The organism is Candidatus Alistipes pullistercoris, assembly GCF_027665465.1.
Lineage (GTDB): Bacteria > Bacteroidota > Bacteroidia > Bacteroidales > Rikenellaceae > Alistipes_A > Alistipes_A hominis.
Genome location: NZ_JAQDED010000002.1, coordinates 115,344 through 173,014, shown reverse-complemented (window position 1 = coordinate 173,014; position 57,671 = coordinate 115,344). Strand labels below are relative to the sequence as shown.

The following is a 57,671-nucleotide window of genomic DNA, read 5'->3' as shown; positions in this document are numbered from 1 at the left end:
CGATACGGTGGGCGATCCGTTCAAGGATACGTCCGGCCCGTCGCTGAACATCCTGATCAAACTGATGAGTATGGTTTCGATCGTGGTGGCCGGCTTGACCGTTTCGATGCATTTGCTTTAGGCGGTTTCCGTTTGTGACAGTAAATAAAAGGCTCCGGTCAGCAACCGGAGCCTTTCGTATTGTTCGTGCGCGGGACGAACCGCAGTTCAAAGGCTTCCTTCCGATACTTCGTACCGGTCGTTTACCTCCAGCCACCGGGCCTGCGGATGAAACTCCCGCAGGTACGTTTTCAGGTAATCCCGCGTGCCGTCCGTGATCGGCGCGTCGGTCGGTGGATAGAGGTTGTAGACCACTTTGGCGACTTCGATATTCCGGTTGCGGCACGCTTCGAGACTCAGCAGCGTATGGTTGATGCTGCCGAGTCGCGGCGAGGTGACCAGTATGACCGGCAGCCGACGCTCGGCGACGTAATCGATCGTATTGTACAGCCCTTCCAACGGAACGAATAGCCCGCCGGCTCCTTCGAGCAGGACGACGTCGTATTTTTCAAGCAGTTTTTCGGTGCATTTCCCGATCAGCGACAGATCGATCCTGCGGGAATCGATCGCAGCCGCCAGGTGCGGCGAGGCCGGGTAGGTGAAGACGATCGGACAGGTCGTGCCGTCGAGGTCTTCCGGCAACAGCCCGGTTCCCATGATCCGGCGGTGGGTTTCGATGTCTTCCGACAGTCCGGGGCAGCCGGTCTGGATGAATTTTTGGGTGACGACGCGCCGGCCCCGTCCGGCCCAATCGCGCGCGAGAACTCCGGTAACGATGCTTTTGCCGGCATCGGTGTCGATGCCGGTGACGAAATATACTTTTTTCATAAAAGGGGAAACGTAAAATTCAGATCAAATGTAGTACCTTTGCAGATAACAAGCAAATAAAATGGGATGGAAATGATCGGTCGTCTGAAAGAGAGAATCGAACAGGGGTATCGTCTGGGATACGACGAAGCGCTGGAATTGCTGAGAACGACTCCGGAAACGGAACTGTGCGCGTTGGCTCATGCGTTGCGCACGCGCTATCAGGGGAAAACGATCGACATGTGTTCGATAATGAACGCCCGCAGCGGCCGTTGCAGCGAGGACTGCAAGTGGTGCGCTCAGTCGAAATTTCATAAAACGGAAGTCGAGGTCTATCCGCTGGTAGGAGCCAGGGAAGCGGTCGAAGAGGCGGCCGGCAATGCACGCAAGGGCGTGAAGCGCTTTTCGCTGGTAACCAGCGGTCGGACGCTTTCCGATGCCGATACCGACCGGATCTGCGCGATCTATCGCCGGATCGGCTCCGAGGTGTCCGTTTCGCTTTGCGCGTCGCTCGGGTTGCTGAACCTGGAACAAATGCGCCGGCTCAAAGAGAGCGGCGTGCGGCGTTACCACTGCAACCTCGAAACGGCCCCGTCCTATTTTCCGAAACTTTGCTCGACGCATACGGTGGCCGAGAAGCTGCGGACGATCGGGTGGGCGCGGGAAGCCGGCCTGGAGATATGCAGCGGCGGGATCATCGGCATGGGCGAGAGCGAGGAGCAACGCGTCGAATTTGCCATCGCGCTGCGGCAGACCGGGGCGGTTTCGATTCCCGTCAACGTGTTGAATCCGATTCCCGGAACGCGGCTTGCCGGGGCGCCGCCGCTGACCGATTCGGAAATCGTTCGGGCGGTGGCCGTCATGCGGATCCTCAATCCCGAAGCGGCTATCCGGCTGGCCGGCGGCCGTACGCGGATCAAGCATCTCGAAGAGCGGTTGTTGCAGTGCGGCGTGAGCGCGCTGATCGTCGGAGATATGCTGACTACGACCGGATCGGATATCGAAACCGATAAACGGATGTTTATCCGGTGCGGATTCGAGGTGTAACGTCCGTTATGCGCCTGAATTGCGAATTTCGCGGGAAATGCTTAATTTTGCGCACCGATCGTCCGAACCGATGAAAAGCTGGAAAATAGGGTTGATATTGCTGGGTTGTTTGTGGACGGGAATGCTTCCCGCCCAAAATTCCGTATTGGAATTTCCGCAGCAGGTGTGGAATTTCGGAACGATCCGGGAGGCGGACGGAGCGGTGTCGCACGAGTTCGAATTCGAGAACAAAGGGAAATCGCCGGTCGTGATCGAAAAAGTGACGGTGACGTGCGGTTGTACGACGCCGCAGTACAGTCGGGAACCGGTACGTCCCGGAGGCCGCGGAACGATCCGGATCGCCTACAACCCGGAGGGACGTCCGGGCGCTTTCCGCAAAGACATCACGATTCAAAGCAGCGGAGGGGGGCGTAATGTCATCAGCATTACCGGCGAGGTGACCCCGCGTCCGCAGGAGGTCGGCGAGTTGTACCCCGTTCGGGCCGGCGCGCTGCGGCTGGCGACCCGTACGGTGAATCTGGGATATGTGCCGCGCGGTTCGATCAAAGCGAAAACCATCGAATACTATAACGATACGGAGCGTCCGCTCAACATGACGGTCGTCTATCCGAAAACGAAACCCTACCTGGACGTAGCTTTGTCCGCCACCCGGATCGAACCGAAGCAGAAAGGCGTTCTGACGGTCACTTACGACTTGCGCGACTGCGACGTGTGGGGAGTTCTTTCCGGCGCTTTTTCGCTGATGGTGAACGACGAGCTCGCCGATACCGAATTTTCGGCTACCGGAATCGCTACGGACGATTTCTCGTCGTTGACGGCCGCCGAATTGGAGCGGGCTCCGAAAGCGGCTTTTTCGTCCCAGTACTACCATTTCGGCAATCAAAAGGCGGCCGGGGAACTGCGCCGCGACTTTACGCTGACCAACGACGGAAAAGAGCCGCTGGTTTTCCGCGATATGAAATTGGGACAGCGCATGTCCACGACGCTCGATCCCGAACGGGAGATCGCCCCGGGCGAGAGCGTCACGTTCAGCGTTATGCTGAATACGAAAGGCGCCCCCGCCGGGAAGCTGATGGATCATATCGTATTGATCGTCAACGATCCGTCGCGGCCGATGCGCGAAATCCGGCTGGCGGCGAACATTGCGGAATAAATTTTTTAAATCGGAAGATAAAGACCTAAACCAAACAAACGGAAATGTATAAAATCATTAAAAAGGAGCTGCTCGCGCCCAATATTTACCGGATGGACATTGCGGCTCCGCGTGTCGCCTGTTCGGCAAAGCCGGGGCAGTTCATCATCCTGCGACTGGACGAAAAGGGGGAACGTATCCCGCTGACCATCGCCGATTACGATGCGGCGGAGGGGTGGGTAACCATCGTAACGCAGACGGTGGGTTATTCGACGACGAAGTTGTGCGCTATGAATCCGGGCGACGAACTGGCCGATTTCGCGGGCCCGCTGGGCCGGCCGTCGGATTTCGTGCACGAAGATATCGAAACGCTGCGTTCGCGGAAGATACTGTTCATCGCCGGCGGCGTCGGGACGGCCCCCGTCTATCCGCAGGTCAAATGGCTCTCGCAGCATGGGATCAAAGCCGATGTGATTATCGGCGCCAAGAATAAGGATACGCTGATTTTCGTCGACATGATGAAGCAGGTTGCCGGAAACGTATATATCGCTACCGACGACGGTAGCGCCGGTTTTCACGGCATGGTGACCGACCTGATGCGCGACCTGATCGATAAGCAGGGGAAACGCTATGACGAAGTGATCGCCATCGGTCCGATGATTATGATGAAGTTCGTGGCCAAGACGACGAAGCAGTACGGTCTGAAGACGATCGTCAGCCTGAATACGCTGATGGTCGACGGTACGGGCATGTGCGGGGCCTGCCGGGTAACGGTCGGCGGCAAGACGCGCTTCACGTGCGTGGACGGCCCGGAGTTCGACGGGCACGAGGTCGATTTCGACGAAGCGATGCGCCGTCAAGGCATGTACAAGACCATCGAAAGCCGCAAGGCGAAAATAGAGCAGGAGCGTGCCGAAGGGCATGTCTGCAAGGTGGGGCTCGACCGGTAGGTCTCCCCGGACGATCGAACGGTATTCCGGCCGCCGTGGCCGGAGCAATTGTTTTCAGAATAAAAAATGGCAAATAAAATACCCCGTGTTCCCGTTCGGGAGCAGGACCCGAAAGTGCGGGTCACCAATTTCGAGGAGGTTTGTTACGGTTACGACCTTCAGGAGGCTCAGCTCGAAGCGAGCCGTTGTCTGGATTGTAAAAAGCCGCGTTGCGTAGAGCACTGCCCCGTTTCGTTGCAAATACCGAAGTTTATCGAGCAGGTTGTCAAGGGCGATTTCGCCGAAGCTGCGCGCATCATCGGTCAGGACAGTTCGCTGCCGTCGGTGTGCGGGCGCGTATGCCCGCAGGAAAGTCAGTGCGAAGGCTCCTGCATCCTCGGTATCAAGGGCGAGCCGGTCGCGATCGGCAAACTGGAACGTTTCGTCGGCGACTGGAGCATTGCCAACGGCGGCGAAGCGGTTGCGACGGCTGCGCCCAACGGTAAAAAAGTGGCCGTCGTCGGCAGCGGCCCGGCCGGTCTGGCCTGCGCTTCCGACCTGGCTAAAATGGGATACGGCGTCAAGATTTTCGAAGCGCTGCATAAGGCCGGCGGCGTGCTTCAATACGGAATTCCCGAATTCCGCCTGCCGAAAGAAAAGGTCGTGGCCAAAGAGATTGAGAACGTATTGAAGCTGGGCGTCGAGATCGAAACCGACGTGATCGTAGGACGTACCGTGACGGTCGATTCGCTGCTCGACGAAGAAGGCTATTCGGCCGTGTTCATCGGGTCGGGCGCGGGACTGCCGCGTTTTATGGGTATTCCCGGCGAGAACCTGAACGGGGTGGTTTCGGCGAACGAATTTTTGACCCGGGCGAATCTGATGAAGGCTTACGACGATCGTTACGATACGCCGATCTATGTCGGCCAACGGGTCGTGGTGGTCGGAGGCGGTAACGTCGCGATGGACGCCGTTCGGACGGCGGCTCGTCTCGGCGCCGATGCGCATATCGTCTACCGCCGCAGTGAAACGGAGCTTCCGGCGCGCGTCGAAGAGGTGCATCACGCCAAACAGGAAGGGATCGCTTTTCAGATGCTGACCAATCCGGTCGAGGTACTCGGCGACGACAAAGGCTGGGTGCGGGGAATCCGCTGCGTGCGGATGGAACTCGGCGAACCCGATCAGTCGGGGCGCCGTTCTCCGATCGAAATCGAGGGCTCGGAGTTCGATATCGAGTGCGACGTGGTGATTATGGCGCTCGGGACCTCGCCGAACCCGCTAATCGCATCGACCACGCACGGTTTGGAGACCAACCGGCGCGGCTGTATCGTGGCCGACGACGAGCGGGGACAGACGTCCCGCGAAGGTATTTTTGCCGGCGGGGACACTGTGACCGGTGCGGCGACGGTGATTCTCGCCATGGGCGCGGGTCGTCGGGCCGCCAAAGCGATCGACCGGTACCTTCAAGGCAAGGTCTGATCCGGTGCTCTGGGAATCGAATGGGATATTCGGACGCAAATATGCGTCCGAATGTCTTTTTGAAGTATCGGGTAGGAAGAATCGTTGCGGCGTTTGCAGGTTATAGCGAAAAAATATAACTTTGTGTGAGGACTTGAAAACTGAATCATGGGACAATTGTTTACCGATTTGCAGGCGGTCCGGCTGGATGTAGAGGCGAATGCCGTTATCATTCTGGATCAGACGAGCCTGCCCGGTGAGAAAGTTTACCTGTCGCTATCGACGAAGGAAGCGGTATGGGACGCTATTCACCGGTTGAAGGTTCGCGGTGCGCCGGCGATCGGCATTACGGCGGCTTACGGGATTTACGTGTGTTGCAAATCGCTGCGTGCGAGGAAGTTCGATGACTTTTACAAGGGGTTCGTCGAAATCCGCGATTATTTCGAATCGTCCCGTCCGACGGCGGTGAACCTGTCGGCAGCGTTGGAGCGGATGGAACGGTGCGTACTACGCAACCGGGAACTGCCCGTTTCCAGGATTAAACGGCAAATGCTGCGCGAAGCTCTGGCGATTCGGGACGAAGATGCCGCCTCGTGTCACCGGATCGGCGTGTACGCTCTATCGCTGTTGCGTCCCGGAATGGGGATACTGACGCACTGCAATGCCGGTCATTTGGCGGTTTCGGAATACGGAACGGCTTTGGCTCCGGTCTATTTGGGGCAGCAGCAGGGTTATAATTTCAAAGTGTATGCCGACGAAACGCGTCCGTTGCTACAAGGCGCGCGCCTGACCGCTTACGAGTTGCGTTACGCCGGAGTCGATATCACGCTGATATGCGATAACATGGCTTCCGTAGTGATGCGGAAAGGCTGGGTACAGGCGGTTATCGTCGGTTGCGACCGGATCGCGATGAACGGGGATACGGCTAATAAGGTCGGTACGTCGGGACTGGCGATCATGGCGCGGCATTACGGGATTCCGTTCTACGTGCTGGGGCCTACGTCGACGATCGACCGGCGCTGTCCGGACGGGAATGCGATCGTCATCGAGGAGCGCGGATCGGAAGAGGTGACCGACATGTGGTATGCCCGGCGTATGGCTCCGGACGATGTCAAAGTCTACAATCCGGCTTTCGACGTGACCCCGGCCAACCTGATCACGGCGATCGTTACGGAACGCGGAATCGCCCGTGCCCCGTACAACGAAACGTTCGAACGGTGGTTCGGGGAGGAGGAAAAGGACTCCGCCGAGACCGGTTCGAAAACGGAGGAATAAGGTTATTTCAGAAAACAAGAAGATGGTTGAACGAGCCCTTTAAAACTTCATGCTATGGAAATATTGGACGATCATGGAAATCCGGTGCAGAACGTTCCGGTGCAACAACAACCCGCAGAACAAACGCCCGTCGTCTCGGTGGGCGAATGGATGTTGGTCATGCTGATACTCGCGATTCCGCTGGTTAATATCGTGATGCTGTTCGTCTGGGCTTTCGGCGGCGGGGTTAACAAGACGAAAGCCAATTACTGTAAGGCGTCTTTGATCTGGATCGCGATTGCGATCGCGATGTGGATCATTTTCTTCTCGTCGATCATGGGGATGATGGCCGGTCTGAAAGCGCTGGGCAGGTAAATTATTCCGGTATTGAAAAGCGGGGCGGAAAATTTTGGTTCTCCGCCCCGCTTCTTGTTTTGCCGGTTTCTTGTTCCGATTCCGACGTTATGTTATGCCGGTTCGCCGTTCGCAGCCGGTTTCATGGATACGAGGACTTTGTCGATTCGGGCCGCATCCATATCCACGATCTCGAAGTTGAAATTGCGCCACGAAAGCTTTTCGCCGGTTTGCGGGATATGTTCCAGCTCTTCGAGGATCAGCCCGCTGAGCGTGTTGTAATTGAATTCGTTGTACAGTTCCTCCTGGTCGAAGAACGCGAGGAAGTCGTAGAACGGGATCTGTCCGTCGATCAGATAACTGCCGTCGTCGCGGGCGACGATGTCCTGTTCTTCGCCCGCTTCGGGCATCGAGCCTACCAGCGCCTTGATGATGTCTTTGAACGTTACGATCCCTTCGATACTGCCGAATTCGTCGGTGACGATGCCGTAGCGTCCGCCGGTCGTCCGCATCAGTTCGAGCGCATTGTAAACGCTCAGGTTCTCCGGAATGTATTGGGCCGGGCGAATCACTTTCGACAGCGAGAATCCCTCTTCGTCCAACCGTCCGAACAGGTCTTTGAGGTACACTACGCCGGCGATCGAGTCGAGATTCCGGTCGGCCACCGGATAGGTGTTGAACAGGTTGTTTTTGACGATTTGTTCGATCTCGTCGTTCGTGGCGTCGATGTTCAGCCACACCAGTTCGCTGCGGTGCGTCATGATCGACCCTACGTTGCGGTCGCCGAGGTTGAATACGCGTTCCACGATGTCCTGTTCGACTTCCTGGATCTCGCCGCCGACGGTTCCTTCCTGGATGATCGCTTTGATCTCGTCTTCGGTGACTTTGCTTTCTCCCAGCGTATTGATTCCGAGCAGGCGCAGCATGCCGGAAGTGCTCTTTGACAGCAGCCATACGAATGGCAGCGCGATTTTCGACAGTACGTTCATCGGCCGCGCCACCAGTTTGGCGACCTTTTCGGCAGCCTGCATCCCGATTCGTTTCGGGACGAGCTCCCCGACGATCAGCGTCAGGTAAGTGACGATCGCAACGATCAGCGTCTGGGCGATGGCTACCGCGTGCGTCCGCAGCGGCTCGATCGTTGCGATTACTTTGCCGAAATTCTGCGCCAGCACCTCGCCGGAATAGAGACCCGTCAAGATGCCGATCAGCGTGATGCCGATCTGGATCGTAGACAAGAATGTATCGGGGCTGTTGGCTAATTTGAGGGCGGTACGCGCCGCCCGGCTGCCTTTTTTGGAGTCCGCTTCGAGGCGGGATTTCCGGGCTGACACCATCGCGATTTCCGACATCGACAATAAGCCGTTCAAAAGGATCAGCCCGATAATTATGACAATTTCCATTCAGATATGAGAATAGTTACCGCGCTAAGATAAGCAAGTTTCGCAGAAAAACAAAGGGGCCGCGGTTTCGAAACCGCGGCCCCTTCGTTTGAAATCCGGTAACAGATTATTTCGAAAAACCTTTGCCGATGCCGATAAAGTCGGACGCTACCAAAGCGGCGCCTCCGATCAGGCCGCCGTCGACGTCTTCCTTGGCGAAAAGTTCGGCAGCGTTGCTCGGTTTGCAGCTTCCGCCGTACAGGATCACGGTATTGGCTGCGGCGTCGCCGAATTTTTCGGCCAACACCTTGCGGATGAACGCATGGATTTCCTGAGCCTGTTCCGCGGTAGCTGTTTTACCGGTTCCGATCGCCCATACGGGTTCGTAAGCGATGATCAGTTTCGAGAACTGTTCCGGGGTCAGGTTGAAAACCACTTCTTCGATCTGCGCGCGCACCACGTCGAAATATTTGCCGTTTTCGCGTTCTTCGAGTTTTTCGCCGACGCAATAGATCGGGATCAGGTTGTTTTCGTAGGCCTGAACCATTTTCTTGTTCAGCGTAGCGCTGGTTTCGCCGTAATATTCGCGGCGTTCGCTGTGGCCGAGAATCACGTATTCCACGCCCAGCGAAGCGATCATCTTAGCCGAAACTTCGCCGGTGTAGGCGCCTTTGGCTTCGGCGGCGCAGTTCTGCGCTCCGACGGCGATGCCGGTTCCTTTGGCGTTCTTTACGATCTCGGACAGGTGCGTAAACGGCGGAATTACGATGAAGTTCACGCACGAGCAAACGTCGCCTTTCAGTGCGGCTACGCCTTTCAACAATTCTACGCCTTCCGCAGGGGTGGTGTTCATTTTCCAGTTACCTGCTACTACTTTCTTTCTCATAATTTTTCGGTATTTAATCCTTGATGTCTTTTCGTTGATCGGTACTGCCGTTACTCCACCCACGTTTTTACTTCGTCGGCAGTCGGGTTTTTCAGTCCCAGCTTGTTTTTCTTGTTATAGCCGCACAGGTCGTTGAACAGCTTGCCTGCCGACAGTTTTTTCAGTGCGTCGACGGTCAAAAAGCCCATTTTCTGCAATACCGGAACCCATTCGGCCGGAACGCCGGCCGCCGCGTATTTCTCTTCCGGATCTTTCTGCGCCGCTTTTTCGGGCCGCATTTGCGGGAAGAACAGCACGTCCTGAATCGTCGTCTGTCCGGTCATGAACATCGTCAGTCGGTCGATTCCTATTCCCATTCCCGAGCAGGTCGGCATACCGTATTCGAGCGCTCGGACGAAATCCATATCGATAAACATCGCCTCGTCGTCGCCTTTTTCGCTGAGCCGCAACTGTTCCTGGAAGCGTTCCAGTTGGTCGATCGGGTCGTTCAGCTCGGAATAAGCGTTGCACAGTTCTTTGCCGTTGACGAACAACTCGAACCGCTCGGTCAGGTCGGGGTTGTTGCGGTGGCGTTTACACAGCGGCGACATATCGATCGGGTAGTCCGTTACGAAAGTAGGCTGGATTAGATCTTCTTCGCAGTACTGTCCGAAGATCGCGTCGATCAGCTTGCCTTTGCCCATCGTCTCGTCGGTTTCCACGTTCAGCTTTTTGCAGGCTTCGCGCAGCTCGCCTTCGCTCTTGCCGGTGATGTCGAAGCCGGTTTTCTCGCGGATCGCATCGGTCATCGTAACGCGGCGGAACGGCCGGGCGAAACTGATCTCACGACCGTCGATCATAACTTCGGTCTTGCCGTGCAACGCTTTTGCCACGCGTTCGAGCATCTCTTCGACGAATCCCATCATCCAGATGTAATCTTTGTACGCGACGTATATCTCCATTACGGTGAACTCCGGATTGTGCGTACGGTCCATACCTTCGTTGCGGAAGTCCTTGCCGAATTCGTATACGCCGTCGAATCCGCCGACGATCAGTTTCTTCAGGTACAGCTCGTTGGCGATCCGTAGGTAAAGCGGGATGTCCAGCGCATTGTGGTGCGTGACGAACGGACGGGCCGAAGCTCCCCCCGGAATCGACTGTAGGATCGGCGTTTCGACCTCCACGTATCCTTGCTCGTTAAAAAACGCGCGCATCGTGTTGACGATCTTGCTGCGTTTGAGGAATACTTCGCGTACCTGCGGATTGACGATCAGGTCGACATAACGTTGGCGGTAACGCAGTTCCGGATCGCTGAAGGCGTCGTATACCTGCCCGTCCTTTTCTTTGACGACCGGCAGCGGGCGCAGCGATTTGCTCAGTACCGTGAGTTCTTTGCAATGCACCGACAGTTCTCCGGTCTTCGTAATGAAGGCGAATCCCCGGATGCCGACGATGTCGCCGATATCGAGCAGTTTTTTGAAAACCTTGTTGTACAGCGTGGATTCGGGATCGCCGTTGCAGATGTCGTCGCGTTTGACGTACACCTGAATCCGGCCGGTGTGGTCCTGCAGTTCGAAAAACGAGGCGCTTCCCATGATCCGCCGCGACATGATCCGTCCGGCAATCGAAACCTCCTGGAAATTTCCTTTGTCGGGATCGTACTCCGCAGCGATCCGCGCGGCGGTCGCCGTCACTTCGTATTTGGCCGCCGGGTAAGGCTCTATGCCCAGTTTACGCAGTTCGGCCAGCGAGTTGCGCCGGATCTGTTCCTGTTCGCTAAGTTCAGAGATGCTCATAGGGTGTGGATTGATTGCAAAAGTCCGTAATAATAGGCTGCAAATGTACGAAATTTCCGGTTGTTTTTAAAAAAGTTTAGCAAATTCTTGTTTTTCCCGTTCCGGCGGTTTCCGGATGCTAATCTCTCTTTTTCAGTTTTCCCGTTTTGTCGAATTTGTAACTGAGGTTCAACATCAGATAGCGTCCGGAGCGTTGCGTCCAGTTGTAACTGATGTAGTCGGCCAACATGCTGGTCGAGAAGTTGGCGGTGCGGTTCAGCAAGTCGTAGGCGGTGATGTTGATGTCGCCCTGTCGTTTTTTGAACAGCTTGCAGCCGAACGTTAGGTTCAGGATGTGCGTGTTCACGTCGCCGTCGGCGTACGAGAAGTTGTGATAGAGCGAGTAGTTGTAGTTGGCCGTGACGTATATCTTTTTGACGATGTTGACGGTCAGGTTCGTCGCTACGGTCTGGTTGATTGTGTTGTTGTCCGATTTCCGGGAGTTCGACGTGCGGTTGTACGCCGTATTGGTGTACAGCGAAAACTGGTAGACGAGGGATTTGTTGCCGATCAAGCTGAGGCTGAGGTTCGGAGAGAGGCTGTTCGTGTAGTTCAGCTCGTCGCCGATATAGGTGGGGCGCCGGCTGTAAGCGCATCCGGCGTTGGCGCTGAACGTGATGTCGAGCGCTTTGACCGGTAGCGAGTAGCCGGCGCCGAGCCGCATCGATCCGGCGCCGTTCACGTTGACCGGCGTGGTCAGCGTAGCGCCTTTCGGAGCGATGTAGCCGTTGTATTCGGGCAGCGGCGTGTCTTCGGTGAAGAATACCTGTTTGGTGGCGATCTCGCGGGCGGTGACGCTACCGTTGAAGTTGAGACTGAACGTGCGCGATTTTTCGGTTTTGGCGGCGGTATATCCGATGTATACCGAGTGCATGTTGCTTTGTTTCAGATCCGGATTGCCGCCCGACAGACTGAGCGGATTCTGGTAGTTCAGTTCGTTGCGGAGCTGTTCGACCCCGGGCTGTTGCGCGTTGGACGAGTAGTTGACGTAGATGCGCCGCGTCGGGCTGATCGTATAGTTCAGCGACGCCGAAGGCTGGAAGCTGCGGAACGTGATTCGGTCGCGCCGTTCGTCCGGGAACGCTTCGTCCTTGTTGAGCCGGGAAGACCGGTATCCGGCATTGACGGCGAAGTAGAGCTTCTCGGTGAAATGGCTGATGTTGAAGGTGTAGTTCTGGGTCGTATAGTTGCGCGAGTAGTCGTAGGTCAGCGAGGTGTCGACCTGCCCGGTGAAACGGTCGACGGCAAGCCGTTTCGACCGGCTGTTTTCATAGGAAATGTGATAATTGACCCCGACCGAGTATTTTTCCTTGAAACGGTAGAAGTAGCCGATGCCGCCCGAAACGGAACGGTTGTGGCCTTCGGCCGTGTTTTCCAAGTAGGTGCGGTCGCTGGTTGAAGAGAGCGAATCGACCTGCCAGCCGTCGTCGTTGTTTTTGCTCAGCGTGCCGTCCGCGGACAGGTTGAATCCGTGCTTCCCTTCTTTGAACGCATGCGACCAGGCCAGGTTTTCGGAGATGTTGTAACTGTCGCCGTCGCTGCGTTGCGAGGTGGCGACCCGGTTCAGCGTTTCGCCGTCGAGCATGTTCAGCGCGCCGCGGTAACTCCGGGAGACGCTGCGCGAGAAACGGGCGTTCGGGGCGAAAAACAGAAAGTCGTTTTTCGTATTGTAGCGCATGTGCAGCGAGACGTGGTGGTTCTGCGATCCGTTTTCGGTTCTGGACGTATCGTCGTAAGTGCGCGACTGGTAATCCTCGGTCGGAAAATAAACCTGCCGGGAGATCGACTGCGAGCGGTTGAAATCGTTGTTGTAGCTGTAGTTGCCGTCGATGAAAAATTCTTTCCCCCAGCGCTTCGAAAAGTCGGCCGAGGCGTAGGTGTTTTTATTGTAGCCCGACCCCTGGCTGCTGTTGTTGGTTCCTGCGCGTACGCCCATGCTTCGTTTTTCCGAGAAATAGCGGTATGTCCCGCCGGCCCGGTAACGCTCTCCGTGCCGACCGTCGGCCCCTTCGTCCAGGTCGGTTCCGTAGCCGCCCTCGACGCGGACGTTGATGCTCTTTTCGGGTTTGCTGCGGGTTATGAGGTTCATGACCGTGCGTTTTTTCCCGTTCGCGTTGTTCTTGATTTTTTCCTCTTCGACCAGCTCTTCGTATACCTGGATATCGATCACGTCGCGGGCTTCGAGGTATTGCAGCGCCGATTCGGAATTTTCCCCGAACAGCGGCCTGCCGTCGACGTAGGTGCGTTCGACGACTTTCCCCATCACGGTGATCTTTCCGTCTTTGACTTCCATGCCGGGCATCCGCAGCACCAATTGCATACTCTCGTCGCCGGGCAGCACTCGTATCGCTTCGGCGTGGTAAATCAGCGTGTCGCCGCGCTGCCCCATCAGCGGGCGTTCGCCCTGTACGACGGCCGCTTCGAGCTGGTAATCGGCTGTTCCGAGCGCCACCGTATCCATCCGCGTGCCTTTCGGCTCGATCCGTACCCGGCTCGAAAAATCCCGGTAGCCGATGTATGAGATTCGGGTGCGGACGAGCGTATCGCGTATTCGTCCGATAGAGAAAGCTCCTTGCCTGTCGGTGATTACGGTGACCGTGTCGAAAAGCGAAGCGACGGTTACGGTCGCTCCGATCAGCGGGACACGCTGTGCCGAATCGACCACTACGCCGTGCAGTGATCCCGTTTTGGTTTGGGCGAGCGCGGTACCTGCCGATAGGGATAACAAAAAGGCGAAGGTAAAGCGTATGTAGGGTTTCAAAGGTGTTAGGTTTGGTTGCCAAGATATAGTTTATCCGGCGGTTTTCCAAAGAAAACGCATATGATTATTCGGGGTGGATTAACTGAATATTTCGTCTCTCCAGATGATGATTGTCGTTATGAGGACGATGAACGTTCCCCTTATGATTCGTAAGACGATTTTGTTTTTGACGATTGCGGGACATGCGAGCCAGGCAACCAGGACGATACCCATAACGAGTACGTCCCATCGTTTCAGCAGAATCATGGGGCTATATCCTGTTAGGAGCGCCGAGAACAAAAGAAGGGGATTGTTTCCCGATATTTTAGTCGTTAATCGTTTTCCGGGCATGGTCTTCGAATTGAGGATTAGCTGAAAATTCCGTTTCGGTAAATTCTGGTTACGACATATAAAACGAGTATTCCCCGTATGATCCGCGAGACAAATTTATTTTTGATATATGCAAGAACAATCGACACGGTCAAGACGAAAACGGCGAAAGCGAGCGTATCCCAATATTTTGACAGAATCGTCTGAATCGTCAGGTATATCCATATCGCAAAGAATGCAATGGATAAAAGGAAGTCTTTTTTTTCATCCCGGGTTAACATCCTATAATTATGCGATTTGTCGTAAATTGTCCTCGGTACGAAGATTTGTTAAAGTTAAAAAATAATCCGTCGAAAATGAAATAATCGGACTTTTTTATTGTGCTTTTTCCGGCGGGGAATAACAAAACGAGCTCCGGTTTCGGGCCGGAGCTCGTTTTGTACGATTGTATCGTTTTAAAATTCCGACGTGAAGTGGAACCGGATGTCCGGAAATTTCTCTTGGGCCAGCGACAGCGCGTACGAAGTGTCTGCAAGGAAGACTTCGCGGCCGTGCTTGTCGAGCGCCATGCTGTTGAACTTCCGTTTGCGGAAATCCTCCATTTGCGCCTCGTTATCCGACTCGACCCAGCAGGCTTTGTACACCTGCACCGGTTCGTAGCGGCACAGCGCGCCGTATTCGTGTTCGAGCCGGTACTGAATCACTTCGAACTGCAACGCCCCGACCGTGCCGATGATCTTGCGGCCGTTCATCTTGCTGGTGAACAGTTGGGCCACGCCTTCGTCCATCAGTTGGTCGATCCCTTTGGCCAGTTGCTTGAATTTCATCGGGTCGCCGTTTTCGATGTAACGGAACAACTCCGGCGAGAAGCTCGGGATGCCGACGAACTGCAACTGTTCGCCTTCGGTAAACGTGTCGCCTATTTTGAAGTTGCCGGTGTCGTGCAGGCCGACGATATCGCCCGGGAAGGCTTCGTCGATCACCGATTTCTTTTCGGCCATAAATGCGGTCGGCGCGGCGAACTTGATGTTTTTGCCGGAGCGTACATGCAGGTACGGTTTATTGCGTTCGAAAACTCCCGAACAAATCTTCAGGAAGGCGATCCTGTCGCGGTGGTTCGGGTCCATGTTCGCATGGATTTTAAAGACGAATCCGGTCAGTTTGGGTTCGTACGGGTCGATGTCGCGTTGCGCCGTATGCGATTTCCCCGGCGACGGGGCGATGTCGATAAAACAGTCGAGCAACTCGCGGACGCCGAAATTGTTCAGCGCGCTGCCGAAGAAAACCGGCGCGACCGTTCCGGCCCGGTAACTGTCCAGTTCGAACGGCGGATAGACCCCTTCGACCAGTTCCAGGTCGTCGCGCAGATGCTGCGTGAACGGTTCGATGTACCTGTCGATAGCCGGATCGTTCAGTTTGACGTCGAGCGTTTCCCCTTCGGCCGACTGCTTGTCGGCGCCGAAGAATAGCGACAGCCGGTCGCCGTACAGGTCGTACACGCCTTTGAACGTCGGCCCGGTGCTAATCGGCCATGCTAGCGGACGCACCTTGATTTTCAGCTCTTTTTCGATCTCGTCGAGCAGGTCGAACGGATCTTTGCACGGCCGGTCGAGTTTGTTGATGAAAACCATTACGGGCGTATTGCGCATCCGGCACACTTCCATCAGCTTGCGGGTCTGCGTTTCGACGCCTTTGGCTCCGTCGATCACGATGATCACACTGTCGACGGCCGTCAGCGTGCGGTAGGTGTCTTCGGCGAAATCTTCGTGCCCCGGCGTATCCAGAATGTTGATTTTTACATCCTTATATTCGAAGCCCATGACCGATGTGGCGACCGAGATTCCTCGCTGTCGTTCGATCTCCATGAAGTCCGACGTGGCTCCCTTTTTGATTTTGTTCGATTTGACGGCCCCGGCCACGTGGATGGCCCCGCCGAAGAGCAGCAGTTTTTCGGTTAGCGTCGTTTTCCCTGCGTCCGGGTGGCTGATGATGGCGAATGTCCGCCTGCGTCGTATTTCCTGTTCTAATTCCATCGTTTCGTTCGTTACGGTGTTACGGTTGTTTTTCCGGAGCCGGCCCGGCGGCGACCCAGCGGAGTGCGCCGAGCACCTGCGCCCGGTATTGCGGGTCGTCGTAATTTTGGCTGTCGTGTCCCAGGGCGGTGTACCAACTGCGCCCGCCGTCGAACTGATTGCACCATACGGCCGGGATACTCGGCGTCAGCGCTTCCGGTTCGCGGCCGGCCCAGTCCACGCCGGCGGTTTCCCAGATGGCCAGGATCCGCGCTTCGGGGTTCAGCCGTTTGAATACGTACAGTTCGTCTTCGGTTTGTAGCGTATCGGGCAACTGTGCGGTCGAAGGATGGGATTGGTCGACCACTTTCAGCGTCAGTCGTTGCAGCGGCGGATGAAAGTCGAATCGTCCGCCGATCATCTGCGTGAACCATTCCCAGCCGCGTCCGGTACAGGCTGCCGCATGCAGGCCGACGAAACCGCCGCCGCGCCGGACGAACCGCTCGAAAGCGCCGCGCTGCGCCGTGTCCAGCAACGGTTCGACATAGCTCGCGTTCGCGTAGACGATCGCGTCGTATTTCGACAGCGAGTCGTCGCAGAAAACGGCTGTGTTCGACGTAGTATCGGCTGCAAAGCCGTTTTCGGCGGCCATCTCCTGCAGCATCCGCGCCGACGCCGCGATATTTTCATGTACATAGCCGTCGCCATGCCCGGTGAATACGAGCACGCTTTTGCCGCGCAGGTCGGCCGTCCGGTCGTCCTGCCGTTCGTTCGCGCACGAGCCGAGCAGCGCCAGCGCGCACAGTAGAAAGGCGGTTATTCTGAACATTATTCCATGTTTACGGGTTTGGCCGGATAGTCGATCGAGTAGTGCAGCCCGACGCTTTCGTGCATCGCCTCGGCTTGCTTGATGATCAGATAGCCCACGGCGATCATGTTGCGCAGTTCGCACAGGTGCTGACTGAGGGTCGATTTCAGGTACAACTCCTCGGTCTCTTTGAAAATGATTTCGAGGCGGCGTTTGGCCCGTTCGAGCCGCAGGTTCGAGCGCACGATGCCGACATAATTACTCATGATCAGCTGCATCTCCTTGTAATTCTGCGTAATCAGTGCCATCTCTTCCGGGATGGCCGTGCCTTCGTAGTCCCAGGCCGGAATATTGCGCTGCAACTCGATCGTATTCAGCAGCGAGATGGCGTGCTGCGCCGCTACGTCGGCATAGACGGCGGCTTCCATCAGCGAATTCGACGCCAGGCGGTTGCCGCCGTGCAGACCGGTCGAAGAGGTTTCGCCGAGCGCGTACAGGTGCCGGATCGACGACTCCCCGTTCAGGTTGACCTTCACGCCGCCGCAGCAGTAATGCGCCGCCGGCACGACCGGGATCATATCCTTGGTCAGGTCGATGCCGACCGACAGGCATTTCTGATAAATGTTCGGGAAGTGGTTGATGACCTCTTTCGGGTCTTTGTGCGTGATGTCGAGGTAAACGAATTCGTCGCCCGATATTTTCATTTCGTGGTCGATGCTGCGCGCCACAACGTCGCGCGGCGCGAGCGACCCCATCGGGTGGTATTTGTGCATGAACTCCTTGCCGTTTTGCAGCCTGAGCAGCGCGCCGAACCCGCGCATCGCCTCGCTGATCAGAAACGACGGCCGTTCGCCGGGGTTGTACAGCGAGGTCGGGTGGAACTGCAGGAACTGCATGTTTTCGACCGCTCCCTTCGCGCGGTGTACCATCGCGATGCCGTCGCCGGTCGCTACGGCCGGGTTGGTCGTCGTATGGTAAATATTGCCGACCCCGCCGGTGGCCATGACCGTTATTTTGGCCAGCACCGTATAGATTTCATGCTTTTTCAGATTCAGCACGTAAGCGCCGAAGCAGGTGATGTCCGGCGTGCTTTTTTTGACCAACTTGCCCAGGTGGTGCTGCGTCAGGATGTCGACCGCGAAATGATGCTCGTAGATTTCGATGTTGTGGTGGCGCTTGACGCGGCGCATCAGCGCGCGTTCGATCTCGTGGCCGGTGATGTCTTTGTGGTGCAGGATGCGGTGCTCGCTGTGCCCTCCTTCGCGGGCCAGTTCGTAGCGTCCCGAGCCGTCCTTGTCGAATTTCGCGCCCCAGTGGATCAGTTGTTTGATGACCGTCGGCGCATGCGTCACGACCTGTTCGACCGCCGCCCGGTCGCAAATGCCCGCGCCGCACACCAGCGTGTCGTGGATGTGTTTCTCGAACGTATCGGGATCGTACATTACCGATGCGATGCCGCCCTGCGCGTAATCCGTGTTGCATTCGCCGAGCTCGCCTTTGGTAACGATCATTACCTTTCCGTATTCGGCGGCTTTCAGCGCGAAGCTGAGTCCGGCGATACCGCTGCCGACGACCAGAAAATCCGTTTCTATATTCATTGCAAAATCAGCTTTTGAAGTTCTTGTTCACTGCCTCGGAAGACGTTCCGGTCGACCTTGCGCCGTATGCCGGAAATCGTATGCGAATCGGTATGCTGCCAGATTTGCCAGTCCAGCTCGGGGCACCCGCGGTAATCGGCGATCCAAAGCGGGTAGTTTTTTGCCTTGAAGTCTCCGTGCAGGTATGTTTCGTAAAAATTCGTCGAGCAGTATATGATCGGATTGGTTCCGTAATAGCGTTTGATTTCGTTGCAAAAGGCTTTCGCCTCTCGGACCATTTTTTTCGGATCGGTCATGAAACGGTGCGGTTCGATGTCGAGCACCGGAAGGAAGTTCCCCTTTTGTAGTTTGGCCGTTTTAATAAAATTCCGCGCCTGCTCCTTGCCGGAGGTGCGGTGTCCGAAAAAATGATAGGCTCCCCACGGGATACCTGCCTTTTCGAGTTCTTTGCGGTGCTGTTCGTAGGTCGGATCGACGATCAGCGTTCCTTCGGTGGCCTTGATCAGTACGAAATAAGGTTTTTCGCTTTCGATGACTTTTTCCCAGTTGACATTTTGCTGGTGCCGCGAGACATCCAGTCCCCAGATTTCGAAATCGCTCGCGGTCTTTTCGCGGCAGGCCGGCGCGAGAAACAGCATACCCAGCAGGAAAATGTAATATCGAACGTTCGGCATAAAAGAATTTTCGGCGTTAAGCGCCTTGTTAAATATTGGCCGGATAGGGGCTCTGCGTATTCCGACGTTTGTTTCGACCTTGTCCGGGTGCGCAAAGTTACAAAACGGTTTTGTTTTTTTTTCATCGCGTATACCATTTTTCCATAAAATAGTTTTAGCTTTGCAAAGATTGAGAGCTCGGTAACCCAAATTTTGAGAGAGCAAATGAAGAGACGGATTTTATGCCTTGTCCTGTCTGTCGTAGCGGTATCCCGCGGATTTGCGGCGGAAACCGGAAAAGTTTCCGCATTGCCCCCCGACAGTTTATCCTACAATATGAATGAAGTGGTGGTGACGGCTACGCGCACGCCGCTGATGTTGAAAGACACCCCGATTATCACCCGGGTGATTACGGCCAAAGACATCCAGCGGCGCGGCGTGGCGACTTTGCAGCAGGCGCTCGAAGGGGAGCTTGCCGGCGTCGAGTTCCACCAGGCCGGTTACGGTTCGTCGCTGTCGTTCCAGGGGTTGGATGCGCGCTATGTGCTGTTCCTTGTCGATGGGGAGCGTATCGCCGGCGAAACTTACGGCAACATCGACTATGCGCGGATTCCGATGGACAACATCGCCCGGATCGAGATCGTCCGCGGCGCTTCTTCGGTGCTGTACGGTTCGAACGCGATGGGCGCCGTCGTAAACCTGATTACCCGGATGCCGGTACAAAAATACGAAATCAACGCCTCGCTGCGTTACGGCACGCCGTTCCAGCGAAACGGAGGCGACAGCCTGGCCGGCAGCGCTACGCCGCGCGACAGCCGATTTTACCGCGACAAGCTCGATCTGCCGAACCTGAAGGGCGATTTCTCGATCGGTTTCAACCTTGGGAAGTTCAAGTCGCTGACCGCTTTTTCGTACCGGTCGACCGATGCCTACCGGTTGGTGGGAACCAAAAACGAAGTGCGCCATTACGATTCGCTAAACATGATGACGCCGAAGATGATTCCGGTGCTCGGGCCGGAAGGCAACGTCGTCGGTATGCGTCCGCAGATGGATCCGGCGACCGGCATGCCGGTATTCGTCGTCGGACGGACGGTGCGCGATACGACAGTCAGCGTTGCGCCCGATAAGCGGGGACTGAGCGTCAGCGGGTGGCGCGACATCAATGTCAGCCAGCGTTTCGATTACGAACTGTCCGATAAGTTCAGGTTTCAGGTGACCGGAAGTTATTTCAGCAAGAACCGCTACGATTTCAACGGCAGCATCCTCGACGAGAACCCGATGTCGAACAATTCGAAACCGTGGACCTACGAGTCGTACAGCGGCTACAACGTGAAGGCTCAGATGGAGCACTCGCCGAACAGGAACAATAAGATTTACCTGTCGTTCATGCACGACGGCTATTACCGCAACCTGGACAGCCTTTCGTCGGCGACGGTTCCCAAGCAACGGCATTCGTACAACATCCCGCGTCTGCTGTGGACGCTTCAGGCCGGCGAGAACAACCGGCTGACGACCGGCGTCGAAATGGTCAATGAACGGCTGCGTTTCGACTTGAATCGCGATTCGCTCGGTTTCGACGCGCCGGAAAGCATGACTTCCGGATCGCTGTACGTCCAGGACGAAATTCTCAACGGGCATGCGCTCAGCTTCGTAGCCGGCGTGCGGGGCAACTACAACAACCGTTTCGGATGGAGCGTCACGCCGAAACTGTCGGCCAAATATACGGTCGGTCACTGTTCGCTCAGGGCGAATTACGCCAGCGGCTACCGGACTCCGTCGCTGAAGGAGATGTATATGGAATTTACGGTGCCGATCCCGGGGCAAACCACCGTGATCCGCGGAAACGACCGCCTGCGCCCCGAAACGAACCACTACGTCTCGCTGGCCGCCGAATACAACCGCGAGGGCGTCAATTTTTCGGCTACCGCTTATAAAAGCTTTTTCCGCAATAAGATCGACGTGCGCGGACATGCCGAAGGAGTGGAGACGATCTTACAGTACGAGAATATCAACCGCAGCCAGTTCGCCGGCGTGGAAGTGATGGCTAACGTGCGGTTGGCGCGCGGGTTGTTCGTCCGGGCCAATTATAATTATATCTACCAGACGGACGACGCTCCGGAGAGCTCCACCCAGTATATCTTCCCGAGTCCGCATACCGCGACGTTCCAGGCCGATTACGGTTTTATGATCCGCAAATGCTACATCGGACTGAATGCCGCCGTGCGTTACGTGGGAGCCAAGGATTACGAAGACTTTATGCCGGTGCTGGACATGACCGGCTCTTCGATGGCGAGTATGAAATATTGGACGGGAACCTATACGGCGCATCACGACGGATATGCGGTCTGCGACGCCGTCGTCAATGCTACGTTCCCGCAGCGGGTTACGCTGTCGGTCGGCGTGAACAATATGTTCAACCGCCAGCCGTCGATCGTCAATTTCAATTCCGATATCACGTCGCCCCGGAACATGTTCGTGCGGATCAGTTACGCGTTCGGACACGATTGATCGTGCCGCGCCCCTGCGGAGTGTCCGGCGAAAACCGCGCGATCTTCGGGGGCGGGGCAGTAAGGCATTTTTTTTGCGTGGGATTGAGTATTCAACCAATTACGCAATCGTTATGAATAATTCTGTTTCCGTTCCGTCCCGGACGGCGGGGGGCGATCCGGCCGCCTTTTCGAAACCTCCGGTCCGCGCCCGCATCGAGAAGGCGATCCGCAATCTGCTGAACGTGCTGGTGTTGTTGGGCAGCGTGCTGGTGATCGCTGCGCTGTCTTTCGAAGTTTTCCACGATTCGCAGCAGCTTTACTATAAGTCGTACATGAAAATACAGTTTTGGGTCTGTATCGTTTTTTTGATCGACTTTTTTTACCGGCTGTACCTGAGTCCGAAAAAGATGAGGTTCGTCTGGCGAAATTTCCTCTTATTCCTGGTCGCGATTCCCTACCTGCATCTGGTTCCCTATTTCCAGATGAACCCGGCTTCGGAGATTTCCTACATTTTCCGGTTGATGCCCTTGGTGCGCGGCGGATACGGGTTGGCTATTACGGTGGGGTGGATCACGCGCAGCAAACTGACCAGCCTGCTGGTTTCCTACATTCTGATTATCCTGTCGCTGACCTATTTCGCCAGTCTCGTATTTTTCATGCTGGAGCATCCGGTCAATCCTGCCGTCACTTCCTACGGCGAGGCTCTGTGGTGGGCTTTTATGAACGTCACCACCGTCGGGTCGAATATCTTCGCGAGGACGGGTACCGGCGAGGTGCTTTCCGTCGTGCTGGCCGCGTCGGGCATGATGCTGTTCCCGATTTTTACGGTATACATTACGAGCCGTTTTCAGTCGCATAAGCAGCAAGGCGGGCAATCCGGTGCGGATGAAGCCGGTTCCTGAGGTTTCCGGCCGAACGACGTTTCGGCCGGGTCATAATTTACGTTTTCCGATGTCGGATTTCGGGTCATATGCAGTATCTTTGCCGATATAATCGTTGTTTCATGTTCAAATTAAAAAAACAGATGAAAAGGATATTGTATTGTGCGATGGCGGCCGCTCTGTTCGTGGGAACGGTCGGCTGTGCGGACGAAAAGGAAGGGACGGACGATCCGACGGTGGACAATGCGGTGGACCCGGATTTGTACGACGTCGATCCGCAGCCGGAAACGGATCAGGAAGAGGTCAAAATGAATACGACGCTCTATTTCTTTTCCGATGCGGATGCGGCGACGGATAGTTGTTCGCTGAAAGACAATTTCGTATCGCGTTTCGCTTCCGCTCAGAAATGGGACGGCGTTTCGATTCCGTCGCAGGGAGACTGCCTGCTTTTCAACGTGGATGAAGCGTCTTCCATCGTAGGGAACGCGGCGGGACTGGACGCCCTGAAAAAGATGCACGAAGCGGGGGTGCTGTTGGTTATGGAAGGAGGTTCCGAAAAGGATTTCGAACGGGTTTGCCGCATGGTGGAGAATTATAATCCGTATGCGGTCGGAGATGCGGAAGAGGAGCCTAACGGCGGGGAACTGCCCCTGTGGATATGGACCGGTCCGCTACCCGGAGCGGCGAGCCTTGCGATGCTGCTCGAACCGACCGATACGGACGGCGATTTTACCGACGATTTCAGTCAGGGGGAGTTGTGCGATATGGCGCTGACCGAAATTAAAGATGCGCTGGCTGCTGTAAACGGAACAGCCGGAATGTCGGTCGCGAACGGGACCAAAAGCGGGGACGAGCAGAAAGAACTGACCCAACTGATGAATGCGACCAAATTCTATATTTACAAATCCCAGAAGATCGAGTCGAGCGACTACCGGAGTTCGAAAAAAGGATCGCATACGAATAACTACCAGGTGGAGTTCGACGTGTGGTATGCATTCAGCGAAGACGAACAGCGTAATTACTATTATATCCACGAGGAGATTTCCTGCCCGTTTAAAAATACGTACGTGGGAGTTTATAGTAAAAGCGTCAGCGGAATCGCCAAGGTATGCGAATGGTTCGGCCGGCAGGTGGACGTTACGTTCGAGCCGGTGAGCAATGCGAACGATGTGAAGATTCACCGCAGTTCGCCCACTTCCACGCAGTCGAGCCAGTCCTATACGTCCGGATTCTCCTGGAACCTGGGCGGGAACGTCTCCTATAAATTCGGAGGTGAGAGTGCCGGGGCTACGGTCGGGCTGAGCGGAGGAATTTCCGTGTCCAACAGCCATACCTACACGGTAAACGACGTAACGATTGCCGATAACGGGGATAACGGTTCGGAATGCAAGGCTTCGTGGTCTTTTATCCTGAGCGGCGTGCGCACGACTTACGCCCCGTTCTCTACGGCCTGTGTCAATATGTACGAAGGCAGCCTGACGGGGAGGACCAAACTTCAGGCCGGTACGGACTTTATTATTTCGACGCCGGTGAAAAGCCGGACTCCGCAGTTCAAAGGCACCCTGTCCGTGCAGCTTAAATCGAGTTGCGGAAAGATGGGGACAACCTGCTGGGAACGGACGAGGAATGCCGATCATTCGGAAACTTTTACTTTGCCTGCCGTGAAATAAGATTCTGTTCCGCAGATCCGAAAAAATGCGGGGAAGGTTATACGTTGCGTATAACCTTCCCCGCATTTCGATTCCGGAGCGGGGGCGCGCCGCTATTTTTTCAAATTCCGGATGTCTTCCGGTGTGATCTGCGTAAAGTCGTCGATCAGGATGTCGTAATCGGACAGGTCTTCGCGGCGGAAGGTCGAAGCGATGGCGACGACCGATTCTCCGGCGCTGCGGGCGGCCCGGATGCCTACCGGGGCGTCTTCGACCACGATGCATTCGCCGGGAGCGAGTTCCAGTTTTTTAGCTGCCAGCAGGTAGACCTCCGGATCGGGCTTGCCGCGGGTGATCATGTCGCCGTTGGCAATGGCGTCGAAGTATCCGGCGATTCCGCAACGGTCGAGCACGAAGTTGACGTTCGGCGTGTTGCCCGACGATCCTACGGCGGTTTTATACCCTTCTTTTTTCAGCGCTTTCAGGAAATCGACCAGTCCTTTGGCCGGAGCGATCGTGCGCTCGAAGATTTCGCGGTAGATGTTTTCCTTTTCGACGGCGATCTTTTTCCAGTCCGTCGTCTTGATTACCTCGGGCATCAGCCGTTCGAGGATCAGGTCGTTGGTCATGCCGAACGTAGGCATGAATTTTTCGCGGTCGAACGGAACCCCGTATTTCCTGCAAATGATTTCGAATGCCTCGATGTGTGCGTCGCGGTTGTCCACCAGAACGCCGTCCATGTCGAAAATTACTCCCTTGATCATAGCCTTCTTTGCTTATTGAATTTGCGGCAAAGATAATGTTTTTCCGGGTTTTGCCGGTTTCCCAGGACGGATTCCGGACTCCGGTTTGGGCATTGGCGGCGAAAAATGCTATCTTTGCGTATTCTTTATCCGCTGCCGCATGAGTGAAATTCCCGAAAAAACCATCGAGCGTCTGAGCGAATACCGCCGCACGCTGCTTGCTTGCCATAATCAGGGCATCACGCATATCTTTTCGCACGTACTTGCCGGTATTCATGGCATTACGGCCGTTCAGGTGCGGCGCGACCTGATGCTGATCGGCTTTTCGAGCGATACGAAAAAGGGTTACGACGTCGAGGTGCTGATCGATTTTATCAGCGGGATACTCGACAGTCCGAACGTTGTCAATATCGGGGTGCTCGGGATGGGGAATCTCGGACAGGCACTGACGAAATATTTCAACGGCCGCCGGTCGAAACTGCGGATCGTAGCGTCGTTCGACGTCGACGGGGATAAAGTGGGGCACGAGATCGACGGCATCCCGTGTTACGGCATGGAGAGTTTCGAAGAGCAGGTGCAGAAGTCCGACATCAAGATCGTGATCCTGTCGTCGCCGACGTCGATCGCGTCGGAACTGGTCGTGCCGATCATCAATGCCGGGATCAAGGGAGTGCTGAATTTCACTTCGATGCCGCTCAATTTCCCGCGCGGGATTTTTGTCGAAAATTACGATATCACGACCGTACTCGAAAAGGTCGCCTATTTTGTCAAGGAGGCCGAGGAAAGTACGGACGCTCAAAACTGAAAACGATCATCCGGATGCGTGTTTTTTACGGTTTCGAAAGGACGGACGCGATCCGTCGGCCGGTGGTGACGATCGGTTCTTACGACGGCGTGCACCGCGGTCACCGGACGATCCTCGCGCGGATCAATGCGCTGGCGGCCGAACGGGGCGGCGAAAGCGTGGTCGTTACGTTCCATCCGCATCCGCGTACGATCGTGGGCGGCGAACCGGTGATGTTGCTCAGTACGCTACCCGAAAAACTGAGTCTGCTGGAGTCTGTGGGAGTCGGCGCTACGGTCGTCGTGCCTTTCGACAAAGCGTTCAGCCGGCGCAGTCCGCGTGATTTCGTCTGCAACGACTTGGTCGGAAAACTGCATATGGATGCGTTGCTGGTCGGCTATAATCACCATCTGGGGCATAACAAGGAGGGCGACTACGATTCGCTTTCCGCATTGAGCGCCGAATGCGGTTTCGCGCTGGAACGGATGCCGTGTCAGCAGGTCGGCGAGAGCAAAGTCAGTTCGACGGCGATCCGCCGGATGATTCTTTCGGGCGATGTTTACCGTGCGGCGGATTATCTGGACGCTCCTTATTTTATCTGCGCCCGGCTTGAAGGGGACGGGGCGCTGTCCGGCGTGGAACCGGTCAAGCTGCTGCCTCCTGCGGGCGAGTATCCGGTGTTTTGCCGGCCGAAAGAGTTTTCGGAGGCCGGTTTTGCGGCCCGCCTGGCCGTTTCGGCCGACCGTCGGTTGCGTCTCGACCGGACTGACGGGGTGCCGGCTTCGGCTGCCGTAGCCATCGAATTCCGGTAAAAAGTTGGGTCGCGTAGTGTGGATTTTAGCGGATATTTATTAATTTTGCACAAATTTACTTGGATGTATCGAAATTACCGGTCGGCGATAAGCCCGCCGGACGTTGCGTTATATACCGAATAAGCGAGCCGAAATTATTTATTTAAACAGATCATACCATGCCGTTCCTAACAGACAGAGTACAGACAGAAGGATTGACTTTCGACGATGTGTTGCTCATCCCGGGCTATTCGGAAGTTCTTCCCCGTGAAGTCAGCATTGCTTCGCGTTTTTCGCGCAACGTTCAGATCAATACGCCGATCATTTCGGCGGCTATGGACACGGTGACCGAGGCCGATATGGCGATCGCGATCGCCCGGGCAGGCGGTATCGGCGTGATCCACAAGAATATGACTATTGCCGAACAGGCAGCCCAGGTGCGCAAGGTGAAGCGCGCCGAAAATGGCATGATCTACGATCCGATCACCATCGGCAAGGATAATACCGTGGGGGATGCGCTGGTGCTGATGAAGGAGAACCGGATCGGGGGTATCCCGGTCGTGATGCCGGACAACACCCTGATCGGGATCGTTACCAACCGCGACCTGCGCTTCCAGCGCGACATGTCGCGCCGGATCGAGGAGGTGATGACCAAGGACAATCTGATCACCACGCACAATCCCGATCTACAGACCGCTTCGGACATCCTGTTGCAAAACAAAATCGAGAAATTGCCGGTCGTGGACGACAACAACCGCCTGATCGGGTTGCTGACCTACAAGGATATTACGAAGGTGCAGGCCAACCCGAATGCGGCCAAGGACGATAAAGGGCGTTTGCGCGTAGCCGCCGGCGTCGGGGTTACCTACAACACGATGGAGCGTGTGGCCGCGCTGTACGAGGCGCAGGTGGACGCCATCGTAATCGATACGGCGCACGGACATTCGATCCATGTGATCGAAATGTTGAAAAGGGTGAAAAAGGAGTACCCCGACCTGGATGTCGTGGTGGGAAATATCGCTACGGGCGAGGCTGCGAAGATGCTGGTTGCCGCCGGAGCCTCCGGCGTGAAGGTCGGAATCGGCCCGGGGTCGATCTGTACCACGCGCGTGATTGCCGGGGTGGGGGTTCCGCAGCTTTCGGCGATTTACGACGTCGCCAAGGCCGTTGCCGGTACGGGCGTTCCGGTGATCGCCGACGGCGGGCTGCGCTATTCGGGCGATATCGTCAAGGCGTTGGCCGCCGGGGCCGATGCGGTGATGGCCGGATCGTTGCTGGCGGGCGTCGAGGAGTCGCCCGGCGAGACGATCATCTACAACGGACGTAAATTCAAGGCTTATCGCGGCATGGGTTCGCTCGAGGCAATGCAGCAGGGATCGAAAGACCGTTATTTCCAGGACATGGAGGACGATATCAAAAAGTTGGTTCCGGAAGGGATCGCCGCCCGCGTACCGTATAAGGGAACTTTGGCCGAAGTGGTCTACCAGATGATCGGCGGTCTGCGCGCCGGCATGGGGTATTGCGGCGCAAAAGACATCGCGACGCTGAAAACGGCTCGCTTCATCCGGATCACCAACTCGGGAATGCTCGAAAGCCATCCGCACGACGTGAGCATCACCCGCGAGGCTCCGAATTACAGCCGGGGCGAATAACGATTGTGAAACCGAAAGCGCCTCGTTGCAGAGGCGCTTTTTATTTTTATAACCGATGCGATTATGATTACGAGGGACGTTCAGATACGGGTACGCTATTACGAGACCGATTGCATGGGAATCGTACACCATTCGAATTATATCCGTTATTACGAAGTGGCGCGGACCGAAATGCTGCGCGAGTTCGGGACGACTTACCGGCAGATGGAACGGGACGGGGTGATGCTGCCGGTGCTCGACGTGCACAGCAGCTACGGGGCTCCCGCCTACGACGATGATCTGCTGACCGTGCGGGTCACGCTGGCCGAACTGCCTAAGGTGCGGATGCGTTTCGATTTCGAGATTTACCGGGAAAACGGCGAGCGGATCAATACCGGTTCGGTGACGCTCGCCTTTATGAACAGCGCCACGCGCCGCGCCTGCCGTGCCCCGCAGTCGTTTTTGAAATTGTTGGAGCCTTATTTTTGATTTCGCAAGCTTGCGCCGGCTTGTAAAACGGGGCGGTTCCGGTTTCCGATTAGTCCTGCCTGCCGGCGGTTAAGGGATTCGTTCTTCTCCGAGTTCCATTTTCAGCCGAATCATGTGCCGGCATTCGATGCCGTTTTCGATGATTTTTTCACGGTAGTGTCTGCTGAAAAAATCTTTGTCGATCGAATCGATCGAGAATCCGCAGCGTTGGTAGAGGGCCAGTTGCGCGATTCCGGAGTTGCCCGTTCCCACTTCCAGGACGGTACATCCTGCGTTGCGGGCCGTCTCTACGGCATGCCGGATCAGGCGCTTCCCGACCCCGCGGCCCTGGCAGGACTCCTCGACGGCGAGGTTGACCAGTTCCATCGTAAAAGGGCGCGTGCGTAGCAGTACCGATACGCCTATGATTTTTCCCGATTCCCAGGCGCCGAAGCAGACGCCCCGGGCGGTATAGTCCGCCACCGCTTCCCGCGACGGATCGGCCGTGTACAACAGTTTCCAGGGAAAGGGTTCTCTCGGATTGAGTTGTCGTATTTCGATCATAACCTGTGTTTTTCTTTGCAATAAAGATAAGTATTCGGTTTTGATTTTCGCTTTTATTTCGGTAATATTGTAAGCTCCGTTTACGGATCTAACTTAATCTGATATGATGAAACGATTCATTTTGGCCGCGTTGTCGCTGGTCGTGGCGCATGGTTTTTCTTTGGCGCAGGATCAGTCTAACCTGAGCTATCCGTCCGATCCCGACACGCAGGTACAACCCGGCGTTCCGCAGGGCGAAGTATTGCATTTCACGCTCGACGATTCGAAGATTTATCCCGGCACCCAACGCGAATATTGGGTCTATGTGCCGGCTCAGTACGATCCGGCTCAACCCGCCTGCTTGTTTTTCGATCTGGACGGCGTGCAGTTCAATGCGCCGGTCGTATTCGATAACCTGATTCACAAAAAAGAGATTCCGGTGACGATCGGCGTTTTCGTCGGTTCCGGGACTGTAATCGATAGCGCCGGTTTTCCCGTGCGTTATAACCGCAGCTTCGAGTTCGACGCCGTCAACGACGATTTCGTCCGGTTCATCGAAACCGAACTGCTGCCCGACGTCGAACTTAAAAAGGCTTCGGACGGTCGGCCGATCCGGATCTCCAAAAACGGAAAGGACCGCGCCATCGCCGGATGCAGCAGCGGAGGGATCGGGGCCTTCACGGCGGCGTGGGAACGTCCCGACCTATTCAGCCGCGTATACAGTTGCATCGGTACGTTCGTCGGGATGCGCGGCGGGGATCGCTATCCGGTGCTGATCCGCAAAACGGAGCCCAAGCCGATCCGCGTTTTCCTGCAGGACGGGTCGAAAGATACGTGGAACCCGCTGTTCGGCAGTTGGTTCAAAGGGAACCTCGATATGGAGGCGGCGCTCAGCTTTGCCGGTTACGAAGTGGGACATGCGTGGGGCGAAGGCGGTCACGACGGCGTGCAGGGCACGGCGATTTTCCCGGACGTGATCCGCTGGCTGTGGCGCGGCTGGCCGAATCCGGTCGGCGGGGGGCAGTCCGGCAACGATATGCAGCGCAGCATACTGATCCCTGGGGAAACGTGGGTTTCGATCGATTCGTCGTATCGTTCGGTGAAGGCCGTGGCTGCCGACCGGCAGGGCGATGTTTATTTCAGCGATTCGCTTTCCCGGAGCGTTTGCCGTTTGGATTCGGCGGGGACGGTTGTGCCTTTTGTTGCGGACGCCGCTCCCTGCGACGGTTTGGCGGTAGCGAAGGACGGACGATTATTGGCTTTCGGCAGCGGTAAAACCGGGATTACGGCTTACGGCCCGGAGGGAAAGCCGTCGCAAATGTTGAAGAAAATCCGCCCGTCCGGTCTGTTTGCCGTCGGCGACGGAAATTTGTATGTTGCTGAAGCGGGCGCGGGGAGAGAGCCGGGCGGAACGATCGGTCTGTTGCGCGCCGACGGCGATTGGGGAAAGGTCGCCGACGGTTTGAATGCCCCGTCCGCCCTGGCGATGTCTCCCGACCGGAAGTTGCTTTTTGCCTGCGACCGGCAGTCTCACTGGATATACGGCTATCTGGTCGGCCCGGACGGGTCGTTGCGTTACGGCCAGCGTTTTTACTGGCTGCACGTGTCCGAAAGCAACGACGGGACGCCCGACAGCAGCGGAGCCTCGGCGATGGCGGTCGACCGGGACGGGAACCTCTATGTGGCTACCCGGATGGGGGTACAGGTGGCCGACCGTAACGGGCGGGTGCGTGCGATCCTGACGCTGCCCGAAGGCGGAGTCACGTCCCTTTGTTTCGGCGGAGCCGATTTCGATACCTTATATATCGTTTGCGACGGCCGGCTTTATAAACGGAAGATGAAATTGCCGGGCGTACCGCCGTTGGCGGAACCTTTCGAGCTGTCCCCCGGCGGCGCGGGTTAAGTAGCTGCTGCGATCTCGGGACGTCACACGGTTCCGGGATTGCCGCAACAGGCGTACAGCAATTTTCGGACATCGTTCAACTGCCCGTCGTATTCGCGCTGGAGTTCCAGAGTCCGGTTTCGGAGCGTGGCCAGTTTTACGGAAAGCCCGATCCAGGATGTGATCGTGCGTACCAGTTGGTGACGGTCGGGAGCGGAAAAGCTTTCCTGAATCATGAACTGGATGCAATGACGGTTCCCGATGTTTTTAGGCCCGGACGCAGTATGTTCGTTCAGGTGCGCCATGAGTTTCACCGTGCCGTGAAGCAACGAGTGCAATTCCCACAGCCATTCGGTTTCCGATTGGGGATTGTCGGGAGGCGTGCAGAAGCGGTGCGCGAGATCGAGATAGTGTTTTTTCAGGGTATTTAGGCCGGGTTCCCCGTTTTCCTGTTCAGCCGGATTTTTGCTTTTCGTTGAGTCCATGACGATCAAGCGTTTAGTGACAGGCGGGAATATAAAAAAAGACGGTCCCACCTTTCCCGTTGAACTCCACCTGAAGGCAGTGGGTGCATTAACACTCCACACGGGGGTACGGGACCGCCGTATGAAGCATACGGGCGCAGAAAGCGCCCTGTACGAGAAGCGGCAGGTTCCCCTGCCTTCAGTATGGAGTTCACTACAAATGTATAAAAAATCCGCGTAACAGAAAAGCGCGGGTCCGTTTGCCGTCTTCGTAACTCGCGGGCATCCAGTCGACTCGTTTGTCAGATTCCGTGTCGTTTGCTCCGGTTTGTCAGTCGGAGTGCGGGCATTCTTCTGACAATCTGTCAGGCTTTCGGTGCTGGCACATTAATTGATTCGGTTTTGTTCGTAAAAACGAATACTGTTTAAAACGATAAAAGCTATGCAAAACGGGAAAATTGGAGTTACAACGGAAAATATCTTTCCGATTATTAAAAAATTTCTCTATTCCGATCATGAAATTTTTCTGCGCGAGTTGGTTTCGAACGGCGTAGACGCCACCCAGAAGTTGAAAGCGCTCGCATCGATGGGCGAATTCAAAGGGGAACTGGGCGATTTGACGGTCCGCGTATCGCTCGATACCGACAAACGGATACTGACGATTTCCGATTCGGGGATCGGCATGACGGCCGAAGAGATCGACAAATATATCAACCAGATCGCTTTTTCGGGCGCCGAAGAATTTTTGGAAAAATATAAAAACCAGACGATTATAGGGCATTTCGGATTGGGGTTCTATTCCGCTTTCATGGTTTCCGACAAGGTCGAGATCGTGACTCGTTCTTACAAGGAGGGTTCCAAAACGATGCACTGGACCTGCGACGGATCGCCCGAATACACGATGGAGGAGGCTTCTACGGAACGTAGTCGCGGTACGGACGTCATCCTGCACCTGAGCGAAGACAGCAAAGAATTCGCCGACAAGGCGCGGATCCGGGAGATACTGAAGAAATATTGCAGCTTCCTGCCCGTGCCGATCGCTTTCGGCAAAAAACAGGAGTGGAAAGACGGTAAATACGTGGATACCGACCAGGACGACATTGTCAACGCGACCGATCCGTTGTGGACGAAAAAGCCGACCGACATTACCGAGGAGGATTACATGGAGTTTTACCGGACGCTCTATCCGATGGCCGAGGATCCGTTGTTCTACATTCACCTGAACATCGACTATCCGTTCAACCTGACCGGTATCCTCTATTTCCCGAAGATACGGAACAATTTCGAGATTCAGAAGAACAAAATACAACTCTATTCGAATCAGGTGTTCGTGACCGATTCGGTCGAAGGGATCGTGCCGGAGTTCCTGACCCTGCTGCACGGCGTGATCGACTCGCCGGACATCCCGCTGAACGTATCGCGAAGTTACCTGCAGAGCGACTCGAACGTTAAGAAGATTTCGAGTTACATTACGCGGAAAGTGGCCGACCGCCTGAGCGAACTTTTCGCGCAGCACCGCGAAGAGTTCCAGAAAAAGTGGGACGATCTGAAGATATTCATTCAGTACGGAATCATCACCGACGAAAAGTTCGCCGAAAAAGCGGCCGATTTCGTGCTGCTGAAAAATACGGAGGGCAAATACTTCACGCTGTCCGAGTATGCCGCGCTGGTCAAGGAAAATCAGACCGACAAGAACGGCAACGTGATTTACCTCTATACGAACGATCCGGTATCGCAGAATTCGTTCGTCGGCGCCGCGCGCGACAAAGGGTACGACGTGCTGGTGATGGACGGACAGTTGGATACCCATTTCATCGGTTGGTTCGAGAATAAGAATCAGGGGACGCGTTTTGTGCGGGTCGATGCCGACGTGGTCGACAAGCTGATCGAGAAGGAGAACAACCTGAAGATGGCGCTCAGTTCCGCCCAGCAGGATTTGTTGCGTCCGGTATTCGAAGCGCAATTGCCCGCCGAGGACAAGATCCGTTACACCGTGTCGTTCGAGCCGATGGCCGAAAACCAGATGCCGGTGATGATTACTCAGAACGAGTTCATGCGTCGTATGAAAGATATGGCTGCGATGGGAGGATCCGGGATGCAGTTCTACGGCCAGTTGCCCGATAACTTCAACGTGGTAATCAACGGCAATCATCCGCTGGTGGCGGAGATACTGGGCGAAGTCGAGGCCAGCTACGGCGACAAGCTCAAGACGACCAATAAAAAATTGGATGCGGCGATCGCCGAGCAGCGCAGTTTCGAAGAGTTGGTCAAAGACAAGAAGGCGGAAGATTTTTCGCAGGAAGAAAAAGACAAGCAACAGGAGGTCGATAAGAAAGTGGAAGACCTGCGCCGCCAGCGTACCGAGCGCCTGACCGAGATCGGCCGCGAGAACAAACTGGTCAAGCAGGTAGTCGATCTGGCGTTGTTGTCCAACAGTATGCTGAAAGGGGAGAATCTGACCAACTTTATCCGTCGCAGCGTGGAACTGATCGGGAAATAGGTTTTTCGCATTTTCGTTATGTAAAAGCCCGTATTTTGGTGGTGGACTATGTTTTCTTCATCGAATCCGAGGGAACAAAGAGGAACTCTCGCGGCGGACTGAGGGAGTTGTAAAATTCCATTCGTTCTACCAAGTGGTCAAGAAAGCCTCGAAAAAGAACGTTCCGGGGACGGATGTGGACGTATTCATCTGCACCAACGACAAGTTCCGGGAAGCGGAAACCACGCCGAGTACGGTCTCTATGGATTGCTGCGGGCTATGGACTCCATGGCCCGCAGCCTGATTTCGAAATCGGAGAGCTACTACCTCGACCTGTTCCTGTTCTGCTTCTATTACGGGGGTATGGCGCCTATCGACACGGCCTAATCCCGTCATGCGCCTGACACCCGAACAGCAATTCGTGTGTCTTTGTGATTTCGATTTGCTGGAACTGCACAGCAAAGATAAGTAGCATCGGTTCTACCGCGAAGTGTTGAGCCATGCTGACGGCTGGCGGACGGACACTATCACAATACATACAGCGATCTAATCGGCGGGATCACGTTCCCGTATGCTCGATATTTGGCAAATCCTTGTAAGCAAACTTGCCCGTGATAAATTTATAGCTGATATGTTCGTCTTGCTAAAATGAGCAGCGTTTTTTGATTTTTAGAGCGATATAATTTATTTTTGTCTTACCCAAAATAGCGCGTACAGTCATGGTGCCGTGCAAAATGGACTGCATGTATCGTATAATAAAAAAGCAATCGGAGTAATGCAAAAGAAGCTGCTTTTATCTGTCAGACATATTGTTTTCATATTTGCCGGACTAAGTTTTTCTTTCACTTCGCAGGTGGCTGAAGCCAGGGAGCACCGCTTGCTCATCATCAACTCCTATAATGAGGCGGCTCCGTGGAGCCAAGAACTGATCACCCCGATCGCATTGCTGACCGCCCGGACGGATGGCGTGCGTGCCGATATCATCCATATGAACGGTACGTTCATCCGTAACGAGTCGATGTACCGTCAGGTTGAGAATGGTATATTTCAGCGTTTCGAGGATCGAAAACCCGACTATCTGGTACTGATCGGCAACATGTCCTTTACTCTAAGGGAGCGCATCGTGAAGGAATGGGGCGATATTCCGATGGTGTTGATTTCCAAAACTAAAGTATGCGGTCCGCAGGAATTTTATATAACGGGCGAAACATCCGATGTATCGGACGATATGCTTAAACCGTTGATCGACCTGCAAGGCAAATACAATTTCACAATGATCGAAGTGCCTGATTTGTACAGGGAGACGATCGATATGATGGTGAGGATGTTGCCCGGAATGCGCAAGGTGGTGTTCATGGCCGATGAATTTTACTTGAACCGCTACCTAAACGGGCTTATCCGCCAGTATATAAAGGAGACCTACCCTGACCTGGGGTACGAATGGCTCGTAGGCAATGAGCACAATAGTGATCTTATGCGGCAGTATCTGAACGACCGTGATCCTTCGGTTGGGCTATTGCTTTCTACCTGGTTCTACGAACGCATCAATGTGCATGGGTTTCCAATGCTGATCTCGGGTGATGCCCGGATGATCTCGGCAGCTAAACGTCCGGTTTTCGCTCTCCGGAGCGCTTATTTGAGTAACGGCATTGACGGCGGGTATTTCCCCGATCCGCAGCAGACTCAGGCAGCCGTCATGAATGCCGTCAACCAAATGTTGGATGGCGTACCTATGCGCACGGTTCCTTTCGCCTATGCAACAGAGGCGTTCCCCATCGTCAATTACCCCAAGCTCGTTCGGGATGAGATCCCTGTGGACAGATGCCCCGAGAGTACGGTGTTTCTTGATAAACCCAAAACATTCTGGCAATTATACAGTTGGTACATCATCGTAGCACTTGTCATTTTTGTAGCGACGATCATTATCGCTATCCTCAATACGGTATTCCAACGCAAAAAGATGGCTCTTTTCAGAACGCATGCCAACCTGGTCGAGCATATGCCGATCGCCTATACGCAGGCCACCGTGTGTTACGGGGCCGACGGACGTGTTGCTGACATCGAGTATCATTCGGGAAACGAGGCCTTTGCCAGTCTGGTCCGGCAAAATGTCCTGCCGGGCGCTTCCTATAAACTGTTCGCTCCTGAATATATTTCGAACATGGCCGAGACCGCTCTGAGGAACCGTTTCCCCGTTACTTTTTCACACTACTTCAAACAGACCGACACTTATTACGAGTTTTTGATGTATCTCTCGGAGAGAGATCGGGAGATGGATATTTTCGCTATCGATATCACGGCCAAAAGTAAGGCGGCCAATGAGTTGAGGGAGTTTGCGGAGAAACTGGACATTACCCTGAGCGTGGCCCATATTATTCCGTGGCGTTGGGATCTGGAGAGCCATAAAATCGCTTGCGAGGCTCAGCGCATATTGAGGCACATGAACTTTACCGCACAACGCGGATCGACCCACCTGGTCCACATTATCGAGGATGCCGAGTATTTCGAGCGCATCCATCCCGACGACGCGGCGCACATAAAACAGACCTACCGCGATTTTTTGGACGGGAAGCTCAAGTACATCAAGACTGAGTTCCGGGTGGTTACCGACAAGAACGGACAATCGCGCACCGACTGGCTGGAAGTACATGCTGCCGTAGTTGAAAGTGACGACCGGGGACGGGCGAAAGCGCTTATCGGCTCACTATTGCTGATCACCGAGCGCAAAAAACAGGAGCAGACACTTGTTGCGGCCAAAGAGAAGGCCCGAGAGTCAGACCGCTTGAAGTCGGCGTTTCTGGCCAATATGAGTCACGAGATCCGCACACCGCTTAACGCCATCGTCGGATTCTCAAGCCTGCTGCTCACCACCGAGGACGAACAGGAGAAACAGCAGTTTGTGAACATTATCGAGAACAATAACCAGTTGCTGTTGCAGTTGATCGGCGACGTACTCGATCTGGCTAAGGTCGAATCCAATACGCTCGACTTCATATACAGGGCTACGGACCTCAACGATCTGATCCGTACGATAGACAGTACGGAGCGTCTGCGCTTGCAGCCCGAAGTCGTACTCAACTTTATGCTTGGTGCGACCGATTGTGTCGTCCGTACCGAACCCAACCGTTTGTCGCAGGTGTTGATCAACCTGATCTCCAATGCCCGAAAGTTCACAAAGAGCGGAAGCATTGTTTTCGGATACGAATTGCGCGGAGACGAGATTTACTTTTTCGTGAAAGACACCGGCATGGGGATCTCTCCTGAGGGCCAGACCCGACTTTTCCAGCGTTTCGTCAAACTGAACGATTTCATGCCGGGCAATGGACTTGGACTCTCTATCTGCAAAGGAATCGTCGAGAAGATGAACGGGTCGATAGGCGTCGAATCTGCGGGTGAGGGCAAAGGCTCTACATTTTGGTTTAAAATTCCGTATCTGCCCGCCAAGATCGTAAAGGCGGAACAAGTCGTTGTGGAGACTCCGAAAGTTCCACTGGGGAGGAAGAACATCACGATCCTTGTTGCCGAGGACTGTGAAAGCAACTTCCTGCTGTTCCAATCCATCCTGAAAACGGAATACAAACTCATCCACGCTTGGAACGGACGCGAAGCGGTGGCACTCTGCCGGGAGCACAGTCCCCAGTTGATCATCATGGATATCAATATGCCGAACATGGACGGTTACGAAGCTACCCGGGAGATCCGTAAATTTTCCAAGACGGTTCCCATCATCGCCGTGACGGCTTATGCGTTCGCATCGGATAAGGAAAAAATCCTCAAAAACGGTTTCAACGGTTATGTCGCTAAGCCGATCAATCCGACAAAATTGGGGATTGAGATACGAACTATGCTCAACAAGAACTTTACGCTAATTTGACCACGGGAACATATCGACCGAACATTCGGGGTGCTTTAATAGCTACAACTGTAACATCCTATAAAAGAGAGAAAACATGAAGTATTGTTTACTATTACTGTTTCTATTCGCAACAACAGCACCGTTACGTGCAGCGGCCCTTGTTGAAGGACGCATCTATTTGAAAAACGGATCGGTCGTCGAATGTACGGGCGACGACCGATTGCAACTCCCCCAAAAATCCGGCAAACTGAAAATATTTCGAGACGCTTTCCGGAAAACTAAAACCAAAGATGTATTGCCGGCCGGAGATATAGACTCGGTGATTTGCTGGCATGCCAAGACCCCGGAACACGTCCGCAAGTTGGTTTGGGCGTCCGATCCGGGCTGGATGTGGGTTTACGTCGAGACGCCGCATATTAGGGCCTGCATTTATTCGAAAAAAGGTTACTGTGTCGACACGAACGGCGGTATGCTGGTTCGGCAGAGAAGCGGATGGTTCAGTAGCTCGCGTGTGGCCTATTTCCTTCAGAAACATGACGAAAGTGAATTTCAAAACATTGGCAGTACATACCGCCGTTCGAAAGACGTTTTCCGCGAACGCATCGCCCGTTATATAGACGACGATCCCGAACTTGCCGAGCGCATACGCCGATCGAATGCCTACCGGGACAAAACGATTCTTATGCTGCGAGACTACGATCCGACTAAATATTAACCCCTAAAATAAAGCATATGAAACAGTTTTTACTTTTCGCTGCCACCGTGCTGGTCACGTTGGGCACAATCAGTCAGGCACAGGCCAAGAAGCCGGAAGATCAGGAGTTCCGCCGGGTAATAGTAACCCTTACATCCGGCGAGAAAGTCGACGGTTACCTGCAGCGCAGTTGGCACGCCGAATCCTCCGTACTGAAAAAGGAAAATTACTCGTTCAAGCTCGCCAAGACACCCGACGACAAGGAGCCGGTCAAGTACACGGCCGACGAGGTCGAAAGCATCGAATACGTCGAGAAGACCGAAGCCCATCCGGACGGCATCCGCTGGGAAGCCCTCGATATCGCTTCTCCCGGACTCAAGGACCGTTATCGCACATTCCGCAGGTTGGTCTGCCTGAACAAAGCCAGCCAGAACGCCACTACCTATTGGTGGAAGATATGGACAACAGAGCGGGTCGGCAATATCGACCGCCGGGTGTTGAAGACCGTATACGGCATCCGTTTCCACGACGATCCCGACCGGACCGTTTATCCGTATATGTTGGTCAACACCATGCTGGTGGAAAAACAGCATCCCGGATTGCAGAAGTTCTGCAAAACATGGTTCAAAGGCTCCGAAGGCAAGGTGCGCAAAAAAGAGGCTAAAGAGAACGACGCGTGGATGTTGGATATGTACGACGCTTACCTCGCCGCCCAGGCGGACAAATAAGTCGGCATTCAGAGACAGAGTGAATATACGAAGATTATTTCATTGCGAAAGCCTCTTTCCTACCAGGGAAAGAGGCTTTCGTTAGATAACAGGATTTATATCTTCAATAGTTTTTAATCTTAATTATCCAGTACCGCATCCGCAGGCTTCCGTTTACAAAGCTCGTCGTAGCGGGATACCGTCAGCTCGAAATCGGTAATGTCGAAGTCGAGCACTTTCCACCAGTAGCGGAACGAGAGCCCGGTCTCCTGCGAGGGCCGTTTGATCTTGCATAGCTTATTTATCGCCTCGGCCCGCAGGTTATACAGCCGTGCCGTATCCTTCAGTGGGGGATGGATTCCTTTGAGCCGCATCGACGCATCGAATACCAGCACTTTGTAGTTCTTCGGCTCGCGTTTGCGACGCTTCCCATCCGGCTCGATCGTCGTCGCCGGACTGGCTTTGGATTTACGCCCCTGCCGCCGTGGCTCTAATTTCCCAGGAAATCATACCTTACGGCCCTGCGGTCCGTTACGCTTACCGACAGATCGGCCTCTATCGGTTTTCCACCGTCGTCTTTCAGTCCGATCTCGACGCGCACCTTTTCCCGTTTGCCGTTCCGGTCGAACAGTTCGTAGTCGGCTTCCGCGTCGCGTATGGGTCGTCCGTCCGCATCGGCGAACCGCACGATTGCCTGAGCGGAAGTATAGGTTATGTCGGTTCGTATGCGGTCTGAACGGGTATTTCCCACGTTGATGTTGCGCCGGAAGAAGAATGCGGGCTCGAAGTTCAGCATCCATCCGGTATACGCCCTGAGGGTGTACTCTCCCGCGGGCAGCGTATCGGGCAGGGGGAGCCCGTTCGCAAACCCCAGCGAATCGCGCTTGATCTTCCGTGCCGCGACGACCTTCCCTCACCTGTCGGCCAGGTCGACGTATATGAAGTTCGAGAGCGTATCGGGCCTGTGGGATACGGCGTCCGTCAGATAGGCCTTGAACCACATGGTGTCTCCGGCTCCGTAGTAGGGCTGGTTCAGATGAAGGTAGAGCTTCTCGGGATGACGGGACTGGACCCCGGCGAAGAAAGAAGCGAGGCTGTCGAGTTCCGGAGAGGATACCGTGTCCGGCTCAGAGCCATCGGATACGGAAGGGCGTACCCCACCGAATCCTGCCGTAATACCCAGCAGCAGCAACATTACACGAAAAACGCCCTGTTTCATATCCTTGTTTTTTTACAATCCGTTTATAACAAATGAAATAGACATCCTATCCGATCAAATTTCCTATTTCTGAATCACTCCAATCTTTGTAGCGTTCTGCATACCGATCCGTCCGTCGCAATACCCTCGATTACGACCTCCAAACGAGACTTATCTTTATCGTTGGTGTAAAACTCGATCGTACCCTTGCCGTCGTCCCCGATCCGTAGGTAGGGCTCCCAATAGAGCGTCGTCCTACGATCCGGGGTTTTATTCGCCAGTCGCTCCGGAGTGTCGTAAACCGGATGGTAAAACTCGGTATGCTTGGCATATCCATTTGTCCTATAAACGACAAAATTTCGGATGCCGTTAACATCTTCTCTCAAGAAAATATGAAGCCGACAGGGATAGTTATCCCAAAAAATAGCTCTCGGCGTTAGCGGCGGGTTCATAATAGAGGGAACCTCCAATTTGAAATAATCAACCTCTTTTGCAAAAAAACGGTACAACTGGGCCATGCCATAAATAATCTCGTTGTCGATTCTTATTTGGGCCGGATAAGAAAAACCGGATGGCGATCTCAAGCTAATCCAATCGCCATTGTTCACAACTCCGGGTAAAAATTTTATATAATGCTCCAAAGACATAGACCCGAATTTTGCGATGCGAGCAGTATCGTCAATTATTTTTTTGTAAATGGCGACTGCGGGACGGTTCGGATCTTTTGCTGTCACGGTTACTTCTTCAAGTTCGTATTCCCCAAGACCGTCGTTATTGGGTTTCGGGAACGAAGCCAGGTAACGCTGTAAATCGTCGCTGCGACTCCGTAGCGAGTCTTCTGTAAAAAATGGATGCAAGGGTTTGAATTTCAATCCCGAGTAAAGCTTGTCGGCTTTAACCTCACATGGAATCCTTCCGCCTCGTTTGTTTTTCGAAGAGATAAAAAACACGGTGCTATCCTGAAAATCCAATCCTTCGATAAGAAACCGTCCCATGCTGTCAGTTACCGTACTGCCGACCACGTTGTCTTTATTGAATGCAAAAGCGGTAACCGACGCTTGCTTTGCAACTTTTCCTCCGGCAGTAGAGACATATCCGGAAATATACTGTCCACGTTCGATATAATGTTTCGGCGTGAACGGTTCCGGATGGAACAGGTCATCCGTTTTGAACCTCCGCCAACCGTGAGTCATCATAACCAGATCGAGATAATGCCGCCGTGCAGGGGAGTCGTCCAGAAAATAATAGCCCGGATTATGGATATAGCCTTTCAGATCGGAAGTCAGCAGCAAATTAGTACGGATGTTGTCCGAGAGGGAATCCGTTTTGACGGTATTGGCATCGGTTACGCTGACCGAGAAAGTTCCTTCGAGAGGCTGTCCGCCTTTTCCCACGGTAATGTCGATCCGGACTTTCTCCCGTTTCCCGTAGGACGGTTTATCTTGTGTTACCTGCCACTGTTCTTGAGGACGGGACAGGTAAACCAATCGTTCTGTTTTAGGAATACCGGACGAATCGGCCAGCAGTAAATGTAAGATTCCTTCGGGCAGCGAATCTGTTTTAATCAGCCCTTCGGGATTGTTCGGGGGTACCGAATGGACAAAATGACAAAGCCCGCGTGTATGGGCTACGAGCACGCTCCCTTCGGGAATTGTTCCCAGAACCCGGTAACGCAGATTGTTTTCGCTTTGGGTAACGGTCAATGCACAGGCGTTTTCATGTATCGAGGGGAGCGGGGTGGATACGCTGAGCGTATCGCAAAAAGTAACGGCCCGGTACGTTTCTGCGGACTGCGGGGTCAGCAGAAATATTCCCATACCGTCGTGTTCGCTGCTAAAACGGGCTACGGTATCCCCGGCAGAGTTCAATATAGCTCCGCGGACTTCGGCTGGATATCCGTTCGACTGCACAGCTTTAAAGGCGACGATCTGCGGTGTTCCCGGAACTAAATTTCCGCCTTCGGGCAGGAACTGGATATCGAACGAGGCCGTCCGAGGTTCGGGAAAGAACGTGCGTTTGTATAGGGTGCCGTTTCCCAGTTTCAGCCGGGTTTCGGCATAAGCGCCGTTTAGGGTGGAATCGGTCGGAAGGGTAACGAACAATGCTCCGGAAGGGGAGGTGGGTTGCTGGCCCGAAGAAAGTTGTTTGCCATTGCGGTCGAAAAGTTCATAGGAAGCTTCGTTGCCGAAAAGCGGAGAACCTGATTTGTCGGAGAAACGGATAACCATCATATCCTTATCGGTGTATGTGATATCGGTGCGGATGTCGGATGCCGTCCTGCCGATCAGGATGTTTTTCTGAAAGAAACAGGACGGATCGAAATTAAGCATCCAACCGGTGTAGGCTTGCAGGGTATATTCCCCGGCGGACAGCGTGTCGGATATATACAGATTGTTGGCGAATCCGACGGAATCGCGTTTGATCTTTTTGGATGAGATCAGTTTGTTTCTTCGATCGAACAGATCGACATAGATAAAATTGGATAACGTATCGGGACAAAGTGTCATGGCATCGCTCAGGTAGGCCCGGAACCGGATCGTATCCCCGGCTGCGTAATACGGTTTGTCGAGATGAAGCCATAGTTTCTCCTCATGACGGGACTCGATATCCGAGAAAAAAGAAAAAATACGGTCTTGCTGTTCATTTTGAGACATAGGGCCGTTTTCGCCTTTCAGAAAAGGCGAACTTCCCAACATCAACAAAATGTATAAAACTATCTTTTTCATAATAAAATACCGATTAAAATCTAAATTGTTTTCCTTGTCCTTTTTACGGATTTTCGGGTTTCTCCGGTTGTTTATAATAAAAATAAGTCCGCCCATTCGCTTTTCCGCTCCATATCGAGCGTCGATAGCAGGATTAGGCCGATGCCCGCGATTCCTTCGAGCATCGTATAGGAATCTTTCCAGAGCGGCGTCGTTTCCAACATATACCGTTATGCAGCGACAGCTCTTCGATATACAGGGGATCGCGTTCGATGATTTTTTTATCGATGTCCTCCAGCACATCGTCCGAATCGCCTTCCAACAAAGCGTTTTGGATCAGGTGTTCGACGCCCCAGCCGATACCGCACAGTCCGTCGACGAAGTTGATAGGGATGTTTTCGTGAACCATGTCGAACACTTCGTCCAGCAGTTCTTCCGCGTATTCGCGGAAGTAGGCTTTGCCGGTATGTTTGGCATATTGTCCGAAAAACGCCACGCCTCCCATTTTCCCATTGAGCAATCCCGCATTGGGGGCGAAATGGTAGCTGAGAATCAAATGACGGGTCTGTCTGTCGAGTAACATAGACATCAGTTTTATAAGTTTTTTATAAAACTACAATGTGATTAGAACTCCTTCTCTCTCAGATCTTATGATCCAAGCTATCACAATGCTCTTCACAATCGCACGGATATTTATATTCTCTTAAAAAGTTCCGTGCCGTTTTATGCCCTCTCTGTTATTGAATAACTTTACATAAGCTGTATTTCCCTTCTCTTTCGACTAATCGATTCTGTGTTTTTATCAGGTTACGAGTATTCCCCGACCGAATACAATAAATTATTCGTCCGGAAATAATTAGTATTGCTTTAAATGTAAAAAGGAAATCTCGATGAAGTGTTATTATCCGACCTTTCCCCAAGAATGTCAAGAGTCCAATGCGGATTAGCATACCCATGAAGCGCAATGCAATCGAAAATCAGAGATATAGAGTATGTTATATCCATTGGTATATAACTGGTTATGCAAAATGCAACTGTAAAACGACTTAACGACTTTAAGTATTCTTTTATGAAGTTCTTGCAAATTAGATAAATTTTATTAAAAATCAATATTATCAGTCGTTTTTTGTGCACGATAAAGTCGGAGAAAGTCGTAATACAGAAGGGATATATGCGGAAAAACGGCTAAACTATGGACAATAATGTGTTACATGCGTTTGGAATAGCATTTTCTGAATATATTCTGCCACCGAAAAAACGCTTAAAACCGCATTTTTCGCCATAGGCTTAAAAATAACACATCCTGTAAATCAACCTATTATTCTCCAAGATTTCAAATAGGTAACGAAACGGTAACGATTTTTACAGAGTCATCTGTCCAACTCACTGATTTGTCATAGAAAAACTTTACAGATTATATTACTTTGTCCTATTTGAGCAAGACGTCGGTCGAGCGTTGGGAGGTGCAGTCTTTGGTCCGGCCGTGCATGAAAAATCTTGACCGCACGGTACGCAGCCTGACGCGAGTTGAAAAAAGCGGCCGGGGCGGGCACGGTCTACTGGAGGCGGGGATATGCCTCGACAGGCTGCCAGGGGAGGCAAACGACGACGTGCGATTGTTACGGCATCCGTTTCCGGGGCGATAGCGCGGTTCATAATTTCCTGACAGTCGGCGGCGCCTCTACCGGTTGGAGTGAAATGATGTTCGTGTTCAAGAAAAAAATCCCGAATTGCGAGGCGCTCAAAGAGTGTTACGAGAAGGGGGTGGAGAGTAAAGAGCATGTTCGCGAACTGAAAAAAGACCCCTTTTCGATACTGAATTTCTGCGACGCGTTTTTCGCAGAGTAACGGTCGGGGCGATAAGTCGCTTTTGTATGTAAGGATCGATCTACCTAAGCGATCTGAAGTTCGTGTATTTTTTTTGGGTAAGGAGTGTCGGGAAATCGGGCGATCGTTTGGTTCTCCGACGGTTCGTTATATGGAGAATCGGCGATCCGGAATCCGGGCCGCCGTAACGTCGATGTCCGGAATACCGCGAGATTTCCGGTTCGGATACGGAATGGAAACGACAAAGCCGGAGTCTTGAGACTCCGGCTTTGTCGTTCCGAGCGATGTTTCAGGAACTGCGATTACAGCGCCAGTTTGTAAATCCGGTAAATGTCTTCGACGTGCAGGGCCCGGAAATTTCCCAGCCCGTTGCGTCCGTCGCGTTCGGCGAGGCATTTTTCGGCCATTTCGCGCAGGTGCTCTTCGCCGATCCCCACGTCGCTCAACCGGGTGGGCAGGCCCATTTTCCGGTACCAGCTTTCGAGACGGGCGATCATTTCGAAAACAATCTTTTCGGGATCGTCGAAAGCCAGCGAAACGTCGAATACGCGCACGGCGAATTGAACGAACTTGTCGATGTCCGTTTTGTAAACGTATTTCATCCACGCCGGGAATACGATCGACAGGCCCGCCCCGTGCGCGATGTCGTACTGCGCGCTCAGTTCGTGCTCGATGTCGTGGCTGGCCCAGTCGCCGATGCGTCCCGTGTTCAGCAGGTTGTTGTGCGCGACGGTGCCCGCCCACATGATCTCGGCGCGGACGTCGTAATCGGTCGGATTTTCGAGGGCCATCGGGCCGTGGTAGAGAATGGTGCGGATGGCTCCCTCGATCAGGCGGTCGGTGAAATCGACGTGTTTTACCCGCGTGAAATAACGCTCCATTAAGTGGGCGACAATGTCCGAGCAGCCGTTTGCAATCTGGTGCGGCGGCATCGTGAAAGTCACTTCGGGATTCATGAACGCGAATTTCGGGATCAGGCATTCGCCGCCGATGTAGCGTTTGTAGTTGCCGTCCTCGTTGGTGATGACCGAACTGTCGGACGATTCGGAACCGGCTGCCGGAATGGTCAGCACGACGCCTACGGGCAGCGCTCCCTCGATCGGCTTGTCGTCGTACAGGTAGTAGTCCCAGATGTCGTCTTTGCAGCGCATCGCGGCCGCGATGGCCTTCGACGAATCGATCGTGCTGCCGCCGCCTACCGCAAGGATGAAATCGATCCGGTTTTCCCGGCAGATTTCGACGCCTTTGCGGACGAGCGACAGGCGGGGATTGGGCTGTACTCCGCCGAGTTCGGCGACGTACAACCCTTCGGCTTTGAGCGATGTTACGACCCGGTCGTACAGGCCGTTGCGCTTGATCGACCCGCCGCCGTAATGCAGCAGCACCCGTTTCCCATATTTGGCGACTTCCCGGCCTACGCCGTTCTCGACGCCTTTGCCGAAGATGATTTTTGCCGGATTGTAATATTCGAAATTGATCATTGGATTAGTATTGAGTTAAATAGGGAATGTGTAGCTATTTCCGTTCGGTCAGCGACAGGATGAGTCCGTCGCGCATCGTGAGCGTGGCTTCGCGGCCTTTGCCGCGCAGATCCATCATGTCGTTCTTGTATCCGAAACCGTCGGCGGTCACGTACTGCGTCAAGTCGAATACCGTCCCGTCGAGGGTGACCCGCGCCAGATCCGGTTCGAAAACGACGTCGATCCGGTAGAGTTTTTTCGTCTTGCCGTCCGTGCCGTCGAAAACGACGTTGATCGGATAGGGGTCTTGCACGTAGATCGTATTGCCGCGCTGTTCGATCACCCAATGTCCATCCGCCTGCCGGACGTTTTTCGTGTCGTCGTCCTCGACATTCCAAGCGTGCCCGCCGCCGGGCAAGTCGCGCCGGTCGAGCACTTCGGTTTTTTCGTTGCCGGGCAGGAACAGTTCCGCCTGGGCCGAGTCGGCGCTGAATACGATGTAAGCGGCATATACGGCGCCCGTATCGGATTGGGTCGTCGGGAGCATTTTGACGCCGTCTTCGAACGGACGGATGCAATCCTTACGCGCCTCCGACCATTGGTAGCCGGCCGATCCGATGCAGTCGTGGCCGTCCCTGTCCGCTCCGGTCGCCTGCCCCGTTTTTTTCGTCCCGTTCTGTCCGCAGCCGCAAAGCGCCAGCGCCGCGACTGCCATGAAAATCGTGTTTTTTATCATGTCTGTCTGTTTTGGTTTCGAGAATTATGCCCGTACAATATCCCGGCCAAACGGAGTAAAGGCCAGACTCATCAGTTTGAAATGCTGCCGGCCGAACGGGATGCCGATGATCGTGATGCAGAGCAGCACGCCCCAGAACAGGTGCGACAGCGCGATCCAGATTCCCCCGACGAAAAACCAGAGGATGTTCATCAGGGTGCTGAGGCATCCGCTGCCCTGTTCGGTGACGACCGTCTGCTGTCCGAATGGAAACAACGCTAACAGTCCCATTTTGAACGCCTGCAGCCCGAACGGGATGCCGATGATCGTCAGGCACAGCACCAACCCGCCGATGAAGTATTCGACGGCGATCGCCAATCCCCCAAACACCAGCCAGATAATATTGCCCAGTAAGTTCATTGTTTTTCCCTGTTTTAATTATAATTACAAAGATAGTATATTTTCATGCGGCTCCAAATCCGGGACGGTCGCTTCCCGGGGCGTTCGGATTCGTTAAAAACGGGACTTTTCTTCGGTGGCTCCCGATTCGACGTTTCTGACCTTGACTTCTTTACCCGTTTTGAAATTGTAACGCAGCGATACGGCGATCTGACGCCAGTTCTGGCGCTGTTCGACGGTGCGTTCGAAGGTCGGTTCCACGATCCGGATGTTTTCCTTGTTGTAATTGATCAGGTTGTGGACGGTCAGCGATGCGGTCAGCCGTTTTTTCAGCAGCGACCGCCGGAGGCCGGCGCCGACGTTGAACTGTCCGCTCATACGCATGTTGCCCCATAACCGGGGAGTCCGGTAGTTCAGATTCAGGTCGAGCGTCCACTCTTTGCGGATCGTCAGCGCGTTGTTCAGGTATCCCTGTACCGTATTCTGGCGGCCGGCCAGACTGCTGAAGCAGTTCATCGCCGTCAGATTCAGATTCAGCATCCACCACGGAGTAATGTTTGTCGGAACATTGACGTTCAGGTTGAAATTTCGTCCGATCGGGACGTTTTCGTAACGGTACAGGATGATATCCGGGTCGTCCGGATCGGTCGTTGCGACCTGTTCCGAACTTCCGTTGACCGATTCGAATCCGACGGTCAGCGAATATTTGTGCCGGATGATCCAACTGACCGAATAACTGTTTTGATAGGCCGGCCTCAGGCGCGGGTTCCCTTCGAGAAACGAATACTCCGACAGCGGCATACGGTACGGATTGAGGTTCCAGAACGACGGGCGGCTGATCTTCCGGTTGTAGTTGAAGGCCAGCATTTGCGTCGCTTTTTTGTTCAGCGGCAGCGACAGGTTGGCCGACGGGAACAGCCCGAAATAATTCTGCCGGTCGGTAATCAGCGTACTGCTGGTCGCCGGGATTGCATAGGTATATTCGCCGCGCAGGCCGACGTTCAGTCCGATCCCGTTTTTGAATTTAGTCGAAAAATCGGCGTACAGCGCCCCGATGTTTTCCGAATACCGGTTCAGGTTGCTCTGCCGGTCGATCCGGTGCCAGGCGTCGTCGCGGAGAAATTCGTACAGGATAGCGGTGTTCATCCGGTTCAGCGTGTACTTGGCCCCGGTACGGAGTTTCGAAACCGGACCGAGCGCGATTTCGAAAGCGGCGGTGGCCGCATAAAGGTCGTTGACCGTATGGATGTCGCCCCGGTAGGTGGTGTCGAACGCCTGCGACCCGGTATAACGGCTGAAGTAATCGGTCGGATCGTCGTTGTCGCGCCGGTAGTAATCCAGCAACAGTTTGAACAGCGAACCGGTGGTATCCATTTTGAAAATATAGTTCGCCGAAATCCCCAGGCCGTATCCCTGTTGGTTTTGCAGAAAATGGCTCGCTATCCGCGTCGAATCCGCCTTGTCCTGTTTTTGAAGTCGGTTATGGGTTTCCGATCCGCCGGGCAGATTGCGGAAGTAGCTGACTTCCAATCCGGCGCTGTGCCGGTCGTTGAATTCGTACAGCGCTCCGATGCGCGGCGAAACGGATTTCCAGCGCCCGTCGAGCCTGCTTTCGGAGCGAATCGACGCGTCGTTTTGCTCGAATGCGGACGATTCGGTAATTCGTACGATCTGTTTGCCGAACCAGGTTCCCATCGAAGCGTAGAGGCTCAACCGGTCGTTCCGGTAGTTCAGGTTGAACGACGGAGAAGTCGTCGAAGAAGCGTTTGAAAAGGCGTGCGAATAGTAGATGCCGACCGCTCCGTCGATCCCGTTGTCGCGTTTGCGCTTCAGCGTGATTTTGATGATGCCGGCGGTCATGTCGGCGTCGTATTCGGCCCCGGAGTTCGGCACGATCTCGATGCGCAGGATGTCTTCGGCCGGGATCTGGTTTAGGTAGTTGATCAGATCTTCGCCCGTTTCGCGCAACAGTCGGTTGTTAATCATTACTTTAGCGCCTTTTTTGCCGAAAATGGCGATGTCGTCTCTGATCCATACGCCCGGCGACAGTTTCAGCATTTCGACGGCCGTGCGCCCGATTGCCTGCGGCATGTCGGCCACGTTGACGATGAAGCGGTCGGCTTCGCGGACGATCGGGGCGGCCTTGACTTCGACGCCTTGCAGCGAAATTTCGGACGGGTCCAGCACGATGCGTCCCAGATCGGTGTCGTGCGCGATCGTTATGCCCCGCTGTTTTTTCTCGTAACCGAGCAGAGCGATCTCCATCCGGTAGTTTCCGTGCGGGATCCGCACGGAGAATCTGCCCGTGCTATCGGCCAGGGCTCCATAGACCGCCGAAGAGTCCGTTTCGGAAAAGAACGAGACGGTGGCGAATCCGATGGCGGAGCCCTGTCCGGTACAGGTCTGTCCGGTACAAGTCGCTGCGTCGGGTTGAGCCGACAGGGTAACGGCCGTAAGCAGCAGAACGATAGTAGATAAAATTTTCATAATCATCGGTAGATTTAGGTTGGTATGTTTGTTTTTAAAGATGCTTGTTCTGCAAATATATGTATAAATATTAGTATTATGCAATACATAATAATATTATTTTCGATGTATTTTGTTGTTTTGTGATATCATGTATGGCATTTTACCTGGACGGCAAGAGTTGTTCAGTACTGTCAATGAATGTTTTGACGGAAACGGATCCGAAGGTTTATGCGATAAGTTGAGCCTGTAAATTCTTTTGTTCCGATATTTTGATTTACTTTGCATCTGTTTTATTACCGGGCGTTGGTATATAATTTGCGATGTTTTTTTGCATATCCTAAAAGCATACACGATGGCAAAGAACAAAATGAAAGAAAAAGTAATTGATACAGAGCCTATTAAGGACGACCGTGAAGAGGTTGCCGAAGCGGCTCAGGAGATGGTCGAGGAGCAGACGGGTGACAAGGTGACAGACCAGGCGGCCGAAGAAGATGACAAATCGGCACGGATGGCAGCGGCCGAGAGCGAGTGGCAGGACAAATACCTGCGGCTGGTGGCCGAGTTCGACAATTACCGCAAACGGACGTTGCGGGAAAAAATGGATCTGATCGCCTCGGGCGGCGAAGACGTGATCAAATCGTTGCTGACCGTGATGGACGATATCGACCGGGCGCTCGACGCGATGTCGAAATCGAGCGATATCGATTCGATCCGCCAGGGGATCGTGCTGATCCATCAGAAATTGCTCGAAACCTTGCACGCGAAGGGTGTCGAGGAGATCACGGCGATCGGCAAGGAACTGGATACCGACCTGCACGAAGCGGTCGCCAAGTTCCCGGTTTCCGACGAGAAGAAGGGAAAGATCATCGACGTAGTCCAAAAAGGCTACAAACTGAAAGATAAAGTGGTTCGTTTTGCTAAAGTTGTTGTAGGAGAATAATCTGTTATGGCGAAAAGAGATTACTACGAGGTGCTCGAAGTACAGCGCGGAGCCAGTGCCGACGAGATCAAGAAGGCTTACCGGAAGGCGGCGCTGAAGTATCACCCGGATAAGAATCCGGGGGACAAAAGCGCCGAGGAGAAATTCAAGGAGGCTGCCGAGGCTTACGACGTGTTGAGCAACCCCGACAAGCGGGCGCGGTACGACCAGTTCGGCCATGAGGGAATGAGCGGCGCAGGCGGTTTCGGCGGCAGCGGCGGCGGTGCGGGCGGCTTCGGCGGCGGCTTTACGATGGAGGATATTTTCAGTAATTTCGGCGATATTTTCGGCGGGCATTTCGGCGGCGGTTTCAGCGGCGGCGGCTTTAACAGCGGCGGCGGGCGCAACCGGGTGAATCGCGGTTCGGATCTTCGGATCAAGGTGAAACTGACCCTCAAAGAGATCGTTAACGGGACGACCAAGAAGCTGAAAATCAATAAACAGATCGCTTGCGATCAGTGTGGGGGAACCGGAGCGAAGGACAAGGATTCGTATGCTACGTGTACGACGTGTAACGGTTCGGGTTATGTGACGCAGGTGGTCAACACCTTTTTCGGCCGTACGCAGACTTCGCAGCCGTGTCCGACCTGTCACGGCGAGGGCAAGATCATTACCACGCCGTGTTCGAAGTGTCACGGCGAAGGGGTCGTTCGCGGCGAGGAGGTGATCGAAATCAAAATTCCGGCCGGAGTGGGCGAGGGGATGCAGCTTTCGGTCAGCGGCAAAGGCAATGCCGCGCGTCACGGCGGCGTGAACGGCGACCTGCTCGTGCTGATCGAAGAGGAACCCGACAAGGATCTCGTTCGCGACGGGAACGATTTGATTTACAATCTGAATATTACCTTCCCGCAGGCTGCGCTCGGCGCTTCGGTGGAGGTGCCGACGGTTGACGCGAAGGCCAAAATTAAAATCGAACCGGGCACGCAGGCCGGCAAAGTGCTGCGACTGCGCGGAAAAGGCGTTCCGGATGTGAACGGTTACGGACGCGGCGACCTGCTGGTGGTCGTGAATATCCATGTGCCCGCCTCGGTGAACGCTTCCGAAAAACAACTGCTCGAAAAGCTGGCCGAGAACGACCATTTCAAAAAGGCGGAACAGAGCCGGGATATGAATATTTTCGACCGAATGCGCAGTTTCTTCCGTTAACGGAGAGCCGGGCGCGGGGGTGCCGGACAGCGTGCATGAGGAAAACCTTCGGACGGTTTTCCGGGACACAATATAAAGATAAATGGAGAACGATAAGATCAGAGTGCTGCCTGACGGGGTTGCCAACCAGATCGCTGCGGGCGAGGTGGTAGGCCGCCCCGCTTCTGTCGTAAAGGAGTTGATGGAGAATTCGGTCGACGCCGGTAGCAGGACGATCACGGTGAACTACAAGGACGGCGGGCGTTCGCTGATCCAGGTGGTCGACGACGGATGCGGCATGAGCGAGACCGATGCGCGGCTCGCTTTCGAACGTCATGCGACGTCGAAAATACGCCGTGCCGAAGACCTTTATCAGCTAGCATCGTTCGGTTTTCGCGGCGAGGCGTTGCCGTCGGTCGCTTCGGTGGCGGAAGTCGAACTCCGTACCCGGACTGCCGATCGGGAGATCGGCACGCAGGTCGTGATTCACGGAGGGCGGTTTGTTTCCCAAGAGCCGGTGCAGACGGCCGTCGGCACGCAGTTTCTGGTAAAAAATCTGTTCTACAATACGCCGGCCCGGCGCCGGTTTCTCAAGGAGGCCAACGTCGAGGGAAGACACATCCGTTCCGAATTCTTGCGGGTGGCCCTCTGTAATCCGGAAGTGGCTTTTTCACTGTACGACAACGATGTGCTGATCGCTACGTTGCCCGCTTCGAACCTTCGCCAGCGGATCGTTTCGGCGATCGGCGGCAAGGATATCGCTAAAAATTTGCTCGAAGTAGGCGCCGATACTTCGATCGTCAGGATCGAAGGATTCGTCGGCCGTCCTTCGGCCGCCAAAAAAACGAACCGGGAGCAGTACCTGTTCGTCAACGGCCGTTATTTCAGTTCGCCCTATTTCCGCAAGGCGATCCTGCAGGCTTACGAGAAACTGATCGCTCCCGATACGCAACCGTCCTACTTTTTGTATCTGACGATCGATCCGCAGCGGATCGACGTGAATGTGCATCCGCAAAAGACCGAGATCAAGTTCGACGACGAACAGGCCGTCTGGCAGATTTTCAACGCTGCCGTGCGGGAGTCGCTCGGCAGACTGGGAGTCGTGCCGATGATGGATTTCGAGATGGACAGTTCGATCGACATTCCCGTATTCCGGGAGGATGCCGCTTTCAGGATTCCCGATCTGGGGATCAATCCGGACTTCAATCCGTTCCGGGAGGAGAAGACGGCGGCGCCGCATGTTTCTCGGGCGTCCGACAACCGGGCCCCGAAACATTGGGAGAACCTTTATCCGGTGCGGGAAGACGATGCGACGGAACCGGGTTTTCCGGAACAGCGTTTCAAAGAATACGACAGCGCCGAACTGGAATTTATCGACGGGAGCGATTCGGGAACGGTGCAGCAGACGCTGGAGTTGGATGCGGAACGCCCTTTTTCGGGAGTATTGCCGTTCGGGAAGCGCTATTGCGTCGCCCGGTTGCGCGAAGGATTGGCGGTCGTCGATCTGCGCAGGGCGTTCGAGCGGGTGCTTTTCGAACGTTACCGGGGGCTACTGGGCAACAATGCTTCGGTGACCCAGCAATTGCTTTTCCCCGAACAAGTCGCGCTGACCCGTGAGGAGCAGGCGTTGATCGCGGAGAGCGGCGGGGAGATCGAAGCGATGGGCTTCGATTTCAGAACGGAACGGGACGGCGTGTCGGTGTTCGGTATCCCGGCCGACCTACCCGACGCGCAGATCGCCGGTACGTTGCGCGAACTGTTGGCCGAGCTGCGGGAGACCGGGGCGTGCACCGATGAGAAACGGCATGAGCGGATGGCGGCGATACTCGCGCGGAGGGGAGCCCTTTCGCTGGGCGAGGCAGCCGACGCCGACGCTGCCGGGCGGTTGCTCGGGGAGTTGTTCGCATGCGGTTCGTTCAATTACACGCCGGACGGGGCTTCTGTGCTGATTTATATAACGGACGAAGAGATCGCCGGAAGATTTAACGCGTAACCCGGAAGATCCGTCCGGGATAATTATTGACGAAGATTTGGTAAATAGACGATGATGAGATTTCAAACGGCTTATTCGACCCCTCCGGTGGTCAAAAACCTGATTATCCTGAACGGCCTGTTTTTCCTGGCCGAAATCGTGCTGCCCGGACGGATGGGCGACTGGCTGATCGAGCGGCTGGGGCTGTTTTTCTGGGAGAGCGGTAATTTTCAGATTTACCAGCTCGTGACCAGCATGTTCCTGCATGCCAATTTCATGCATCTGTTCATGAATATGTTCGCTTTGTGGATGTTCGGCCGGACGTTGGAGTACGAGATGGGCAGCAAGCGTTTTTTGCTTTACTACATGGTGACGGGGATCGGCGCCGGACTGCTGCAATTGGGCGTGACCTGGATCGAGGTGAGTTCGCTGCATTCGGCCGTCGCCGCAGGGACGGCGAGTCCGTATGAGTTGGCCGCCCGCATCGGATCGGTTACGATCGGCGCTTCGGGAGCGGTGTTCGGCGTGTTGCTGGCATTCGGGATGATGCATCCCAATGCGATGTTGATGTTGCTGATTCCGCCGATCCCGATCAAAGCCAAATATTTCGTGATCGGATACGGACTGATCGAACTTTTTCTCGGCGTGTCCGGGGCCCAAAGCGGCGTCGCTCATTTCGCGCACGTCGGCGGTATGCTGTGGGGTTTCTTCCTGTTGCGTTACTGGAAAAAGAAAGGAGATATTTACTATTGACGTCGAACTGAATCGCAGGATTTCGGAATGAAAAAACGAACGTTGTGTTGGATGGCTGCCGTTATGCTGGCGGCCGGCGTCGCGGAAGCCCGGTCTCCCGTGCATCCGTTTAACGGAAAGAACCTGAAAGGGTGGGTCGGTTATGTCGGGGACTCCACGCTCGATGCGGCTGAAGAGTTCGGCGTCGTGGACGGGATGCTGCGGGTAAGCGGAGCGCTGGGTTATATCCGGACGACGCGCGCTTATTCGGATTACCGGCTGACGCTACAATACCGCTGGGAAGGCGAGCCTACCAACAGCGGAATCTTCATGCATATCCAGCCCGGCGAAGACCGGTTATGGCCGAAGTGTTACGAGTGCCAGTTGTGGGCCGGGCATGCCGGCGACGTGAACGATGCGGGGGATTCGCAGAGCGACGAATTCCGCAGGATCGGCGCCGCGACCGTTCCGAAGTTGCAGCCCGCCAGCGAAAGGCCTGCGGGGGAATGGAACGACGTCGAAGTCGTGTGCGACGGAAACTCCATGACCATATTCATCAACGGCGTACTCCAGAACAAGCTGACACGTATGAATAACGACCGCGGGTATATTGCCCTCGAAGGGGAGGGAAGCCCGATCTTGTTCCGTAACATCGAGGTCGCGCCGCTGAAACGAAAACGATAACTTATGTCCGGCAAACAAAAAGAACACAGACGGCACGGTATCCTGCTCGGAGTGGCCGACGGGGTGGTTTTCCTGATTTCGGTCGCGTTGGCCGTGCTGCTGATGCTGGCCTATGCGGCTCCCCGGGTAGATCCCCACGATTCGCTGTGGTTCGCTTATCTCGGTCTTGCGGCTCCTTTTCTCTACCTGGCCAATCTGGTGTTGATGCTCTATTGGACGGTGCGTTGGAAATGGATCGCGGTCGGGCTGGCGGCAGTCGCCGTGATCGGACTCGGACACGTATCCAAATTTTTCAGGCCGGCTTTCGGGAAAGCTTACGAACAGGTGCGGCTGCCGGGGTCGTTCCGGGTGCTGAGCTATAACGTAGAGGGCTTTTTCGGCAGGGATTCGCTCGGGAAACGCGAAAATCAGGTTGCCGAGATCGCCCGGTTTATCCGGGAATCCGAGCCGGATATCATCTGTATGCAGGAGTTCGAACTGAATCGGATCAATCCTCGCGTGAAGTTCGATTCGCTGCTGGAAGCGTGGAAATACAGCGCTTTTTTCTTTACGTCGGGCAGTCCCGACCAGAACGGGCGCGGACTGGCCATATACAGCAAGTATCCGGTCGTCCGGCGCGGCGGGATACATTATCCCGAATCGAACAATGCCTCGATGTGGGCGGACGTGATTATGCACCGCGATACGTTGCGCGTCTATAACAACCATATGCAGAGCACCCAGGTCAACGAGAGCGACCGCGAATACCTGTCGGGGACGGGCCTGTCCGCGGACTCGCTCGGAGACGAGCGGCTGAAAGACATTCTCCGCAAATTGGGCCGCAACTTCAGGGTGCGTGCCGCGCAGGCCGATTCGATCGCCGGGATTATCCACGACGGGACGCCTCGGGTGATCGTTTGCGGGGATTTCAACGACACGCCGATGTCCTATACTTACCGGCAGTTGCGGGGCGACCTGAAAGACGCTTTTTGCGAAAAGGGACGCGGGATCATTTTTACGTACCGCGGGCTGCTCGGGGTTTTCCGGATCGATTACCTGTTCCATTCGAACGACTTGGCGACCGTCGGATACGATTCCGAGCAGCCGCAGTGGAGCGATCATAATCCGGTGCTGGTCGATTTGAAACTGCGGTAATATCCCGTCCGTCATGATTGCCCCGATCCCGGATGCCCGGGCCGGAAAAGAACCGAAACCGTTCGCGGCGTTGTCGGAATCCGCTTCGCGGGCCTACCCAAAAAAACGTCTCCGCAAAATACTTTGCGGAGACATTCCACTTTACTTGTTGGCTTACAAAAATGGGATTGGAACTCTTATTATTCCTGACACAAAGATCGGGATCCGTACCTGTTCCGGCAATACCTGAACCGCGTTAAAAAAGGGGCGGCGTATCCTCATTTCGAGGGATGGCGCTATTTGCCGGCGTTCTGTCCGCGCGGTTGCTGCGCTGCGGGCGGCGTTCCGACTTTCGGCACCGGGAATTTGTACCGGGCGTAGGTGATCATCACCAGGATGATGCCGACGAAAATCAGCGCGGCGGCGACGATGTTGTCGTAACCGACCGTCACTTGGTTGCGGTAGATGCCCAGTACGGTCGCGGCCACCGGTTGCAGATAAGAGTACAGGCCCGTATGCACAGAGGTAAGCTTTTCGGTACCGTAGTAGAGCAGGTAGTTCGGCAGCATGGTTCCCAGGATCAGAATGTAGGCGATTTCGGCGACCCCGATGGCCGGCAGGGAGCTGAAATCGAAATCGACCAGCTTTTTGCCGAAAAACGGCGCGGCGATCAGCACGCCGATGATGTAGTACCATCCGGTGACGGTCATCGTGCCGAATTTCATCAGTTCCGGTTTGATGAAAACCGTGTTGGTCGCGGCGGCGAATACGCTGATCAGGATCAGCAGGTTGCCGATCTCTTCGCTCTTCTGTTGCGGCCAGCCGTTGCCGAGAATCAGCACGGCGCTTCCGGCAACGCCCAGGATGATCCCGATGATTTTCGCCCGGTGGATCTTTTCGCGCATCAGCAGGGCCGATACGCTGAGCGTTACGATCGGAGCCATCGTGGCCAGCGTGGAGGCGTCGACCGGGTTGGTATATTTGGCGCC

48 protein-coding genes (2 of these 48 cut by a window edge) are annotated in these 57,671 nt (G+C 54.7%); 26 read left to right on the top strand and 22 right to left on the bottom strand.

Annotated features, from left to right (window positions below; translation table 11 throughout):
* Positions 1 to 121, top strand: the end of a protein-coding gene (locus PGR91_RS04080) for a sodium-translocating pyrophosphatase (protein WP_101570984.1). The gene continues 2,090 nt to the left of window position 1, outside the view; the window shows 121 of its 2,211 coding nt (coding positions 2,091–2,211); its start codon lies off the left edge, out of view; the stop codon is at positions 119 to 121.
* An 86-nt stretch (positions 122 to 207) separates the two neighbouring features.
* Here the strand turns inward: PGR91_RS04080 and bioD are convergent, their stop codons facing one another.
* Complete coding sequence (gene bioD, locus PGR91_RS04075; protein WP_101570982.1) at positions 208 to 867, bottom strand: dethiobiotin synthase; 660 nt, start codon at positions 865 to 867, stop codon at positions 208 to 210.
* Between the two features lie 66 nt (positions 868 to 933).
* On the opposite strand from bioD, the gene bioB reads away from it, so the two are divergent.
* The 6 genes from bioB to PGR91_RS04045 all read left to right on the top strand — a co-directional run bounded on the left by bioB (position 934) and on the right by PGR91_RS04045 (position 7,041).
* Positions 934 to 1,893, top strand: a complete 960-nt coding sequence (bioB, locus tag PGR91_RS04070; protein ID WP_101570981.1) for a biotin synthase BioB — start codon at positions 934 to 936, stop codon at positions 1,891 to 1,893.
* 70 nt (positions 1,894 to 1,963) lie between these two features.
* Entirely contained in the window at positions 1,964 to 3,046 is a 1,083-nt protein-coding gene (locus PGR91_RS04065; RefSeq protein WP_182424124.1) for a DUF1573 domain-containing protein, read from the top strand.
* A 44-nt stretch (positions 3,047 to 3,090) separates the two neighbouring features.
* Complete coding sequence (locus PGR91_RS04060; RefSeq protein WP_118458055.1) at positions 3,091 to 3,975, top strand: sulfide/dihydroorotate dehydrogenase-like FAD/NAD-binding protein; 885 nt, start codon at positions 3,091 to 3,093, stop codon at positions 3,973 to 3,975.
* 66 nt (positions 3,976 to 4,041) lie between these two features.
* The gene (gltA, locus tag PGR91_RS04055) at positions 4,042 to 5,433 is read left to right on the top strand and encodes an NADPH-dependent glutamate synthase (protein WP_055205538.1); all 1,392 of its coding nucleotides are present in this window, start codon (positions 4,042 to 4,044) and stop codon (positions 5,431 to 5,433) included.
* A gap of 147 nt (positions 5,434 to 5,580) precedes the next feature.
* Positions 5,581 to 6,687, top strand: coding sequence for an S-methyl-5-thioribose-1-phosphate isomerase (mtnA, locus tag PGR91_RS04050; protein WP_055205539.1), 1,107 nt, complete (start codon positions 5,581 to 5,583; stop codon positions 6,685 to 6,687).
* 54 nt (positions 6,688 to 6,741) lie between these two features.
* Positions 6,742 to 7,041 (top strand): hypothetical protein, encoded by a 300-nt coding sequence (locus PGR91_RS04045; RefSeq protein WP_101570975.1) that lies wholly within the window; start codon positions 6,742 to 6,744, stop codon positions 7,039 to 7,041.
* Positions 7,042 to 7,133: 92 nt separating this feature from the next.
* Here PGR91_RS04045 and PGR91_RS04040 read toward each other — a convergent pair whose 3' ends face one another.
* The 8 genes from PGR91_RS04040 to PGR91_RS04005 all read right to left on the bottom strand — a co-directional run bounded on the left by PGR91_RS04040 (position 7,134) and on the right by PGR91_RS04005 (position 19,264).
* On the bottom strand, positions 7,134 to 8,423 hold the full coding sequence (locus PGR91_RS04040; RefSeq protein ID WP_101570973.1) for a hemolysin family protein: 1,290 nt from the start codon (positions 8,421 to 8,423) through the stop codon (positions 7,134 to 7,136).
* 106 nt (positions 8,424 to 8,529) lie between these two features.
* Positions 8,530 to 9,288 (bottom strand): triose-phosphate isomerase, encoded by a 759-nt coding sequence (gene tpiA, locus PGR91_RS04035; protein WP_055205541.1) that lies wholly within the window; start codon positions 9,286 to 9,288, stop codon positions 8,530 to 8,532.
* Positions 9,289 to 9,338: 50 nt separating this feature from the next.
* Positions 9,339 to 11,063, bottom strand: a complete 1,725-nt coding sequence (gene lysS / locus PGR91_RS04030; protein WP_055205542.1) for a lysine--tRNA ligase — start codon at positions 11,061 to 11,063, stop codon at positions 9,339 to 9,341.
* A 118-nt stretch (positions 11,064 to 11,181) separates the two neighbouring features.
* Positions 11,182 to 13,863 carry an outer membrane beta-barrel protein gene (locus PGR91_RS04025; protein ID WP_118656950.1) on the bottom strand — a complete coding sequence of 894 codons (2,682 nt, stop codon included), beginning with the start codon at positions 13,861 to 13,863 and terminating at the stop codon, positions 11,182 to 11,184.
* A 764-nt stretch (positions 13,864 to 14,627) separates the two neighbouring features.
* Complete coding sequence (locus tag PGR91_RS04020; RefSeq protein ID WP_118656954.1) at positions 14,628 to 16,205, bottom strand: peptide chain release factor 3; 1,578 nt, start codon at positions 16,203 to 16,205, stop codon at positions 14,628 to 14,630.
* Positions 16,206 to 16,224: 19 nt separating this feature from the next.
* Positions 16,225 to 17,013 (bottom strand): ThuA domain-containing protein, encoded by a 789-nt coding sequence (locus PGR91_RS04015; protein WP_118656956.1) that lies wholly within the window; start codon positions 17,011 to 17,013, stop codon positions 16,225 to 16,227.
* Positions 17,013 to 18,590: an L-aspartate oxidase gene (gene nadB, locus PGR91_RS04010; protein ID WP_153497989.1), complete on the bottom strand. Its 1,578-nt coding sequence runs from the start codon at positions 18,588 to 18,590 to the stop codon at positions 17,013 to 17,015. The genes PGR91_RS04015 and nadB overlap by 1 nt, the downstream gene beginning before the upstream one ends.
* The gene (locus tag PGR91_RS04005; protein WP_101570963.1) at positions 18,587 to 19,264 is read right to left on the bottom strand and encodes a glycoside hydrolase family 25 protein; all 678 of its coding nucleotides are present in this window, start codon (positions 19,262 to 19,264) and stop codon (positions 18,587 to 18,589) included. The genes nadB and PGR91_RS04005 overlap by 4 nt, the downstream gene beginning before the upstream one ends.
* Positions 19,265 to 19,579: 315 nt before the next feature.
* Here PGR91_RS04005 and PGR91_RS04000 point away from each other — a divergent pair, with 315 nt between their 5' ends.
* The 3 genes from PGR91_RS04000 (at position 19,580) to PGR91_RS03990 (ending at position 24,283) form a co-directional block, all read left to right on the top strand.
* Positions 19,580 to 21,751: a TonB-dependent receptor plug domain-containing protein gene (locus PGR91_RS04000; RefSeq protein ID WP_259336738.1), complete on the top strand. Its 2,172-nt coding sequence runs from the start codon at positions 19,580 to 19,582 to the stop codon at positions 21,749 to 21,751.
* Between the two features lie 112 nt (positions 21,752 to 21,863).
* On the top strand, positions 21,864 to 22,634 hold the full coding sequence (locus PGR91_RS03995; protein ID WP_118656960.1) for a potassium channel family protein: 771 nt from the start codon (positions 21,864 to 21,866) through the stop codon (positions 22,632 to 22,634).
* A 122-nt stretch (positions 22,635 to 22,756) separates the two neighbouring features.
* Complete coding sequence (locus PGR91_RS03990) at positions 22,757 to 24,283, top strand: hypothetical protein (RefSeq protein ID WP_147387408.1); 1,527 nt, start codon at positions 22,757 to 22,759, stop codon at positions 24,281 to 24,283.
* A gap of 92 nt (positions 24,284 to 24,375) precedes the next feature.
* Here PGR91_RS03990 and PGR91_RS03985 read toward each other — a convergent pair whose 3' ends face one another.
* Positions 24,376 to 25,026: an HAD family hydrolase gene (locus PGR91_RS03985; RefSeq protein WP_055205552.1), complete on the bottom strand. Its 651-nt coding sequence runs from the start codon at positions 25,024 to 25,026 to the stop codon at positions 24,376 to 24,378.
* A 139-nt stretch (positions 25,027 to 25,165) separates the two neighbouring features.
* Between PGR91_RS03985 and PGR91_RS03980 the strand changes: the two genes are divergently transcribed.
* The 4 genes from PGR91_RS03980 to PGR91_RS03965 all read left to right on the top strand — a co-directional run bounded on the left by PGR91_RS03980 (position 25,166) and on the right by PGR91_RS03965 (position 28,700).
* The gene (locus tag PGR91_RS03980) at positions 25,166 to 25,810 is read left to right on the top strand and encodes a redox-sensing transcriptional repressor Rex (RefSeq protein ID WP_055205553.1); all 645 of its coding nucleotides are present in this window, start codon (positions 25,166 to 25,168) and stop codon (positions 25,808 to 25,810) included.
* Between the two features lie 14 nt (positions 25,811 to 25,824).
* The gene (locus tag PGR91_RS03975) at positions 25,825 to 26,601 is read left to right on the top strand and encodes a hypothetical protein (RefSeq protein WP_055205554.1); all 777 of its coding nucleotides are present in this window, start codon (positions 25,825 to 25,827) and stop codon (positions 26,599 to 26,601) included.
* Positions 26,602 to 26,759: 158 nt separating this feature from the next.
* Positions 26,760 to 28,232 carry an IMP dehydrogenase gene (guaB, locus tag PGR91_RS03970; protein WP_055205555.1) on the top strand — a complete coding sequence of 491 codons (1,473 nt, stop codon included), beginning with the start codon at positions 26,760 to 26,762 and terminating at the stop codon, positions 28,230 to 28,232.
* Between the two features lie 63 nt (positions 28,233 to 28,295).
* On the top strand, positions 28,296 to 28,700 hold the full coding sequence (locus tag PGR91_RS03965; protein ID WP_118656964.1) for an acyl-CoA thioesterase: 405 nt from the start codon (positions 28,296 to 28,298) through the stop codon (positions 28,698 to 28,700).
* A 69-nt stretch (positions 28,701 to 28,769) separates the two neighbouring features.
* Here PGR91_RS03965 and PGR91_RS03960 read toward each other — a convergent pair whose 3' ends face one another.
* Positions 28,770 to 29,243, bottom strand: coding sequence for a GNAT family N-acetyltransferase (locus PGR91_RS03960; protein ID WP_055205557.1), 474 nt, complete (start codon positions 29,241 to 29,243; stop codon positions 28,770 to 28,772).
* A 103-nt stretch (positions 29,244 to 29,346) separates the two neighbouring features.
* Between PGR91_RS03960 and PGR91_RS03955 the strand changes: the two genes are divergently transcribed.
* Positions 29,347 to 31,125, top strand: a complete 1,779-nt coding sequence (locus PGR91_RS03955) for an SMP-30/gluconolactonase/LRE family protein (protein WP_220452163.1) — start codon at positions 29,347 to 29,349, stop codon at positions 31,123 to 31,125.
* 23 nt (positions 31,126 to 31,148) lie between these two features.
* Here the strand turns inward: PGR91_RS03955 and PGR91_RS03950 are convergent, their stop codons facing one another.
* Complete coding sequence (locus tag PGR91_RS03950) at positions 31,149 to 31,589, bottom strand: hypothetical protein (protein WP_055205559.1); 441 nt, start codon at positions 31,587 to 31,589, stop codon at positions 31,149 to 31,151.
* 421 nt (positions 31,590 to 32,010) lie between these two features.
* Here PGR91_RS03950 and htpG point away from each other — a divergent pair, with 421 nt between their 5' ends.
* From htpG to PGR91_RS03930, 4 genes are all read left to right on the top strand, one after another.
* Complete coding sequence (gene htpG, locus PGR91_RS03945; protein WP_118656966.1) at positions 32,011 to 34,068, top strand: molecular chaperone HtpG; 2,058 nt, start codon at positions 32,011 to 32,013, stop codon at positions 34,066 to 34,068.
* An 832-nt stretch (positions 34,069 to 34,900) separates the two neighbouring features.
* Complete coding sequence (locus PGR91_RS03940) at positions 34,901 to 37,921, top strand: response regulator (protein WP_228385767.1); 3,021 nt, start codon at positions 34,901 to 34,903, stop codon at positions 37,919 to 37,921.
* A gap of 277 nt (positions 37,922 to 38,198) precedes the next feature.
* Complete coding sequence (locus PGR91_RS03935; protein ID WP_228385768.1) at positions 38,199 to 38,618, top strand: hypothetical protein; 420 nt, start codon at positions 38,199 to 38,201, stop codon at positions 38,616 to 38,618.
* A 17-nt stretch (positions 38,619 to 38,635) separates the two neighbouring features.
* Positions 38,636 to 39,325: a hypothetical protein gene (locus PGR91_RS03930; RefSeq protein WP_101570949.1), complete on the top strand. Its 690-nt coding sequence runs from the start codon at positions 38,636 to 38,638 to the stop codon at positions 39,323 to 39,325.
* A gap of 119 nt (positions 39,326 to 39,444) precedes the next feature.
* Here the strand turns inward: PGR91_RS03930 and PGR91_RS03925 are convergent, their stop codons facing one another.
* The 5 genes from PGR91_RS03925 to PGR91_RS03905 all read right to left on the bottom strand — a co-directional run bounded on the left by PGR91_RS03925 (position 39,445) and on the right by PGR91_RS03905 (position 43,790).
* Positions 39,445 to 39,699, bottom strand: coding sequence for a hypothetical protein (locus tag PGR91_RS03925; protein WP_118656972.1), 255 nt, complete (start codon positions 39,697 to 39,699; stop codon positions 39,445 to 39,447).
* Positions 39,700 to 39,794: 95 nt separating this feature from the next.
* Positions 39,795 to 40,100 carry a hypothetical protein gene (locus PGR91_RS03920; protein ID WP_118656974.1) on the bottom strand — a complete coding sequence of 102 codons (306 nt, stop codon included), beginning with the start codon at positions 40,098 to 40,100 and terminating at the stop codon, positions 39,795 to 39,797.
* 117 nt (positions 40,101 to 40,217) lie between these two features.
* Positions 40,218 to 40,523, bottom strand: coding sequence for a hypothetical protein (locus tag PGR91_RS03915; RefSeq protein WP_101570942.1), 306 nt, complete (start codon positions 40,521 to 40,523; stop codon positions 40,218 to 40,220).
* A gap of 74 nt (positions 40,524 to 40,597) precedes the next feature.
* Positions 40,598 to 43,228, bottom strand: a complete 2,631-nt coding sequence (locus tag PGR91_RS03910) for a carboxypeptidase-like regulatory domain-containing protein (RefSeq protein ID WP_147387409.1) — start codon at positions 43,226 to 43,228, stop codon at positions 40,598 to 40,600.
* 133 nt (positions 43,229 to 43,361) lie between these two features.
* On the bottom strand, positions 43,362 to 43,790 hold the full coding sequence (locus tag PGR91_RS03905; protein WP_145996492.1) for a hypothetical protein: 429 nt from the start codon (positions 43,788 to 43,790) through the stop codon (positions 43,362 to 43,364).
* Positions 43,791 to 44,734: 944 nt separating this feature from the next.
* On the opposite strand from PGR91_RS03905, the gene PGR91_RS03900 reads away from it, so the two are divergent.
* Positions 44,735 to 45,055 carry a hypothetical protein gene (locus PGR91_RS03900; protein WP_101570936.1) on the top strand — a complete coding sequence of 107 codons (321 nt, stop codon included), beginning with the start codon at positions 44,735 to 44,737 and terminating at the stop codon, positions 45,053 to 45,055.
* A 281-nt stretch (positions 45,056 to 45,336) separates the two neighbouring features.
* Here the strand turns inward: PGR91_RS03900 and PGR91_RS03895 are convergent, their stop codons facing one another.
* The 4 genes from PGR91_RS03895 to PGR91_RS03880 all read right to left on the bottom strand — a co-directional run bounded on the left by PGR91_RS03895 (position 45,337) and on the right by PGR91_RS03880 (position 50,095).
* On the bottom strand, positions 45,337 to 46,515 hold the full coding sequence (locus PGR91_RS03895) for an iron-containing alcohol dehydrogenase (RefSeq protein ID WP_101570931.1): 1,179 nt from the start codon (positions 46,513 to 46,515) through the stop codon (positions 45,337 to 45,339).
* A gap of 34 nt (positions 46,516 to 46,549) precedes the next feature.
* Positions 46,550 to 47,230 carry an MliC family protein gene (locus tag PGR91_RS03890; RefSeq protein ID WP_118656978.1) on the bottom strand — a complete coding sequence of 227 codons (681 nt, stop codon included), beginning with the start codon at positions 47,228 to 47,230 and terminating at the stop codon, positions 46,550 to 46,552.
* A gap of 24 nt (positions 47,231 to 47,254) precedes the next feature.
* Positions 47,255 to 47,629 (bottom strand): YccF domain-containing protein, encoded by a 375-nt coding sequence (locus tag PGR91_RS03885; protein WP_101570930.1) that lies wholly within the window; start codon positions 47,627 to 47,629, stop codon positions 47,255 to 47,257.
* Positions 47,630 to 47,722: 93 nt separating this feature from the next.
* The gene (locus PGR91_RS03880) at positions 47,723 to 50,095 is read right to left on the bottom strand and encodes an outer membrane beta-barrel family protein (RefSeq protein ID WP_180951503.1); all 2,373 of its coding nucleotides are present in this window, start codon (positions 50,093 to 50,095) and stop codon (positions 47,723 to 47,725) included.
* A 334-nt stretch (positions 50,096 to 50,429) separates the two neighbouring features.
* On the opposite strand from PGR91_RS03880, the gene PGR91_RS03875 reads away from it, so the two are divergent.
* The 6 genes from PGR91_RS03875 (at position 50,430) to PGR91_RS03850 (ending at position 56,703) form a co-directional block, all read left to right on the top strand.
* Positions 50,430 to 51,017 (top strand): nucleotide exchange factor GrpE, encoded by a 588-nt coding sequence (locus PGR91_RS03875; protein ID WP_101570926.1) that lies wholly within the window; start codon positions 50,430 to 50,432, stop codon positions 51,015 to 51,017.
* 6 nt (positions 51,018 to 51,023) lie between these two features.
* Positions 51,024 to 52,202, top strand: a complete 1,179-nt coding sequence (gene dnaJ, locus PGR91_RS03870) for a molecular chaperone DnaJ (protein WP_055203767.1) — start codon at positions 51,024 to 51,026, stop codon at positions 52,200 to 52,202.
* An 82-nt stretch (positions 52,203 to 52,284) separates the two neighbouring features.
* On the top strand, positions 52,285 to 54,174 hold the full coding sequence (mutL, locus tag PGR91_RS03865) for a DNA mismatch repair endonuclease MutL (protein ID WP_118656980.1): 1,890 nt from the start codon (positions 52,285 to 52,287) through the stop codon (positions 54,172 to 54,174).
* A 54-nt stretch (positions 54,175 to 54,228) separates the two neighbouring features.
* Positions 54,229 to 54,906, top strand: coding sequence for a rhomboid family intramembrane serine protease (locus PGR91_RS03860; protein ID WP_373419253.1), 678 nt, complete (start codon positions 54,229 to 54,231; stop codon positions 54,904 to 54,906).
* Between the two features lie 27 nt (positions 54,907 to 54,933).
* Entirely contained in the window at positions 54,934 to 55,569 is a 636-nt protein-coding gene (locus PGR91_RS03855) for a 3-keto-disaccharide hydrolase (RefSeq protein WP_081032540.1), read from the top strand.
* Positions 55,570 to 55,572: 3 nt separating this feature from the next.
* Positions 55,573 to 56,703, top strand: coding sequence for an endonuclease/exonuclease/phosphatase family protein (locus PGR91_RS03850; protein ID WP_118656982.1), 1,131 nt, complete (start codon positions 55,573 to 55,575; stop codon positions 56,701 to 56,703).
* A gap of 275 nt (positions 56,704 to 56,978) precedes the next feature.
* Here PGR91_RS03850 and PGR91_RS03845 read toward each other — a convergent pair whose 3' ends face one another.
* Positions 56,979 to 57,671: the 3' portion of a DMT family transporter gene (locus PGR91_RS03845; RefSeq protein WP_055204508.1), read on the bottom strand. Its footprint extends 282 nt past the window's final position; 693 of the gene's 975 nt are visible here — the last part of the coding sequence; its start codon lies beyond the right edge, outside the window — the gene reads right to left on this strand; it ends in the stop codon at positions 56,979 to 56,981.

Bases quoted from the DNA above. Each gene is read 5' to 3' on its own strand.
- bioD (WP_101570982.1), bottom strand. From the start codon at position 867: ATGAAAAAAGTATATTTCGTCACCGGCATCGACACCGATGCCGGCAAA.
- bioB (WP_101570981.1), top strand. From the start codon at position 934: ATGGAAATGATCGGTCGTCTGAAAGAGAGAATCGAACAGGGGTATCGT.
- PGR91_RS04065 (WP_182424124.1), top strand. From the start codon at position 1,964: ATGAAAAGCTGGAAAATAGGGTTGATATTGCTGGGTTGTTTGTGGACG.
- PGR91_RS04060 (WP_118458055.1), top strand. From the start codon at position 3,091: ATGTATAAAATCATTAAAAAGGAGCTGCTCGCGCCCAATATTTACCGG.
- gltA (WP_055205538.1), top strand. From the start codon at position 4,042: ATGGCAAATAAAATACCCCGTGTTCCCGTTCGGGAGCAGGACCCGAAA.
- mtnA (WP_055205539.1), top strand. From the start codon at position 5,581: ATGGGACAATTGTTTACCGATTTGCAGGCGGTCCGGCTGGATGTAGAG.
- PGR91_RS04045 (WP_101570975.1), top strand. From the start codon at position 6,742: ATGGAAATATTGGACGATCATGGAAATCCGGTGCAGAACGTTCCGGTG.
- PGR91_RS04040 (WP_101570973.1), bottom strand. From the start codon at position 8,423: ATGGAAATTGTCATAATTATCGGGCTGATCCTTTTGAACGGCTTATTG.
- tpiA (WP_055205541.1), bottom strand. From the start codon at position 9,288: ATGAGAAAGAAAGTAGTAGCAGGTAACTGGAAAATGAACACCACCCCT.
- lysS (WP_055205542.1), bottom strand. From the start codon at position 11,063: ATGAGCATCTCTGAACTTAGCGAACAGGAACAGATCCGGCGCAACTCG.
- PGR91_RS04020 (WP_118656954.1), bottom strand. From the start codon at position 16,205: ATGGAATTAGAACAGGAAATACGACGCAGGCGGACATTCGCCATCATC.
- PGR91_RS04015 (WP_118656956.1), bottom strand. From the start codon at position 17,013: ATGTTCAGAATAACCGCCTTTCTACTGTGCGCGCTGGCGCTGCTCGGC.
- nadB (WP_153497989.1), bottom strand. From the start codon at position 18,590: ATGAATATAGAAACGGATTTTCTGGTCGTCGGCAGCGGTATCGCCGGA.
- PGR91_RS04005 (WP_101570963.1), bottom strand. From the start codon at position 19,264: ATGCCGAACGTTCGATATTACATTTTCCTGCTGGGTATGCTGTTTCTC.
- PGR91_RS04000 (WP_259336738.1), top strand. From the start codon at position 19,580: ATGAATGAAGTGGTGGTGACGGCTACGCGCACGCCGCTGATGTTGAAA.
- PGR91_RS03995 (WP_118656960.1), top strand. From the start codon at position 21,864: ATGAATAATTCTGTTTCCGTTCCGTCCCGGACGGCGGGGGGCGATCCG.
- PGR91_RS03990 (WP_147387408.1), top strand. From the start codon at position 22,757: ATGAAAAGGATATTGTATTGTGCGATGGCGGCCGCTCTGTTCGTGGGA.
- PGR91_RS03985 (WP_055205552.1), bottom strand. From the start codon at position 25,026: ATGATCAAGGGAGTAATTTTCGACATGGACGGCGTTCTGGTGGACAAC.
- PGR91_RS03980 (WP_055205553.1), top strand. From the start codon at position 25,166: ATGAGTGAAATTCCCGAAAAAACCATCGAGCGTCTGAGCGAATACCGC.
- PGR91_RS03975 (WP_055205554.1), top strand. From the start codon at position 25,825: ATGCGTGTTTTTTACGGTTTCGAAAGGACGGACGCGATCCGTCGGCCG.
- guaB (WP_055205555.1), top strand. From the start codon at position 26,760: ATGCCGTTCCTAACAGACAGAGTACAGACAGAAGGATTGACTTTCGAC.
- PGR91_RS03965 (WP_118656964.1), top strand. From the start codon at position 28,296: ATGATTACGAGGGACGTTCAGATACGGGTACGCTATTACGAGACCGAT.
- PGR91_RS03960 (WP_055205557.1), bottom strand. From the start codon at position 29,243: ATGATCGAAATACGACAACTCAATCCGAGAGAACCCTTTCCCTGGAAA.
- PGR91_RS03955 (WP_220452163.1), top strand. From the start codon at position 29,347: ATGATGAAACGATTCATTTTGGCCGCGTTGTCGCTGGTCGTGGCGCAT.
- PGR91_RS03950 (WP_055205559.1), bottom strand. From the start codon at position 31,589: ATGGACTCAACGAAAAGCAAAAATCCGGCTGAACAGGAAAACGGGGAA.
- htpG (WP_118656966.1), top strand. From the start codon at position 32,011: ATGCAAAACGGGAAAATTGGAGTTACAACGGAAAATATCTTTCCGATT.
- PGR91_RS03930 (WP_101570949.1), top strand. From the start codon at position 38,636: ATGAAACAGTTTTTACTTTTCGCTGCCACCGTGCTGGTCACGTTGGGC.
- PGR91_RS03920 (WP_118656974.1), bottom strand. From the start codon at position 40,100: ATGCTGAACTTCGAGCCCGCATTCTTCTTCCGGCGCAACATCAACGTG.
- PGR91_RS03915 (WP_101570942.1), bottom strand. From the start codon at position 40,523: ATGAAACAGGGCGTTTTTCGTGTAATGTTGCTGCTGCTGGGTATTACG.
- PGR91_RS03910 (WP_147387409.1), bottom strand. From the start codon at position 43,228: ATGAAAAAGATAGTTTTATACATTTTGTTGATGTTGGGAAGTTCGCCT.
- PGR91_RS03905 (WP_145996492.1), bottom strand. From the start codon at position 43,790: ATGTTACTCGACAGACAGACCCGTCATTTGATTCTCAGCTACCATTTC.
- PGR91_RS03895 (WP_101570931.1), bottom strand. From the start codon at position 46,515: ATGATCAATTTCGAATATTACAATCCGGCAAAAATCATCTTCGGCAAA.
- PGR91_RS03890 (WP_118656978.1), bottom strand. From the start codon at position 47,230: ATGATAAAAAACACGATTTTCATGGCAGTCGCGGCGCTGGCGCTTTGC.
- PGR91_RS03885 (WP_101570930.1), bottom strand. From the start codon at position 47,629: ATGAACTTACTGGGCAATATTATCTGGCTGGTGTTTGGGGGATTGGCG.
- PGR91_RS03880 (WP_180951503.1), bottom strand. From the start codon at position 50,095: ATGAAAATTTTATCTACTATCGTTCTGCTGCTTACGGCCGTTACCCTG.
- PGR91_RS03875 (WP_101570926.1), top strand. From the start codon at position 50,430: ATGGCAAAGAACAAAATGAAAGAAAAAGTAATTGATACAGAGCCTATT.
- dnaJ (WP_055203767.1), top strand. From the start codon at position 51,024: ATGGCGAAAAGAGATTACTACGAGGTGCTCGAAGTACAGCGCGGAGCC.
- mutL (WP_118656980.1), top strand. From the start codon at position 52,285: ATGGAGAACGATAAGATCAGAGTGCTGCCTGACGGGGTTGCCAACCAG.
- PGR91_RS03860 (WP_373419253.1), top strand. From the start codon at position 54,229: ATGAGATTTCAAACGGCTTATTCGACCCCTCCGGTGGTCAAAAACCTG.
- PGR91_RS03855 (WP_081032540.1), top strand. From the start codon at position 54,934: ATGAAAAAACGAACGTTGTGTTGGATGGCTGCCGTTATGCTGGCGGCC.
- PGR91_RS03850 (WP_118656982.1), top strand. From the start codon at position 55,573: ATGTCCGGCAAACAAAAAGAACACAGACGGCACGGTATCCTGCTCGGA.